Origin of the sequence: Streptomyces avicenniae (assembly GCF_000719135.1) — a bacterium.
Taxonomy (GTDB): Bacteria; Actinomycetota; Actinomycetes; order Streptomycetales; family Streptomycetaceae; genus Streptomyces; species Streptomyces avicenniae.
Genome location: NZ_JOEK01000001.1, coordinates 787,561 through 844,103, shown reverse-complemented (window position 1 = coordinate 844,103; position 56,543 = coordinate 787,561). Strand labels below are relative to the sequence as shown.

Below are 56,543 nucleotides of genomic sequence, written 5' to 3'. Positions count from 1 at the left end.
GTCCTCCACGAAGCGGACGTCGTGCGCGGCCACGTCGATGCCCAGCGCCCGCAGGCTGCCGAGGAAGAGCTGCTGCGCGTCGCCCGGCTCGGGCTTGAGGATGACCTGGTACTGGGTGTGCGTCTGGAGCCGGTTGGGGTTCTTGCCGTAGCGCGAGTCGTCCGGGCGGACGCTGGGCTCGGTGTACGCGACCCGCCACGGCTCGGGGCCCTGGACGCGGAGGAACGTCGCGGGGTTGAGCGTGCCGGCGCCCACTTCGGTGTTCATCGGCTGCACGATCAGACAGCCCTGGCGCGTCCAGTAGTCGTTCAGCGCCAGCAGGGCACCTTGCATCGTCAACACTGAGGGTTTTCCTCCACGTGGGCGGCCCGCCTGCCGAGCCCCGGGACCGGCCCGGACGGCAACCGGTGGGTGGCCCGAGTCTAACGACCGGCGACCGCCCCCCTCGGCCACACGCACCCCACCCGAACACCAACTCGACCTGCGACAAGCGGGCGTTGCCGGTCCGAAGCACCCCGGCAGGCCCGACGCCGTCAGGCCGATCGGCCGGTCGGCCGTAGCTGCCCACCGCACCCACGGCCTGACTACGCGTAGGAGGACAGCAACTCGTCCAGCGTCCAGATGGCGGCCTGCACTCCGGAGGTGCGGGCGAGGTAACGGTCGCGCTCGACAAGAATGTTCAGGTCACCGCAACCGAGCCTGTTGCAGGCGTGCTCGACGAGGCTGCTGCCGGTACGACCGCCCTCGACGAGCAGGCGGAGATGCCCGGCGTCCCACTCCACCTCGTTGAGCACCCAGGGAGCCCTCCCGTCCGCGACCATGCGCAGCACGGCGGCGAAGCGATCCGCACAACTCCGCCGCACCCGGCCGTCGGCGAGCTGGGCTATGTGGTTGCCCGTCTCGATCACCGCGGTCATCGGCAGCAGCAGATCGCAGTCCCGCGCGGCGAGCTTCTGCCTGAGCTGTTCCTGGACCTTGTCACGGTGCTGGGACTTGCCGGGGATCTCCAGGAGGTTGCACAGGACCGACGTGTCAACGAACTCCACTCTGCGTGCCACGCCTCACCCGATCCCGAGCAGCCGGTTGAACTCGGTGTAATCACCTTCCCGGCGGTCGTTCAGCCGCCCCTGCGTCACGACGTCTCCGAGTGAGCCCGCCGCCATGGCTGCGGGGTATCCGTCGAGCTCGGTCAGACGCGTGAGCCGACTCGTGCCCGACGCGCGTTCACGTCGGCAGACCACGACACCTTCGTGGTCCTCCGCGGCCAGCGCCGACAGGAGCGCCGGGCTGTGCGTGGTGATCAGCACCTGGGTGTCGTTCTCCGCGCCCGCCTGCCGCACCAGTTCGAGGACTTCGGACGCCTGTGACGGATGCAGGCCGTTCTCCAGTTCCTCGATCACCAGCATCAGGGACTGCTCGGCCCGCTCGGCGTTCGAGGGGCCCAGGTCCAGGCCGCCACCGCCGGTGAGCAGCGAGGTGGCGATGGCGAGGAAGCGCAGCATCCCGTCGCTCATCTCGCGGGCCGGGGTGAGGCCGAGCCGGCCCTCGTCCAACGCGAGCATGACGTCGCCGAGTTCGGAACGGGTCACCGCCAGCGTCTCGATGTCGTGGTCGGCGAGCCCCCGGAGCAGGTCGATCAGACGGCGGAAGAGCGCCACGTCCGTCCGCTGGACGCTTCCCACCGCGGCCGACAGATTCTCCGCGGTGCGCCGCAGATTGCTGTCGCGGGAGGGCACGTACTGGCGCATCAGGTGAGGGACGGGATCGAGGTGGAAGACACCGCCGAGCGTCGCGATCATGGTCTCGGCACACCGGACGGCGTCCTTCCCGCTCTCGGTCTCCGGCACGACGCGGAGCGGAAGCTGGGAGGTGAGAAGACGGGAACCGCGGAACCGCACACTCGGGTCGCGGCCTCTCTTCCCGTTGTGCCAGGTCGCCCAGAGGTCACCCACCTGAGGGTTCGCCTCGCCGCTCTGCAACAGCTGCTGAGGCCCTTTCACCGTGGGCCCGGAGAGACTCTCGGCGATGATCTGCACCTCGGGCTCGACCTGGACGGTCACGTCGAGACGGATCGGCCCCCGGGGCGTCCGCACACTGCATCCCAGCGAGAAACGGTCGGAGCCGTGGGGGACGCACCCGGCCAGACCACCGCGTACGGCGCCCTCCGGTCCACGACGGCTCTCCAGGGCCTCCGTGATGTCCTCGCCGCGGGCGAGCCGCGAGAGGACCTCAAGTCCGTCGAGAGCGTTCGACTTCCCGCTGCTGTTGCGGCCGATGAGGGTGGTCAGCGAGGACAGGGGCAGGACCTGGTCCCGGAAGCTCTTGAACGCGGTCAAGCGAACCTCGGAGATTCCCTGTTCCGTCACACGCGCCAAGTTACCTCACCCCCTCTCGTACGGGCCGGGGGACGAAGCCGCCGCCCTCGTCGCAGGCACGGCCGCCCGGACACGGCCCCCGACACGACGGTGCCCCGGTCGTCGTGAGACGACCGGGGCACCCCCACAGGTCAGCGGCCCCTTTGCCAGGGACCTTTCCGCCGTAGGCCGTGTGGGACTCGAACCCACAACCAATGGATTAAAAGTCCACTGCTCTGCCAATTGAGCTAACGGCCCTCAGGGGAAGCATAGCCCGGGGGCGGGGCCGCGCTCGAAGGCATACGGTCAGCCGTTGCGCTTCCAGCGCGGCTTCTCGGCGCGACGGTCGAAACCGCCGCGGTCGTCACGGTCACGGTCGCGGTAGCCGCCGCGGTCACCGGTGCCGGTGCCGCCGGTGCCGCCGCGGTAGCCGCCGCCGTCACGGCGCTCGGCGTCACGCCGGTAGCCGCCACCGGAGTCGTCGCGACGGTAGCCGCCACCGGTGCCGGTGCCGGTGTCACGCCGCTCGCCGTCGCGGCGGGCGAACGGACGCCGGTCGTCGCCGCTTCCGCGCCGGTCGTCACGCCGGTCGTCCCTGCGGTAACCGCCACGGTCGCCCTCACGCCGACCGTGCCCGCCGCCGCCACCGTAAGGACGGCGGTCGCCACCGGCGCCACCGCGGTAGCCGCCACGGTCACCGCCGCGCTCGCCACGCTCCTCACGGGCCGCCTCGGCACGCGCGGCCTTCTCGGCACGCCGCGCCTCGCGCTGCGCCTCCAGCTCGGCCTCACGCTCCGCCTCGGCCAGGGCCTGCGCCCGCACCTCGGCAGCCGCGGCGATGGCCTCGGCCGGGTCGTCGCCGCGCTCACGCGCCGCGCGGCCGGTCAGCCGGTCGGCCTCGTCCAGCAGCTCGCCCGCGCGCTCCTTGGCCCGGTCCAGCTCACGCGCCAGCCGCGCGACCTCGCGCTCGGCGTGCTGCACCGCGCCCGTCGCCGCCTCGGCCTGGACCTCGGTCAGCGACCGCGCGCCGATGATGTCGGCGACGTCCGGGTCGAACAGGTCGCCGCGCCCGATGACGTGACGCGACGCATCGACGCCCGCGTCCTCCATCAGGCGGAAGATCGTCCGCCGCTGGTGCGGCAGCGCCAGCGACACGACGGTGCCGGAGCGCCCCGCCCGCGCCGTACGGCCCGAGCGGTGCAGGTAGTCCTTGTGGTCAGCGGCCGGGTCCACGTTCAGCACCAGGTCGATGCCGTCCACGTGGATGCCGCGCGCGGCGACGTCGGTCGCGACCAGCACGCTGACACGGCCGTCCTTGAAGTCCGCCAGCGTCCGCGTACGGGCGCCCTGCGTCATGCCGCCGTGCAGGGCGTCGGCGCGCACACCGGACTCGCGCAGCTGCCCGGCGACGCGGTCGGCGCCGAGCTGCGTACGGACGAAGACGATGGTGCGGCTGTCGCGGGCCGCGATGGCCGCGGTCAGCGGCGCCTTGTCGCGCGGCTTCACGATCAGCACGTGGTGGCTCATGGTGGTGACGGCGCCCTGGGCGGCGTCCACCTCGTGGCTGACGGGGTCCACCAGGTAGCGCTTGACCAGCGTGTCGATCTCGCGTTCGAGCGTCGCGGAGAACAGCATCCGCTGGCCGCCGGGCGGCACCTGGTCGAGCAGTTCGGTGACCTCGGGCAGGAAGCCCAGGTCGGCCATCTGGTCGGCCTCGTCCAGCACGGCCACCTGGACGTCGTCCAGCGAGCAGGCGCCGCGGCCGATCACGTCACGGAGGCGGCCGGGGGTGGCGACCAGGATGTCCACGCCGCGCTCCAGGGCGTAGATCTGGTTGCCCATGGAGGTGCCACCGCAGACCACCTTGAGCCGGAGGCCGAGCACGTGCCCGTACGGCTCCAGCGCGTCGGCGACCTGCATGGCCAGCTCGCGGGTGGGGGTCAGGATGACGGCGCGCGGGTGCTTGGCGCGGGTCCTGGCACCGGCGAGGCGGGCCAGGGTCGGGAGGCCGAAGCTCAGCGTCTTGCCGGAGCCGGTACGGCCGCGGCCGAGGATGTCGTGTCCGGCCAGCGCGTCCGGGATGGTGGCGGCCTGGATGGGGAACGGGGTGGTGACGCCGTGCTCTGCGAGCGTCCGCACGATGTCCGGGGGCAGGCCCAGATCGGCGAACGTCATGGTGGGCTCGTCCTCCAGCGGAAGAAGAACCTCAGGCGTGGTCACGGTCATGCGAAGTGAGAACCTTCCGGAGTTTGTGGGGTCGGCACGCGCCTGTGCTCCGTAGGTGCTCTTGACCGCCTGTATGCGATCAGCCACGGCGAGGTGAGGAACGCGCCACACGGCGCGCTGCTTCGGGGCGCCGGGCAAGTGGGATCAAACGATCTACAAGCATACGCACGCGGCGCGGTGATACGCAAACGGGTCAGCTCGTCCCCCCGGGTGCGGGCTCCTCGGGGACGGGCGCGGGCTCCTGCGGGGGCTCCGTCCCCGGCTCGGGGTCGGGCGCCGGGGGCGGCGGCTCCTCCGTCCCCGGCTCGGGGTCGGGGTCGGCGGGTTCCGGGCCTGGTGGCTCGGGGTGCGGCGCCTCGGGCACGGGCACCGGCGCGCCGGGACCGTGCGGCGGCGCCGGGGCGCGGGGGGTGTCGGGACGGGGCGTGGGGCGGGACGGGGCCGCCGACTCGTCGGCGGGCGCGGCGGGGTCGCCGTCGCCGCTCCGGTCGGCACGCCTGCCGTCGCCGTCGCCGCCGCGGCCGAGATCCGCCGCGTCCTCGGCGCGCCCGCCGCTGGGCTCGGGGCCGTCGGCGTCCGTGGCGCCACCGGGTCCTGGCGGCGCGCCGTCAGGACCCTGCCGGGCGTCCGCGTCCGCGGCGCCGTGCCCGCCGCCGTCGGGCTCGCTCTGCTGGGCGGTCTTCTCCGGGTCCACGGTGACGCAGCCCGTCAACGCGACGGCGGCGAGGGCGGCCACCCCCGCCAGGGCGGCGGGTCCGGGGCGACGGTGACGGCGGTGGGGCACGGGGGCGGACCTCCGGGTGACGTACGGCGGGGCGGGCTTCCCCCGTTCAACTCCCGCGCCACCGGGCAGGACACGCGTCAGCCGTACCCGAGTGCGTGCAGCCGGTCGTCGTCGATGCCGAAGTGGTGCGCGATCTCGTGCACGACGGTGATCTCGACCTCCTCGACCACCAGGTCGCGACCGCCCCCCTCCCGCTCGCACATCCGGAGCGTCGGGCCCATGAAGACGGAGATCCGGTCCGGCAGGGCGCCCGCGTACCACTCGCCGCGTTCGGTGAGCGGCACGCCCTCGTAGAGCCCGAGCAGCTCGGGGTCGTCCGCGTCGGCGGGCGGCTCGTCCTCGACGAACACCGCGACGTTGTCCATCAGCCGTGTCAGCTCCGGCGGCACCCGGTCCAGGGCCTCGCCGACCAGCTCCTCGAACTCCTCGCGTGTCATCTCCAGCACCCGGCCATTCTCGCCGCGCGACCTGCCGGACGGCCAGAACGGCGCCGGACGGAACCGTTTTGGCGATCGGTCCCGGCATCCCCTATGCTTCACACGTCCCCGACGGCATCACACGGTGCCGAGGCGGGCCGCCGGGCCCCCGTCGTCTAGTGGCCCAGGACGCCGCCCTTTCAAGGCGGTAGCGCGGGTTCGAATCCCGTCGGGGGTACGCGTCACCTCGGTGTCGCACAGCAAGGTCCTGTGGAGCAGTTTGGAGTGCTCGCCACCCTGTCAAGGTGGAGGCCGCGGGTTCAAATCCCGTCAGGACCGCTGTGGCTGGGTAGCTCAGTTGGTACGAGCGTCCGCCTGAAAAGCGGAAGGTCGCCGGTTCGACCCCGGCCCCAGCCACCTTCTCTTCGTTCGACGAAACGGCCTCAGTGAGCTGCTTACTGAGGCCGTTTCGTCGTCGATATCCCGAGATGCTCCTCTGCCGTATGCCCCATGGCACAAGAGTTCGAGCACTTCTTCTCCGCCACTGCCCGGGCAGAGCCCCAGCACACCAGAGCCCTTCCCCCTACAGGTAGAGGGCTCATCGCAACAGCGATGGGCAGTGGGGCCCGCCGTGCGCTTCCGCCAAGTCGTCCACGCAGCGTGCCCCTGAGCCACCGAGGAGGAGTCTCACCTTGGACCACCAAGGGAACCTGAGCGCCATCGTGTTGCTGATGGCAGGAGCATTCGCGGGCTATGTGGCCTACAAGGACCCGCAAGCAGGAGCGGCGATGGTCGTGAGTACCGCAGTGGTTGCCTTGCTGCACAGTGTGATGCGACCGTAAACGGCTTCATCGGTTCGTTCGCTCGGTGGCGCACCTCGACCAGTGCGCCACCACGTATCCCAGCGGGCCCGCACCGGGGCCTTCCATCGTTCCTGAACGGGAGGAAGCGGGCATGGCCGACGTCGTTCCGCCGTCGCACGTCTGGTACGCGTCGTACGGCTCCAACATGCACGCCTCCCGGCTGAGGCACTACATCGTCGGCGGCGCGCCCTCCGGTGCGCGGCGCGTGTATCCGGGGTGCCGGGACAGGGCGCTGCCCGGACGTTCGGCCGCCGTCGTGGTGCCGGGCAGCGTCTACTTCGCGACCGAGTCGCCCGTGTGGACGGGCGGCAGGGGCTTCTACGACCCGGAGGCGGAGGGCACGGCATGGTGCCTCGCCCACCTCGTGACGACGGAGCAGTTCGCCGACATCGCCGCGCAGGAGATGTACCGCACGCCGGGGGCCGACCTGGATCTGACCGCCGTGCTGACCACCGGCCGCGCGCGGCTCGGTCCTGGCAGGTACGAGACGCTGGTCCGTCTCGGGGCACTCGACGGGCTGCCCGTCCTCACGTTCACCGCCCCCTGGCGCATGACTGACGTGCGACTCCGCCCGCCGTCCGCGCCCTACCTGCGCCATCTGGCGGCCGGTCTCGCGGAGTCCGGGGCCTGGCGCGAGGACGAGATCGCCGCCTACCTCGCCAGCTGCCCCGGCGCGGCGGGACACTGGACACCGGCCGCCGTCGCCGCGCTGATGTCCGCCCCGGCGCGGACGCGCTGACGCGCCCCGGCCGGGCGGCGGGTCACGGCGCCAGGGGCAGGGTCGTCGTCAGGGTGGTGGTGAGCCAGTCCTCGTACGCCGCCGGGGGCCAGCCGCGTTCCTTCGTCAGCTGCTGGTGGAGCTGCGGGCCCGTGAGGGCCCAGCAGGCGTCCGCCGTGCGCGCCGTGTCCGTCCCGGCGCGCAGCAGCCCCTCGTCGGCGAGGTGGGTGACGAACGCGGTGACGCCCGCCAGCCGTTCGGCCTCCCCCGCGGCGAGGACGCGCGCCGCCTCGGGGCCCGCCTGGCTCATGAAGAGGAAGAGCGGGGCGAGCCGTTCGTGGACGTCGCGCACGAACGCGGCGTAGAGCCGGAGCTTGCGCCGCGGGTCGCGGGTGCGCAGGACCTCCTGGAGCGCGGGGCGGGCGGCCATGGGGACGGGTTCGTCGTCCCCGGCGAGCGTGACGTCCCACAGGGTCTTCATCAGGCCCGCCTTGCCGCCGAACGCCTTGTGGACGGTCTCGGCCGAGACGCCCGCGCGGTCGGCGACGGCGCGGACGGTCACGGCGTGGTAGCCGTCGCGCAGCAGCAGGTCACGCCAGGCCGCGAGGACGGCGGTGCGGCTGCGGCGGGCCGCCTCCTGGCGGCGGCTCGCGTCGTACGGCCTGCGGGGTGTGTCGGGCGCGGGCACGGTGGCGTCTCCCCGGGGTGTGGCAGTATTCGATACAGTCAACCGTATCGAATATTCGCCGCCCCGTCGAAGGAGGAACCGTGTCCCGTCGCGCGCCCGAGCGGGTCGCCCCCGGCGTCGATCGTCTCGGGGACGACAGCGTCAACGCGTATCTGGTCCACTCACCGGAGGGGCTGGTCCTCGTGGACGCCGGACTGCCCTCGCACACAGGGCAGTTGCGCGCACATCTGGCGGCGGCCGGCCTGTCGCCCGGGGACGTCGGGCACGTCCTCCTGACCCACGCCCACCCCGACCACACCGGCATGGCGGGCGCCCTGCGCCGCGCGGGCGCGGAGATCTGGGTACACGAACGGGACGCGCCCGTCCTCGCCGAAGGACCCCGCAGCGCCTTCCGGCACGGCGGCCCGGAGCGCTCGCCGCTGCCCTACCTGCTGCGGCGCCCGGCCGCCCTCGGCACGCTGGCGCACCTGGGACGGTCGGGGGCGTTCACGGCCAGGCCCGTGCCCGGCGCGCGCACGTTCGGCGGCGACGGCGTGCTCGCCGAGGTGCCGGGCGGGCCCCGCGTGATCACGCTCGCCGGGCACACGCCGGGAAGCGTCGCCTACCTGTGGGAGGAGCGCGGGCTGCTGTTCACGGGCGACGCGCTGGTCACGTACGACGGGCTGACCGGCCACGCGGGGCCCGGCATCGTCTGCCGCGGCTTCACGCACGACGCCCGGGCGGCCCTCGCCGCCCTGGAACGCCTCGCCGCGCTCGGCGACGGAGGCCGCGCGGAGGGCGCCCCGCTGCTGCTGCCCGGACACGGGCGCCCGTTTCCGGGCGGTCCGCGGGCCGCCGTCGAGGAGGCGCGCGCACGCGGGGCGCGCTGAGCGGCGCGCCTGGTCAGGCAGCCGCACGCGCCGCCGCGGCCTCACCGGTCGGGCGGCCCCCGGGATGGCGGCGGCGCCAGATCCAGAAGACGGCACAGGCCAGCGCCGACCAGCCGAGGAGGACGAGGTACGGCTGCCAGTGCTGGTGCCCCCGGAAGTACACGGCCGTGTGCAGCGCGTTGACGGACGCGCCGGGCGGCAGCCAGCGCCCGACCTCGCCGAGCACGGACGGCAGCAGCGGCCAGGAGACGGCGCCGCCCGACGACGGGTTGCCCAGCATCACCATCAGCACCCACGTCGGGAGGATCGCCCAGCGCCTGACGAGGACGGTGAACATGCTGAAGACCATGCCCGAGGTGAACATGGTCAGCGCCAGCGTCCCCCAGGACTGGACGAACGGCAGCGGCAGCGCGTCCAGCCACCAGTCCACCGTCGCGATGATCGCGAGCCCGCCGAGGAGCGCGTACCCGGCGGTGAACGCGACGCGCTCGCCGGGGTTGAGCGCGGGCGCGTTCACGCTGAGCTGCACCGTGCCGAGGAAGCCGATGATCACGGCGGCGATCGAGATGTAGAAGATCGCGAGACCCCGCGGGTCGCCCTGCGCGAGCGGCTTGATGTCGGTGACCGTCAGCCGGATGTCCGCGGCCTTGGCGGCGGCGGGCGCGTCCTGCTGGAGGAGCATGGCGACCGACGCCCCCGCCGCGCTCACGAGCTTCAGCTCGACGCGGTCGCCGCCCCGGTTGCGGAAGATCGCGAAGACCTGCTGCCGCTCGACGGCGTCCACAGCCTGTGGATACGTACGGAAGCGGTGGACGCGCAGCGACGCGTGGAGCCGCCGCTCCAGTTCCCCGACGAACACGTCCGTCCGGCCGCGCGACTGCGGCTCGCCGACGACGGCGACCGGCACATGGCGCGGCGCCGGGTCCGCCATGGCGTAGGTGTACGAACCGGCGAACAGCGCGGCGGCCCCCGCGGCGATCACCGCGACCACGACCGCCGGGAAGTACACCGACCGCCGCGCCCTCCGCCACCATCCACTCACAAAGGCACCCTAGAGGTACATCTCGGACGAAACACGCGCACCGCGATATCGGCTCGCCGCCCACCGCGCGCGGGTGAGACTCTTGGGTACGTATGCCTACACACCCCTCCCCCCTCTCCGAGCTGGCCGCCCGGCTGCCCGAACTGAGCCTGCGGGACCAGCAGCGGATCGGCCGCCGGCTCGACGGCGCGCGCCGTGTCCGCAAGCCTGCCGCCCAGCAGGCGGTGCTCGCCGAGATCACCGCCGCGATCGAGACCGCCGAGCGGCGCGTGGCGCGGCGCGTGGCCGCCGTGCCCGCCGTCACGTATCCCGAGCAACTGCCCGTCAGCCAGAAGAAGGACGAGATCCTGGCCGCGATACGCGACCACCAGGTCGTGATCGTCGCGGGCGAGACGGGCTCGGGGAAGACGACGCAGCTGCCCAAGATCTGTCTGGAGCTGGGGCGCGGCGTGAAGGGCCTGATCGGCCACACCCAGCCCCGGCGGCTGGCGGCCCGTACGGTGGCGCAGCGCGTGGCCGACGAGCTGCGGACGCCGCTGGGCGGGGCGGTGGGCTTCAAGGTGCGCTTCACCGACCAGGCGGGCGACGACACGCTCGTCAAGCTGATGACGGACGGCATCCTGCTCGCCGAGGTCCAGCACGACCGCGAGCTGCGGCAGTACGACACCCTGATCATCGACGAGGCGCACGAGCGCAGCCTCAACATCGACTTCCTCCTCGGCTACCTCGCCCAGCTCCTGCCCCGCCGCCCCGACCTGAAGGTCGTCATCACCTCGGCGACGATCGACCCGGAGCGCTTCGCCCGGCACTTCGCGGACGCGCAGGGACGCCCGGCGCCGGTCATCGAGGTGTCGGGGCGCACGTACCCGGTGGAGGTGCGCTACCGGCCGCTGCTCGAAGAGCCGGGCGACGAGGGCCGGGACGGGGACGAGACCGAGGGCGCGGGCGCCGACCGCGACCAGACCACGGCGATCTGCGACGCGGTGGACGAGCTGCAGGCCGAGGGTCCTGGCGACATCCTGGTCTTCCTGTCGGGCGAGCGCGAGATCCGCGACACGGCGGACGCCCTGGAGAAGCGGCGGCTGCGCCACACCGAGATCCTGCCGCTGTACGCGCGCCTGTCGCACGGGGAGCAGCAGCGCGTCTTCCAGCAGCACCCGGGGCGGCGCGTCGTGCTCGCGACGAACGTGGCGGAGACCTCGCTCACGGTCCCCGGCATCAAATACGTGATCGACCCCGGCACGGCCCGGATCTCCCGCTACAGCCACCGCACGAAGGTGCAACGGCTGCCGATCGAGCCCGTGTCGCAGGCCAGCGCGAACCAGCGCAAGGGCCGCTGCGGGCGGACGAGCGACGGCATCTGCATCCGGCTCTACTCGGAGGACGACTTCCTCTCCCGCCCCGAGTTCACCGACGCGGAGATCCTGCGGACGAACCTGGCGTCCGTCATCCTCCAGATGAACGCGGCCGGGCTCGGCGAGGTGGAGCGCTTCCCGTTCATCGATCCGCCCGACCACCGGTCGGTCAAGGCGGGCGTGCAGCTCCTGGAGGAACTGGGCGCGCTGGCGGGCGACAAGCTGACGGACATGGGGCGCAAGCTCTCCCAGCTGCCCGTCGATCCGCGGCTGGCGCGGATGGTGGTCGAGGCGGAGCGCAACGGCGTCGCGCACGAGGTGATGGTGATCGCCGCCGCCCTGTCGATCCAGGACCCGCGTGAGCGGCCGAGCGACAAGCAGCAGCAGGCGGACGCGAAGCACCAGCGGTTCAGGGAGGGCCCGGCGGAGGAGTCGGACTTCCTGGCGTTCCTCAACCTGTGGGAGTACGTGCGCGAGCGCCAGCGGGCGCTGTCGTCCTCGGCGTTCCGCCGTATGTGCCGCACCGAGTTCCTCAACTACCTGCGGATACGCGAGTGGCAGGACATCTACGCGCAACTGCGGTCGGTGGGAAGGACGCTGGGGATCGAGCCCGCGGCGCCGCGCGAGGGGGAGGCGGCGGACCCGGCGCGCGTCCACCAGTCGCTGCTGGCCGGCCTGTTGTCCCACCTGGGGCTGAAGGACACCGAGAAGAACGAGTATCTGGGCGCGCGGGGCGCGAAGTTCGCCGTCTTCCCCGGCTCGGCGCTGTTCAGGAAGCCGCCGCGCTGGGTGATGTCGGCCGAACTGGTGGAGACGTCGCGGCTGTGGGCGCGCGTGAACGCCAGGATCGACCCGGACTGGATCGAGCCGCTGGCCGGGCATCTGGTGAAGCGCGCCTACAGCGAGCCGCACTGGGAGCAGAAGCAGGCCGCGGTGATGGCGTTCGAGCGGGTGACGCTCTACGGCGTCCCGGTCGTCGCGCAGCGCAAGGTCAACTACGGGCGGATCGACCCGGAGACGTGCCGTGACCTCCTCATCAGGAACGCGCTGGTGGAGGGCGACTGGCGTACGGGGCACCAGTTCTTCGCCGAGAACCGCAGGCTGCTGGCCGAGGTGGCGGAGCTGGAGGAGCGGGCCAGGCGGCGCGACATCCTGGTGGACGACGAGACGCTCTACGACTTCTACGACCAGCGGGTGCCGGAAGACGTCGTCTCCGGTGCCCATTTCGACGCCTGGTGGAAGCAGAAGCGGCGCGAAGAGCCGGATCTGCTCAACTTCGAGAAGTCCATGCTCATCAACGAGCAGGCGGCGCGGGTCACCAAGGAGGCGTACCCGGACACCTGGCGGCAGGGGCGGCTGTCCCTGCACGTGACGTACCAGTTCGAGCCGGGGACGGACGCGGACGGCGTGACCGTGCACGTGCCGCTCCAGGTGCTCAACCAGATCACGCAGGACGGCTTCGACTGGCAGATCCCGGGCCTGCGCGAGCAGTTGGTGACCGAACTGATCCGCTCCCTGCCCAAACCGATCAGGCGGCACTGCGTCCCGGCGCCGGACGTCGCGCGGCGCTTCCTGGCCGCGACGCCCGAGCCGACCGGCGAGCCGCTGCGCGCGGCGCTGGCGCGCGGGCTGACGCGCCTGACGGGCGTACGGGTGGCCCCCGAGGACTTCGACGAGGAGCGCGTCCCGGCGCACCTGCGGATCACGTTCCGCGTGGTGGACGAGCGGCGCCGCCGCGTGCCGGGGGACGCCGAGAGCAAGGATCTGACGGCCCTGCGCGCGCGGATGCGGCCGAAGGCGCGGGAGGCGCTCGACCGGGCGTTCACGGCGGGCGCCGAGGGGCTGACGTCCTGGACGGTCGGCACGCTCGCGCGCACCTTCGAGACGCGGCGCGGCGGCCAGCCGGTGAAGGCGTACCCGGCGCTCGTGGACACCGGGACGAGCGTCGCGGTGCGGCTGTTCGACACCGAGGCGGAGCAGGCGCGGGCGATGGCCCTGGGCACGCGCCGTCTGATCCTGCTGAACCTGCCGTCGGACCCGGGGAAGTTCGCGCAGCGGCAGCTGGACAACACGGCGAAGCTCGCCCTCTCCTCGACCCCGCACGGCAGCGTGCAGGCGCTGTTCGACGACTGCGTGAGCGCGGCGGCCGACCGGCTGATCGCGGCGCACGGCGGACCGGCGTGGGACGAGGAGGGCTTCACCAAGCTGTTCGACTCGGTGCGGGCCGACATCACGGACCTGACGGTCCGCGTCGGCAGGCAGGTGCGGGAGGTCCTGTCGGCGTGGCAGGCGTGCGAACGGCGGCTGCGGTCGCTGACGAGCCAGGTCCTGCTCCCGGCGCGCGCGGACGTACGCCAGCAGCTCGACGCGCTCGTGCGGCCCGGTTTCGTGACGGCGCACGGCGCGCGGCGGCTCCAGGACCTGCTGCGCTACCTGACGGCCGTGGACCGGCGGCTCCAGCAACTGCCGCACCAGGCCGAGCGCGACGCGGCGCGGATGGCGAAGGTCCACGAGATGCGGGACGAGTACGCCTGGCTGCTCGAACAGTTCCCCGCGGGACGTCCGGTGCCCGCCGCGGCGGCGGAGATCCCGTGGATGATCGAGGAGTTGCGGGTGAGCTACTTCGCGCACGCGCTGGGCACGGCCTACCCGGTGTCCGACAAGCGGATCGTGAAGGCGATCGACGCCCTGGCGCCCGCCGGTTGAGCGGGCGGGAGGGGGCGCGGCGGCCGATTGGTGCGCGTGCCCCCATCTGGGGTAGAGTCGCGCTCGCGACGTGGTCCTGTGGAGCAGCTTGGAGTGCTCGCCACCCTGTCAAGGTGGAGGCCGCGGGTTCAAATCCCGTCAGGACCGCATAGTTTCCGCCGCAGATTCTGCGGCATCGGACTCCAGAAGCCCGGACCCCCACACAGGGGTCCGGGCTTTGTCGTGCGGGCCGTGGGCCACCACCCCGCGCGGACGGCGTCGCCGTACGACGGCGCCCGCCGAGCCCCGGGACACGCCGGGGAGCGCACCCGGGGCGCGGCGGCGCCAGCGGGTAGCGTGCCAGTGCGCCGACACCGAAGTCGGCACCCTCTACCGCAAGATCATCGGGAGAGGCAAGGGAACGGGGATGTGACGGGAGTCACGGAACTCGATAGCACCATGAGCTCATCCGACCCCGTAGAGACACCCGCCAATTTAATATGTGCAATTGCACGACCCGTTGACCGGCCGTCGTGCGTTCCCGTGAGCCCCCCGCGACACAAAGAGATCGCGCCGGACTCGGCGGAGTCCGGCGCGATCAGATACCAGGGGGACCGGGGTGGGGGCCCCGGAGCCTGGGCCGTGCCGTGCTGATGCTGCGTAGCTCAGGCCTCGCCGCGCTGCTGCGGGATGCCCGCGAGCAGCGCGCGCACCTCCGCCTCACGGTAGCGACGGTGCCCGCCGAGCGTGCGGATAGACGTGAGCTTGCCCGCCTTTGCCCAGCGTGTGACCGTTTTCGGGTCAACGCGGAACATCGTGGCAACCTCAGCCGGGGTCAGCAGCGGCTCGGCATCAGGGGTGCGAGCGGTCATGAGCGGCCTCCTCGGGAGAACCGAACCATCACGGTTCTTTCCTCTAAATTCTGCACCTTGACCCGCGTTGCCCGAAATGGCAGGCGCGAGTCGAGTCGGTTATAGGACGAACGGCATGTCCTCGGCACTACAACTACACCATCCGTCCAGCCGGGTCGGCCAAACCGATGGAATTGCCCTCTCAGGTGTTCAACCTCGGCGGAAGCCGACTGGACCATGCCATAGCGGACAGTCACTCGGCCCTCACGATCAGTCACGCAGCGATGACCGGGCACCCGCCCCGCCGAGGAACGCGATACCGATCTGTCCCCCCATCGACGTACATCGCCGAGCGGACAGAAGGACCCTTCACGGGCTCCTTGTCCTATTTTGACACGAGGGGACTGCTTGCTGGCAAGAGGTTCCTTCCGTGCCATCCATCACGCTTGCGGGCTTTAGCCCCTTGACGTGGGACTTTGGTCCCACATCAGTTGGCGAACTGCCGTTCCCGCACCGCCGTCCAGCGCTCGGTCAGCTCTTCGTAGAGCGCCCCGGCGCCGCGCAGATCGCCCGCGGCGAGCGCCGTGAGCCCGGCGGTCACGTCGGCCGCCGACCGGTCGGCGGCCAACTGGTCGCCCGGCACGGCGTGCACGAGACCGCCGTAGTCCAGCTCGACGAGTGACTTCGGATGGAACTGCTCGATCCAGCGCCCGACATCGGTCAGCGCCTCCGCGAGCGGACTGGCCGGCATGGCCCGCCGGACCGTCCGCAGCCCGCGCGCAACCCGCCGCCTGGCCTGGACCATCGGCGTACGGTAGCGCAGTTCGGCGCCCAGAGCCGCATCCGCGGGCCTGAACTCCCTTTCCTCGTCGGCGAACAGGACGAACCAGCGCACCGGCACGTGCCACAACGCCGACCTGATCCACGGCCGCGCGTCCGCGTTCCGCTCCCGCCAGTCCGCGTACTCCTCGGCCGCCCGGCGTCGCGCCTCGGGCGGCAGCGCCGCGTCGAGCACCGGCTGCGGCATCAGCCACTCGCCCACCTCGTCCAGCGCCTGCCAGGACCGCAGCCGCGTACGCCACGGGCAGACCAGCGGCTCGCCGTCCACCTCGGCCACGAACGCGTCCGGGCTCTCCCCGGCCGGGACGACCCGGGCGGGCACCGCCGCCAGCGCGGCCAGCGCCGCGCGCACCTCGTCCTGCGCGGTCGGCAGCCGCCCGCCCCGCGCGTACGCGGCCCAGTGGGCCCGCTCCCGTTCGGGAAAGGCCGCCAGCGGCTCGTAGACCCTCAGATACGCCGCGTACGGCACCTTCGTCACGGACCCTCCCGTCCTGCCGCTCCCACGGGCGCTCCCGCGCGGCCCCGAGGTCTCCTGCCACACCGCGCGGCCACGATGTCGCCTCCCCCGGTGTCTACCCCGATCGTGTCAGTGGGGCGGACCCGACCGCAGCCCGGACCCGCGCGCCGCCGTACGCTCATCTCATCAGCAGCCCTCCCGACCCGCACGAGGGCACCGCACCGTTCCGCAGGAGTCACCACCGTGACCGATGTACGTCCCGCTGTCAGCGCAGACAGCACGGTCGAGACCAGCGTTCTGGACACTCTGTTCCACTCAGGCCAGGGCGGCCACGAGCAGGTCCTGCTCGGGCAGGACCGGGCCACCGGCCTGCGCGCCGTGATCGCCGTCCACTCCACCGCCCTGGGCCCCGCCCTCGGCGGCACCCGCTTCCACGCCTACCCCGGGCAGCCGCGCCCCGAGGAGGCCGCCGTCCGCGACGCGCTGAACCTCGCGCGCGGCATGAGCTACAAGAACGCCATGGCCGGGCTGTCCCACGGCGGCGGCAAGGCCGTGATCATCGGCGACCCGGACACGCTCAAGACCGAGGAGCTGCTGCTCGCGTACGGCCGCCTCGTCGCCTCCCTCGGCGGCCGGTACGTGACGGCCTGCGACGTCGGCACGTACGTCCGCGACATGGACGTGATCGCCAGGGCCTGCCCCTGGACCACCGGCCGCTCGCCGGAGAACGGCGGGGCGGGCGACTCGTCGGTCCTCACGGCCTTCGGCGTCTTCCAGGGCATGCTGGCCTCGGCCGCGCACCGGTGGGGCACCGAGGACCTGACGGGCCGTACGGTCGGCGTCGCGGGCGTCGGGAAGGTCGGGCACCTGCTGGTCGGGCACCTGCGGGAGGCGGGCGCGCACGTCGTCGTCACGGACGTGCGCGAGGACGCCGTGCGCCGCGTGCTGGCCGACCACCCCGGCGTCACCGCCGTGCCGGACACGGAGACGCTGATCGCGCTCCCCGGCCTCGACGTCTACGCCCCCTGCGCCCTCGGGGGCGCGCTGAACGACCTGACGGTCCCCGTCCTGACGGCCTCCGTCGTCTGCGGCGCGGCCAACAACCAGCTCGACCACCCGGGCATCGAGAAGGACCTCGCCGACCGGGGCATCCTCTACGCGCCCGACTACGTGGTGAACTCGGGCGGCGTCATCCAGGTGGCCGACGAGCTGCACGGTTTCGACTTCGCACGAGCGAAGGCAAAGGCGGCCGAGATCCACGGCACCACGCGGGAGATCTTCGAACGCGCGACGGCCGAGGGCGTACCCCCCGCCGTGGCCGCCGACCGGATCGCCGAGCAGCGCATGGCAGCCGCCACGACCGCCGGAGCGGGCGCGACTGCGCCATCCGCGTAAGACATGTCACCCCCCTCGTGCGAGGTGTGTCGAGAAAGAAGGTAAAATCGCCGCTGACCAGCAAAGAGAGGGTCATCGGACGCCATGCTCGCGGCTCCGGTCCTGCGGACGGCGTACCGTAGGCCCGTGGAAGCAGGTACGGTTGAAGTCCGGTGGGCCGGGCTCTCGACCGAGAGCCCGCTCTCGATCATGAACGGATGTCAACACACCGGGGCCGTCGGGTCCCGTCGTTGAGGGGGTCGAGCCAATGGGGCGCGGCCGGGCCAAGGCCAAGCAGACGAAGGTCGCCCGCCAGCTGAAGTACAACAGCGGCGGGACGGACCTCTCTCGTCTGGCCGAAGAGCTGGGTGCATCGCAGCAGGACCGCTCACCGAACGGTGAACGGTTCGAGGACAGCGAAGAGCTGGACGAACAGCTGGACGACGACGTGTACACGCGGTACGCGGAGATGTACGGCGACGAGGACGATGACGACGACGGAGAGCCATCGTCCGATTCCCCGGCGAAACGGCGCCGCGCCTGAGGCGCCGCGCCACGGTCCTCACCGGCGGCTGCGATCGATCGCACGGACGACGGCGGACACGACGGTTGACGGCATGACCCGGTCCGGGCGCCCCGGACCGGGTTCTGTGCTGTCGCCCGCGTCCCGGCCGTCCGCAGAGGTACGGCCGGGCGGACGGTCGCGGCCACCGCTCGGGCACGGGGCACCACCGGGTCAGGCGTAGTCCCCCGTGAGGGAGGCGCCGCCGCCCGGCGTGTCGTCGGCTGCGCGCGTGATCTCCCCCGCGACCCAGGCGGGGACACCCCGGTCGGCCAGTGTGGCGAGCGTGGCGCCCACGGACTCCTGGGGCACGACGGCGATCATGCCGACGCCCATGTTGAGCGTCTTCTCCAGCTCGGCACGCGCCACGCCGCCCGCGGCGCCGACCGTGCCGAAGACCGGGGCGGGCGACCACGTGCCGCGGTCCACGCGGGCGTGCAGCCCCTCGGGGACGACGCGGGCCAGGTTGTTCGCCAGCCCACCGCCCGTGACATGGGCGAACGCGTGGACCTCCGTCGCGCGCAGCAGCGCGAGGCAGTCCAGCGAGTAGATCCGGGTCGGGGTCAGCAGCTCCTCGCCAAGGGTCCTGCCGAACTCGGGGACCTCCCGCTCCAGCGTCCAGCCCGCCACCTCGAAGAAGACATGGCGGACGAGCGAGTACCCGTTGGAGTGAAGGCCGGACGAGGCCATGGCCACGACGGCGTCCCCCGCGCGGATGCGGTCGGCGCCCAGGACGGCGTCGGCCTCGACCACGCCGGTGCCCGCGCCCGCCACGTCGTACTCGTCCGGGCCGAGCAGCCCCGGGTGCTCGGCGGTCTCGCCGCCGACCAGGGCGCAGCCCGCCAGGACACAGCCCTCGGCGATGCCCTTGACGACCGAGGCGACCCGCTCGGGGTTGACCTTGCCGACGCAGATGTAGTCGGTCATGAACAGCGGCTCGGCGCCGCAGACGACCAGGTCGTCCACGACCATGGCGACCAGGTCGTGGCCGATGGTGTCGTGGATGTCCATGCGCTGCGCGACGGCCACCTTCGTACCGACGCCGTCCGTCGCCGAGGCGAGGAGGGGGCGGCGGTAGCGCAGCAGCGCCGAGGCGTCGAACAGGCCGGCGAAGCCGCCGAGGCCCCCGACGCTCTCCGGCCGCTGCGCCTTGGCCACCCACTTCTTCATCAGCTCGACGGCGGTCTCGCCCGCCTCGATGTCCACGCCTGCCGAGGCATAGCTGACGCCGCCCGCCACGGGCGCGTTGTCGGTGCTCATCGGATCTTCCTGCTCGGGTGGGCCCCCGGTGCTCCGGGGGCGGGTCGGCGGTCCGCCCAGGTCACGGGCGCCGCAGCGCGTCGGCCGCGCCGGGGCCGGTGAGAAGGGGCAGGGACGTGCCCGGCTGCTCCAGCACGTCCTTGCCGAGGACGGACGGGTCGGGCAGCTCCATCGGGTACTCGCCGTCGAAGCAGGCGCGGCACAGGTCGGGCTTGTCGATCGTGGTGGCCTCGACCATGGCGTCCAGGGAGATGTACGCCAGCGAGTCGGCGCCGAGCGAGGCGCCGATCTCCTCGACGGTCAGGCCGTTGGCGATCAGCTCCGCGCGGGTCGCGAAGTCGATGCCGAAGAAGCAGGGCCACTTGATCGGCGGGGAGCTGATGCGGACGTGGACCTCCGCCGCGCCCGCCTCACGGAGCATGCGCACCAGGGCGCGCTGCGTGTTGCCCCGGACGATGGAGTCGTCCACGACGACGAGGCGCTTGCCCCTGATGACCTCTTTGAGGGGATTCAGCTTGAGACGGATGCCGAGCTGCCTGATGGTCTGGCTCGGCTGGATGAAGGTACGGCCGACGTAGGCGTTCTTGACGAGCCCGGAGCCGTACGGGATGCCGCTCGCCTCGGCGTAGCCGATGGCGGCCGGGGTGCCGGACTCGGGCGTCGCTATCACCAGGTCGGCGTCGGCCGGTGCCTCGGCCGCCAGCCTGCGGCCCATCTCCACCCGGGAGAGGTAGACGTTGCGCCCGGCGATGTCCGTGTCGGGACGGGCGAGGTAGACGTACTCGAACACGCAGCCCTTCGGCTTCGCTTCCGCGAAGCGTGTGGACCGCAGGCCGTGCTCGTCGATCGCGATCAGTTCGCCCGGCTCCACCTCGCGTACGACGGAGGCGCCGACGATGTCCAGGGCCGCCGTCTCGGAGGCGACCACCCAGCCGCGCTCCAGGCGGCCGAGGACCAGGGGCCTGATGCCCTGGGGGTCGCGGGCGGCGTAGAGCGTCTCCTCGTCCATGAAGACGAAGCTGAAGGCGCCCTTCACCTGGGGCAGCACGCGGGGCGCGGCCTCCTCCAGGGTGAGCGGCGCGCCGGTCTTTTCGTCGGTCTGCCCGGCGAGCAGGACGGTGACCAGCTCGGTGTCGTTGGTCGCCGCCACACGGTGCCGGGGGCCCCGGCCGCCCGGGAGGGCGGCGACGAGGTGGGCCAGTTCGGCGGTGTTGACGAGATTGCCGTTGTGGCCGAGGGCGATCGAGCCGTGCCCGGTGGCACGGAAGGTGGGCTGGGCGTTCTCCCAGGTGGGAGCACCCGTGGTCGAGTAGCGGTTGTGCCCGACGGCGATATGGCCGGGCAGGGAACCGAGAGAGGTCTCGTCGAAGACCTGGGGGACCAGCCCCATGTCCTTGAACACCAGGATCTTGGAGCCGTCGCTCACCGCGATTCCCGCGGACTCCTGCCCGCGATGCTGCAACGCGTACAGCCCGAAGAAGGCGAGCTTGGCGACCTCCTCGCCCGGGGCCCAGACACCGAAGACGCCACAGGCGTCCTTCGGGCCCTTCCCACCGGGGTCGAGGTCGTGGCTGAGTCGTCCGTCACCACGCACGACCCCGAGTCTAGGCCAGGTGACGGGGGCGGGGAGAACCCCCGGAAGGTGAGACATGCCCCATAGCGAGCCGTGCGCGGTCAGGCGAGCACGGGCAGTTCCGCCGCGAGGGCACCGGCGCGCTCCCCGCTCGCGCGCAGCCGCCCGCTCGCGGTCGCCGCGTCCCAGCCGGTGCGCCCGGCCGCCAGCCGCAGCCAGGTGAGCGGATCGGTCTCGACGACGTTCGGCGGCGTCCCCCGTGTGTGCCGGGGCCCGGCGAGGCACTGGACGGCGGCGAACGGCGGGACGCGCAGCTCGGTGGAGGAGCCGGGGGCCTTGACCGCCAGCGCGTCGGTGAGGACGCGGGTGGAGATCGCCATGGCGGCGCGGTCCAGCTGTACCTGGTGACCTGTGGCGCGGGACAGGTCGTCGCTGTGCAGGGTCAGCTCGACCACACGGGTGACGGTGAAGTCCACGGCGCGCATCGCCCCGAGGTGGTGGGGGACGAGCGCGTCCTCGCGGACGCCCGTCTCCAGGACGGCCTCCAGCTCCTCGGCGGCGGCGTCGATGGCGTCCACGGGGGCGGCGTCACGCTCCTCGTGGACGGTGGCGATCACCCAGCCGCTGATGTCGAGCTGCGGGCGGGCGGCCCGTGGCACCGGCTCGGCCAGCAGGCGGGGCAGCGCGTCGATCTGCCGGGCGAGGTGTCCGAGCAGTTCCCGGGCCTTCGCGCGCTGCTCGTCGCTCAGCTCGTGCGCCGCGAGCCGCACGAATTCCACCTGCGCGAGCACGGCGTCGCGGACCCGGTCGGGGTGATAGGCGCGGGGCTTGCGCCGGACGGGGCCAGACATAGCAGGGAGCTTACGACGAAGATCCTTCCGAAGGGGATGACCAGGAGGTTTCGGTTACGGCACCGGATGTCGGGCGGGGCGTTCCGGCCGGGCCGCCCCGTAGGGGACGAATCTCCGCGAACCCGCCGTGAACGGCTCGAATGGGCCGGGGAGGCGTCGGGTACCCCGTTCCGCATGACCGCTATGGAACTGCGAAGCACCGCATTCGAGGACCGCGAACCGGTCCCGGCGCGCTACGCCCGGGACGGCGAGAACGTGTCCCCGCCGCTGGACTGGTCGAGGCCCCCGCCCGGCACGCGCTCGATGGCGCTGCTGTGCGAGGACCCCGACGCGCCCTCCGGGACGTTCCTGCACTGGCTGGTCACGGACATCGATCCGACCAGCCCGGGCGTGGGCGCCGGGGAGCTGCCCGACGGCGGGAAGGCGCATCCGAACGGTTTCGGTGACCGGCGCTGGGACGGCCCCGAGCCGCCCCAGGGCGAACCGGCGCACCGCTACCTTTTCCGGCTCTACGCGCTGCCGGAGGGCGTGTCCCTGCCCGAGAAGGTCACGGTGGCGGACGCGCGCCGGGTCTTGGACACGGAGGGACTGGCGACCGGCACGCTGACGGGCCTGTACCAGCGGTAGAGCTGTACCGGCATCAGAGGAGGTGACCCACGTGGGCAAGAAGGTCGAGGGGAACGAGGAGCAGCGGCGGATGGCCGCCCGGCAGGCCGAGCGCTCCGGGGAGCGCCCGAGCGAGTGGAAGGCGACGACGGGCGCCTCCAAGCAGCGGGGCGCGGGTATCCACCGGGGCAAGCAGCGCGAGATGGCCGCCGAGCTGGCCGAGGACCGCGAGGCGCCGCCGCAGCCGCCGCCGGGGCGTACGTTCTCCGGGCGGCAGCACGGCGAGTACGGCGCGGACCACGCGCGGGTGTTCGGCGCGCTGGGCGAGGCCGAGCGACGGCACGGCGGTGAGGCGGTGTTCGCGACGGAAGTGGCGCGGACGGCCGGGCTGCCGGACGAGCGCACGCGACTGGCGCTGCACGACCTCGTGACGGTGCACCGGCTCGTCACCGAGTTGCAGGGCACGGACCGGCCGGACATGGGCCCGCGCTACGAGACCAAGCCGGGCCGCTGACCGGAACGGTCACGGCACACGGCGGCAGACAGCACACGGCGCGGCTCCCGGGCTACGGCCCGGGAGCCGCGCCGTGGTGGTGAGGGGCAGAGGCGAAGGCGCCGGAAAGCACGTTGGGCCTGCCCCGGTCGCGCTCCCACACAGCGGGGGTGATCACGAGGGTGTCTGATCCGCGGACGGCAGTGATGGCTCTGGGATGGGGAACCCACCGAGGGCTGATGACGACCCGCCCGGACAGCACGCCCGCTTCCCCCCTGGCGTTATGAACGCTCTCCAGAGCTGATGGCGACGCTTTTTGGGAGCGAATCCCGGGGGTCACTCCGGAGTTGCGAACCCTCTCAGGGGTGATGACGGCCCGAGGGTGAAGCCGCTGGTCGTGGGGGGTTTGTGGTGGGGTGGGGGTGGTGTGGGTGCAGTGATCCTCCGGTCGTGCAGAAGTGCTGGTCAGGGCGGTGCTGTGGTGGGTGGTCAGCGCCGGGGGTGGGGGCTGGCGGGGAGGGTTGCGGTGATCGTGAGGCCGCCTTCCGGGTGGGGGTGTGCGGTCAGGACGGCCGTGTGGGTGCGGGCCACGGAGCCGACGATCGCCAGGCCGAGGCCGGGGCCCGAGGCGGAGCCGACGCGGTCGCGGGTCAGCCTGCGGAACGGCTCGAACAGGTCGGGCACCGCGTCCACCGGTATCAGCGGGCCGCTGTTGCCCACCTCGATCTCGGCCTGACCGTCGGGCGCCGTGCCGGTGCGCACGCGGACCCAGCCGAGGCCGTCCCGGGTGTTGTGCCGGACGGCGTTGGCCACGAGGTGGGCGACGAGCGCTTCGAGCAGCGACATGTCGCCCCAGGCCGGGGCGGGACGCGCCGCCAGGTGCACGGTGACGCGGGACGCGGCGGCCTCCCGTTCCATCCGCGCGACCGCGCGGTCGGCGAGCGGGGCGAGGTCCACCGGTCCCCGCGCGGGCGCCCGCTCCCCCGTGCGGGCGAGCAGCAGGAGTCCGGCGAGGACGTGCTCCTGGCGGGCCGCGACGTCGAGCAGTTGCTCGCCGAGCCCGTGTATCCCGGCGGACGGCGGGGCGTCGCGCAGGACGGTCTCGATGCGGGAGCGGTGCTCCGCGACCGGCTCGGCCAGTTCGCGGACCGCGTGGACCGCGAAGCGGCGCGGGGTGTCGGTGGACCTGGCGAGCCGGTCGGCCAGGGTGTCCAGGGCCGCGGTCAGGTCGCGGACGCCGTCCCCGGGCGGCGCCCCTGGGGGTATGGAGGGTGGCCAGGTGGGTGGCACCGTGCCGCCGCCCCCACCACCCCGGGACGCGCGGCGCGCGGTCTCGGTCGCCCGCCGCAGCGGGCGCAGCACCCGGCCCGCGAGCAGCCAGCCCGCGAGGGCGGCGGCGAGCACCGTCAGGACGAGGGCCAGCACGCCGGGTATCAGGACGGGATGCGCGGAGGTGGCGGCGCCGGTCGTCTCGGCGGGCAGGGCGGTGACAGGACCGCTCTCACTGTCCAGCAGGGTCAGCCGCCCCCGCGCGCCCGGCTCGGCCTCGACCGGCGGCGGTTCCGGTGCCGGGCGGCGCAGCAGGGTGTGGGTGACGGCGATGAGCACCGTGCCGGTGAGCAGGAAGAGACCGGCGCCGAGCAGGGCGAGCCGGACGCGCAGGTCGCCGAGGAGCAGCCGCGCCCTGGCGCGGGCCCTGCCCCGACCGCTCATCGCTCCCCCTCCCCCGGCCGCTCACGCCGTCAGGTCGAGCGGGCCGATCACCGTGCCGAATCCGGCCACGTCCAGCATGGACAAAGGGGTGTTCGTTCCGCGTAAGGGATCGGTACGCGGGCAGCAGGGGGGTTGCCGGAACACTCCCGGCTGTAGTACTTCTTATATATGGCTGAGCAGGTGCACAACAGATTGTCCATGGTGCGCGCGGAACGGAACGTGACACGCCGAGCGCTGGCCGATGCCGTCGGCGCGCACTACCAGACGATCGGGCACATCGAGCGGGGGCAGTACAACCCCAGCCTGGACCTGGCACTCCGCATCGCCGCCTACTTCCGGCTGCCGGTGGAGGCGGTGTTCTCGCTGGAACCGTTCCGGCCGCTCACGGACGAGGTGTACGGAAGGACGACGACGTCATGACCGCAGCACAACCCACCGACTACGACCGCAGGATGTCCCGCCTGATGAACCGGGACGAGGGGCGCCGCTGGCACGCGCGCCGCGGGCAGCGCCGCGCCTGGACGGCGGCGCACGTGGCGCTGACCGCGGGCCTGCTCGCCACGTTCGCGCTCGCGGACGGCGGCGCACTGCTGCTGGCGCTCGTCGTGCCGCTGCTGCTCGCCTGGTGCGTGTGCGCGGGCGCCCTCAACTCGGCGACCCGCGGGCTCCTCGAACTGCGCTCGCGCGCCCTGGACGAGCGGCAGCTCGCCGAGCGCGCGCACGTCCACACCTCCGCGCACCGGACGCAGCTCGCCGTGCTGCTCGCCGTGGCGCTCGTGCTGCTGCTCGGGGACGGCCTGCCGGACGGGGTGACGACGGCGGGCGTCGTCGTCGCCCTCGCGGCGGTCCACTGGCTGCTGCCGCTCTGGACGGCGGCCCTGCGCGCCGGTGACGAGCCGGACGACGACCCGGTGGAGGCCGCCGCCTCCTGACACTCCCCCTCCCCCGAACTCCCCGGCTCCCCCCGGGGAACCGCCGTGGGGGCCGACCGCCAGGACAGGCGGTCGGCCCCCACGGGGCGTTCCAGGCTCAGGCGAACAGCGCGGGCAGCGTCCGCTCGTGCGCCTCGCGCAGCTCGTCCAGCGGGAGCGTGAACGCGCCCTGGACCTCGATCGCGTCCCCGTCGATCACGCCCACGCGCGCCGCGGGCAGCCCGCGCGCCGCGCACATGTCCGTGAAGCGGACCTCCTCGCCGCGCGGCACCGCCACGACGGCGCGGCCGGTGGACTCGGAGAACAGGAACGTGAACGCGTCGAGCCCGTCGGGGACCACCAGGCGCGCGCCCTGGCCGCCCTTCAGGCACGACTCCGCGACCGCCTGGACCAGGCCGCCGTCGGACAGGTCGTGCGCCGCGTCGATCATGCCGTCACGCGAGGCGGAGACCAGGATCTCGCCGAGCAGCCGCTCACGCTCCAGATCGACCTTCGGCGGCAGCCCGCCCAGGTGCCCGTGCACGACCTGCGACCAGGCGGAGCCGCCGAACTCGTCGGCCGTGTCGCCGAGCAGGTAGAGCAGCTGTCCTGCCTCGCGGAAGGCCATCGGGGTGCGCCGCGCGACGTCGTCGATCACGCCGAGCACGCCCACGACCGGCGTGGGGTGGATGGCGGCCTCGCCCGTCTGGTTGTAGAGGGAGACGTTGCCGCCGGTGACCGGCGTGCCCAGCGTCAGGCAGGCGTCGGCGAGGCCGCGCGTGGCCTCGGCGAACTGCCACATGACGGACGGGTCCTCCGGCGAGCCGAAGTTCAGGCAGTCGGTGACGGCCAGCGGCGTGGCGCCGGTGGCGGCGACGTTGCGGTACGCCTCGGCGAGCGCGAGCTGCGCGCCCGCGTACGGGTCGAGCTTGGCGTAGCGCCCGTTGCCGTCCGTGGCGATGGCGACGCCGAGGCCGCTCTCCTCGTCCACGCGGATCATGCCGCTGTCCTCGGGCTGGGCGAGCACCGTGTTGCCCAGCACGTAGCGGTCGTACTGCGCGGTGATCCACGCCTTGGACGCCTGGTTCGGCGACGACACGAGCGCGAGGACCTGCGCGCGCAGCTCGGCGTCGTCCGCCGGGCGCGGCAGGGCGGCGGGGTCGTCGGCGCGCAGCGCGTCCAGCCACGCGGGGCGGGCCTGCGGGCGGTCGTAGACGGGGCCCTCGTGCGCGACGGTGCGCGGCGGGACGTCCACGATCTGCTCGCCGTGCCAGAAGATCTCCAGGCGGTCGCCGTCGGTGACCTCACCGATGACGGTGGCGATGACGTCCCACTTGGCGCAGATCTCCAGGAAGCGGTCCACGTTCGCCGGCTCGACGACGGCGCACATCCGCTCCTGCGACTCGCTCATCAGGATCTCCTCGGGGGAGAGCGACGAGTCGCGCAGCGGCACGGTGTCCAGCTCGACGCGCATACCGCCCGAGCCGTTGGACGCCAGCTCGGAGGTGGCGCAGGAGAGCCCGGCGGCGCCGAGGTCCTGGATGCCGGTGACCAGGCCCTCGGCGAAGACCTCCAGGGTGCACTCGATGAGCAGCTTCTCCTGGAACGGGTCGCCGACCTGGACGGCGGGGCGCTTGGAGGGCTTGGTGGAGTCGAAGGACTCGGAGGCGAGGATCGAGGCGCCGCCGATGCCGTCGCCGCCGGTGCGGGCGCCGTAGAGGATGACCTTGTTGCCCGCGCCCGCGGCCTTCGCGAGGTGGATGTCCTCGTGCTTCATGACGCCCACGCACAGGGCGTTGACCAGCGGGTTCCCCTGGTAGCAGGGGTCGAAGACGACCTCGCCGCCGATGTTGGGCAGGCCGAGACAGTTGCCGTAGCCGCCGATCCCGGCGACGACGCCGGGCAGCACGCGGCGCGTGTCGGGGTGGTCGGCGGCGCCGAAGCGCAGCGGGTCCATGACGGCGACGGGGCGGGCGCCCATGGCGATGATGTCGCGGACGATGCCGCCGATGCCGGTGGCCGCGCCCTGGTAGGGCTCGACGTACGACGGGTGGTTGTGCGACTCGATCTTGAACGTGACGGCGATGCCCCGGCCGACGTCCACGACGCCCGCCTGCTCACCGATGCCGACGAGCAGCGCGTCGCTGTGCGGCGCCTTGTCGCCGAACTGGCGCAGGTGCACCTTGCTCGACTTGTACGAACAGTGCTCGGACCACATGACGGAGTACATGGCCAGCTCCGCGCCGGTCGGGCGGCGGCCCAGGATCTCGCGGACCCGGTCGTACTCGTCGCGCTTCAGGCCGAGTTCGGCCCAGGGCTGCGGGGCCTCCGGGGTGTCGGCGGCGTGCTTGACGGTGTCCAGGGACATCAGGCGACCAGCTTCCTGAGAGCCGAGGTGAAGAACCCCAGGCCGTCGATGGTGGGGCCGGTCAGGGCCTCCACCGCGTGCTCCGGGTGGGGCATGAGGCCGACGACGTTGCCCGCCTCGTTGGTGATCCCCGCGATGTCGCGGCGGGAGCCGTTGGGGTTGCCGCCCAGGTAGCGGAAGACGACGCGGCCCTCGGCCTCCAGCTCGTCGAGCGTGCGCTCGTCGGCGACGTAGCCGCCCTCGCCGTTCTTCAGCGGGACGGTGATCTCCTGGCCCGCCGTGTAGTCGGCGGTCCAGGCGGTCGCGGCGTTCTCGACGCGCAGGCGCTGGTCGCGGCAGATGAAGTGGAGATGGTCGTTGCGCGTCAGGGCGCCGGGCAGCAGGTGGGATTCGCACAGCACCTGGAAGCCGTTGCAGATGCCGAGGACCGGGAGGCCGGCGCGTGCCTGGTCGATGATCGTTTCCATGACGGGCGAGAAACGGGCGATCGCGCCGCAGCGCAGATAGTCGCCGTAACTGAATCCGCCCGGAAGGATCACGGCATCGACCTGGTGCAGATCTTTATCGCCGTGCCACAGGGCGACGGGCTCCCCGCCCGCCAGCTTTACCGCGCGCTGCGCGTCCCGGTCGTCGAGAGATCCGGGAAATGTGACGACTCCTACACGAGTGGTCACCGGGCCGCCTCGACTTCCTCGATACGGACGTGGAAGTCCTCGATCACGGTGTTGGCCAGAAAGGTGCGGGCCATCTCACGGACCCGTTCCAGAGCCGCCTCGTCCACCGGATCGGCGACTTCGAGCTCGAAACGCTTCCCCTGCCGGACGTCGGAGACGCCCTCGAACCCGAGCCGCGGCAGGGCGCGCTGGACCGCCTGTCCCTGCGGGTCGAGGATCTCCGGCTTGAGCATGACGTCAACTACGACGCGAGCCACTGGTACTCCCGGTGGTGTGGTGCGGTGCTGTGTCGGTGCGTCCGCTGAACGCACGGCAAGCCTACCGGGCGCAAAAGTCTACGCGGGTAGCGGGAAGGGGGGCGGTCACGTTAAGGTATCGAGGACACAAACCCCTCCTGTAAACGGGAAAGAAAAAGTAGGGTTCCCGGAGCGGCGTACATGCGGCGGAAATTCCCCCTTCGCATTACCGAGCCGAGCACGGTACAAATAAAAGAACCCGACTCTGCGATCAATGGGAGTAGCAGCATCGCCTCGCGTGATTCCGCGGTGACCCTCCTGGTGCCACCCCCGGTCATGGCGGGCGATCCTCCCGGAAGGACCGATATCCCGTGGCACAGCGTGTAGTGGTGACCCTCGCCGACGACATCGACGGCGGGGAGGCGTCGGAGACGGTCGCCTTCGGGCTCGACGGGAAGACGTACGAGATCGACCTCAGCCCGGGCAACGCGGCCAAACTCCGCTCGGCGCTCGCGCCGTTCGTCGAGGCGGGCCGCAAGCGGTCACGCTCGGGGCGCACCTTCACCCACACCGCCGTGGCCCCCGACCCGCGCGCGGTACGCGCCTGGGCCGACTCCAACGGCTTCGGCGTGCCCGCCAGGGGACGCATCCCGAAGCGGGTCTACGACGCGTTCAACGAGGCGCACGCCACCGTCGCCTGACCGCCTCCCGGGGCGTCGCCCCTCGATTTGCCATCCACCCCAGGTGATCGGCTAGAGTCTGGAGCACGCCGAAGGGCAAGGAACCGAAAGGTCCGAACCCCGGGTCGCGCGGGTGTAGTTCAGTAGTAGAACACCCCCTTTCCAAGGGGGAGGCGCAGTGTGCGATTCCTGTCACCCGCTCCAACCGCTGGACCGATCGAGACGATCGGGTACAGTGGGGGCACTGCGGACGTGGCTCAGTTGGTAGAGCATCACCTTGCCAAGGTGAGGGTCGCGAGTTCGAATCTCGTCGTCCGCTCGTTCGGAAGAGGTCATCTCCCCTCGGGAGGTGGCCTCTTCGTCATGTTCGCCCCGGAAAGGGCCCGGGGGCGCACGGCGGCCGTGCGCCCCGGAGTCCGTCAGTCCCAGGGCATCCCGGTGAGCAGCCGGTACGCCTCGGTGTAGGCGGCGCGCGTCGCCTCGACGATCTCGGCGGGCAGTTCGGGCGGCGGGGTGCTGCCGGTCGGGTCCCAACCGGACTCGTTCCGCAGCCAGTCGCGGAGGAACTGCTTGTCGTACGAGCGTTGCGGGCGGCCCGGCTCCCACTCGTCCTTGCGCCAGAAGCGCGAGGAGTCCTGGGTCAGCACCTCGTCGGCGAGGACGAGCGGCGCCTCCTCGCCCGCGCCCCTGGGGCGGCCGAACTCGAACTTCGTGTCGGCCAGGATGATGCCCCGGTCGCGGGCGATCTCGCGGGCGCGGCCGTAGACGGCCAGGGTCGCCTGGCGCAGCTGGGTGGCCGTGTCGGAGCCGACGAGGCGGGCGACCTCCTCGTAGGAGACGTTCTCGTCGTGGTCGCCGACGGCCGCCTTGGTGGCGGGGGTGAAGAGCGGGGCGGGCAGCTCGGAGCCGTCGCTGAGGCCGGGCGGCAGGGCGAGGCCGCAGACGGTGCGGTCGCGTTCGTACTCCGCGAGCCCCGAGCCGGTGAGGTAGCCGCGGGCGACGGCCTCGACGGGGATCATGTCGAGGTCGCGGCAGACGGTGGTGCGTCCCTCCCAGTCGGCGGGGGCGCCGGGCGGCGGCTCCGTGGACAGCACGTGGTTGTCCACGAGATCGGCGAGCTGGTCGAACCACCACAGGGACAGGCGCGTGAGGATGCGGCCCTTGTCGGGGATCCCGGTGGTCAGCACCCAGTCGTAGGTGGAGACGCGGTCGCTGGCGACCATGACGAGATCGCCGGCCTCGTTGCGGTAGAGGTCGCGGACCTTCCCGGTGTGCAGGTGCACGAGGCCCGGGACCTGCACGGGCTCGGGCTGCTCGACGAATCCAGGCACGGTGCCTCCTGGCGGCTCGGCGGTTGAGGGGCGCCGCCCATTCTCCCGCAGGCGCCGGAGCGGCCCCGACCGGCCGCGCGCCCGCCGTTCACCCGGGTGCGCGCGGCGGGCGGCGGCGCGGTGACGGGCGGCCTACCGTCGTCCTGCGGGCGGCGCGGGCCCCGGGCGGCCCGCGCGTACAGGGAGGCGAGGCGACATGGCGGGACCGATCCTCATCACCGGCGCGGGCACCGGCTTCGGCAAGGAGGTCGCGCTTCGCCTCGCGGGGGCGGGGCACCGGGTGATCGCGGGCGTGGAGATCGTCGCCCAGGTGAGCGCGGTCCGGGCCGAGGCGCGCGAGCGGGGCGTCGAACTGCGCGTGGAGAAGCTGGACGTCACGGACGCGGGCGACCGGGAGCGTGCGTGGGCGTGGGACGCCGAGGCCCTGCTCAACAACGCGGGCGTCTCCGAGGGCGGCGCCACCGCCGACATCCCGGAGGAGCGGCTGCGCCGCCAGTTCGAGGTGAACGTGTTCGGGCCGATCCTGCTCACGCAGGGCGTCGCCCGGCGGATGGCGGCGCGCCGGAGCGGCCGGATCGTGTTCATGTCCTCGGTCGCCGGGCTCACCGTCGATCCGTTCACCGGGGCGTACGCGGCCTCCAAGCACGCGGTGGAGGCGTTCGCCGACGCCCTCGACCAGGAGCTCGCCGAGTTCGGCGTCACGGTGGCCACGATCAATCCGGGTCCTTTCCTGACCGGGTTCAACGACACCATGTTCGAGACGTGGAAGGAATGGCGCGACGACCCCGCCGCCCGGCTCCACGACCACGCCGCGCTGGCCTTCCCGCACGAGCAGTACGACCCGGAGCCGGTCGTCGAGCGGACCGTGCGCGTCCTCCTCGGCGAGGAGCGCCGCTACCGGAACCTGCTGCCCGCCGGGACGGAGCCCGCGACCCGGGCGCAGCTCGACGCGCAGTGGGACCGGCAGCTCAACGACGGGCGCCGCCCGGACCTCGTGCGGGCGGCGTACGCCATGGCGCCGGGCACGCGCGCCGCTTCCTGAGTCTCCGTCAGTCGCGCTTGCAGACGCGGTCGAGGAGGTTGGCGGTCGCGCGCTGGACCCGTTCGTCCGTGTGTCCCGGGCGGCCGAGGGCCGGGGACCAGGCGAAGGTGCCCGAGGCGAACACCCAGGCGCCGCTCGGCGCGCGGTAGAGCGACGTCTCCTGGTGGCGGCGGACGCCGGAGTCGTCGTGGTAGGGCGAGTGGGCGAGGAGGACGCGTTCGTCGTGGTCGGGCAGGGCGGTGCGCGGGTAGTAGCGGTCGGCCTCTCCCGCGACGAGGCCGGGCAGTTCCTCGCCCTCGGCCAGGCCGGTGCCCTGCCACAGCCAGTGGCCGGTGTTGCGCGCGATCAGGGGCTGGGGGCGCGGGACGCGGCCGGAGTACTGGATGCCCAGCAGCGTCTGCTCGGGCTGCCCCTGGTCGCGCCACAGGACGGCGCGGCCGGGGCCCTGGCGTTTGCGGCAGGTGAGGAGCCGGTCGGGGGCCCCGGCGGGGAGGGGGGCCAGGATGACCTGCCAGTACATGGTGTTGGCGGACAGGAAGACGAGCGAGGTGCCCTCGTCGCGGGCGCGTTCCGCGGCCTGGCGCATCGGCACGGACCAGTACTCGTCGTGGCCGGGGAAGACCAGGCCGCGGTAGCGGGCCGGATCGACGCGGCCCGCGTGCAGGTCGCGCGCGGTGGCGTAGGCGAGGTCGTAACCCTCGCGTTCCGCCCAGCGGATGACGTCGTAGACGTGGCCCGCGTGCAGGGGCAGCCCGGCGCCCGCGTAGGGGCGGTCGAAGCAGACGGCGGTGGACGCGTCGGGCTCGCCCAGCAGCCTGCCGCCGGGCTCCCAGGCGTGGTAGAGGCTGGCGCCGTGGCGGCCGTCCTCGGGGAAGAGGTTGTACGCCTGCCAGGTGACGTCGGGCAGCACGAGGAGCAGGTCGGCGGGGCGGTCGTCCCGCACGGTGAACGGCACATGGGACCGGAAACGGCCGTCCGCCGTCGTGAGTACGGCAACATACGCGCCCGGCTGCCAGTCGGCGGGCACCTGCGTGCGCCAGGACAGCCACCAGTGGTGGCAGGACACGGCGCGTCCGGCGACCATCGGGGGCGGCTGGCGGATGCCCATCAGCTTGGGGCTGCGCAGGAGGAGACGGGCCCCGGCGCCGTCGAAGTGGCCGATGCGGTAGATGTCGATGGTGAATTCCTGCGGCGGGTTGACCGTCACGCGGAAGTCGAGGGGGTCGCCCGGCGCGACCGCGCCGTCCGAGACGAAGCCCTTGATCTGGCAGTTCACGTCGTCGGCGGTGTCGGGCCCCGCGGGCCTGCCGGGGACGGCGTGCGCGCTGGGGCGGTAGTGGCCGTTGCCCCGCAGCCAGGGCAACGGGCCCTGGCCGTACGGGTCGGAGACCGCGTGCGCGAGCGCGCCGGACTCCCAGCGCCGGATGCGTTCCGTGGCTTCTCTCAAGCTCCCCTCCCTGCACCTCCGCCTGTTCCGTGCCGTCCTCAGCACATCACATCCGGCAAGCGCCCGATCACCGTTCGTTCGCGTGGTTGACCGGAGGCGGTTGCCTGATAGTGGCGCTCAGCGTGAAGTGTGTCGAGCCCTCCCGAGACGGAAATCAGCCAGAAATGGCGGACGTTTCGACGTCTGTCGGGGGCCGGGTCAGACGAGCCGGACGGGCTTGTCCGAGCGGACCCCGGCGCGGGCCAGCCAGTCCCGCAGGGGGCCGGGGTCGCCGTCGTCGAGGAGCCGCTGCACGGGGGTGGCCAGGTCGGGGCCGCGGCGTCCGCCCTGGCCCGCCGTGAGCAGGACGGGGCCGTCGAGCCAGTCGAGGCCGGGGGCGGCGCCCGTGGTGTCGGCGGCGGCGCAGCAGACGGCGGCCGTGACGTGCTCGGCGAGCAGTTCGCGGTCGGCGCGGGGCAGGTGCCAGGGCGGCGGGGCCGGGAGGACGGCGGTGCCGGGCGGGGAGCCGCCGCCGGTGTGGGCGGCCTCGGCGCGCGCGGTGTCGGCGCTGAGGCGGGCGGCGAGGGCGTCGGTGCCGTCGAGGGTGGCGGCCTCGGTGAGCCGCTGGAGGGCGCAGGCGAGGGTGGGGGTCTCGATGGCGTCCAGGGCGAGGAAGAGCCGGGCGGCGCGGTCGCGCCAGATGCGGTCCACGACCTCGTCCGCGTAGCCGGACCAGTCCACGGGCGTCCAGCCGCCCGAACTGCCCTGGTCGTCGGCGGGCGGCGCCGTGTCGGCGGGGGGTGCCGGGGCGGGTATGCCGTGGAAGAGCCGCGCGGCCAGGAGGGAGACGGCCTCGTCCATCGCGCCGGGCTCCTCCAGCAGGTCGCACGCGGGGCGGCCGTCGAGGCGGGTGGCCAGGGAGTCGGCGAGCCGGTCGCGGCGGGACAGTTCGGTGAGGGCGGCGACCACCCCGGCGTCGAGTCCGCGCGGCCAGCGGCCGATGCGCCAGGCGGGCAGCGCGACGCGGGTGAGCAGCCGGTCCCAGCCCGCGTACGCGAGGCCGACCTGCTCCTGCGCGGCCTGGCGGAGCGCCTGGTCCACGTCGCGGGCGCGGGCGGCGGCGGCCTGGGCGACGCCGCGTTCCATCTCGGCGGCGTGCGCGCCGGTCAGGCGCAGCAGGACGCGGGCGACGGTCGCCGCGTAGGCGCGGGCGGGGTGGCGTACGGCCCCGGGGGCGGGGCCGGCAGCCGCGTCCCAGGCGCGGACGCAGCGGCGGGCCGCGGCGATGTCGGGGTGGGCGGCGGGGCCCGTGCCCGCGACGACCGGGGCGAGCAGGGCGCGCAGCTCGGCGACGCGCAGCCACCACAGGAACGGCGAGCCGATGACGAGGACGGGCGCGGACGGGGCCGCGCCGCGCGTGGGCTCCTCAAGCCAGCTGTCGCAGTCGGGGGTGAGCGCGATGCCGCCGGGGACCGGGACGTCGAGCCGGGCGGCCAGCTCGCGTATCAGCCGGTGCAGCGCGGGGGCGGCGCGTTCCGGGACGGCGACGGTGGGCGTCACGGCCGGGCGGGCGCGGGCGATGAGCGCGCCGGTCAGCGCGCCGAGCGCGGCCGACGCGGCGGCCAGCGCCGTGACCACGGCGCGGACGGCGGGGGCGCCGGTGCCGGTGGCGAACAGGACGACGGCGACGGCGGCCGGGAGGAGGGCGAGGGCGAGGGCGCCGTTCCGTACGCGGAGCACGGCCAGCGCGTGCTCCCGCGCGGAGCGGCCCGCCCGTGGTGTTCGTGTCCGACACCGCACCATGCCCTCGCCCTTCGCTGTCCCGACCGCACCCACTGTCCTGACCGCACCGAACCTGTGTCCCACTGTCGCACCGCCCACCGACATCGCAACGCGCGGTGATCCGAACGCCGCGAGGCCGGTTGTGAGGATTGCCGAATGACCCTGCGCCGCACCCTAGTTGGGCACAGGGGGCGCGTCAGTCGCTCAGCGGAACGTCACTCGATGGTGGTGCTTTGGGGAAGGCCAGGTGTGCGGGTGGCGGCGGGCCCGGGGTCAGCGCGCGGCGCGGGCGGCGATGTCCGTGCGGTGGTGCGAGCCGGTCAGGCGGATGCGGGCGACGGCGCGGTAGGCACGCTCCCTGGCCTGCGCGAGGTCGTCGCCCGTGGCGGTGACGGACAGGACGCGTCCGCCCGCGCTGAGCACCCGGCCCGCGTCGTCCAGGCGCGTACCGGCGTGCAGGACGTACGCGTGCGGGGCGTCCTGCGCGGCGACCTCGTCGAGTCCCTCGATCGGGTCACCGGCGCGCGGCGCGTCGGGGTAGCCCTCGGCGGCGACGACGACCGTGACGGCGGCGCCGTCGCTCCAGCGCAGTGGCGGCAGGTCGGCCAGGGTGCCGGTGGCGGCGGCGTGCAGCAGGCCGGCCAGGGGCGTGCGCAGGCGGGCGAGGACGACCTGCGTCTCCGGGTCGCCGAAGCGCGCGTTGAACTCCACGACCCGCATGCCGCGCGACGTCAGCGCGAGCCCGGCGTACAGCAGGCCGGAGAAGGGGGTGCCGCGGCGGCGCATCTCGTCCACGGTCGGCTGGAGGACGGTGTCGAGGACTTCCCGCGTGAGCTTGGGGTCGGCCCAGGGCAGCGGGGTGTAGGCGCCCATGCCGCCGGTGTTGGGGCCCTCGTCGTCGTCGTGGGCGCGCTTGAAGTCCTGCGCGGGCTGGAGGGGGAGGACGGTCTCCCCGTCGGTGACGGCGAACAGCGAGACCTCGGGGCCATCGAGGTACTCCTCGATGACGACGCGGTCGCAGCCGCGGGCGTGCGCGCGGGCCACGGCGATGTCGCCGGTCACGACGACGCCCTTGCCCGCGGCGAGGCCGTCGTCCTTGACGACGTAGGGCGGGCCGAAGGCGGTCAGTGCCGCGTCCGACTCGGCGGGGGTGACGCAGACGTACGACCGCGCGGTGGGGACCCCGGCGGCGGCCATGATCTCCTTGGCGAACGCCTTGCTGCCCTCCAGGCGGGCGGCCTCGGCCGACGGCCCGAACACCGGGATACCGGCGGCGCGTACGGCGTCGGCGACGCCCGCGACGAGCGGCGCCTCGGGGCCGACGACGACCAGCCCGGCGCCGAGGCGGCGGGCGAGGTCCGCGACGGCGGCGCCGTCGAGCGCGTCCACCGGGTGGGTGGTGGCGACGGCGGCGATCCCCGCGTTGCCGGGGGCGCAGTGGAGTTCGCCGACGGCCGGGTCGGCGGAGAGGGCGTGGCAGAGGGCGTGCTCGCGGGCGCCGCCGCCGATGACGAGGATGTTCACAGAGGGCAGCCTAACGGCGGCAGCAGCGACGTCACTCTTTCGGGTGATTCAGGGCAGGCCGGGGCGCTGACGGACGCGCCGCCCCGTGGGCGGTCAGCTGAAGACGATCATCGAGCCCTGCGCGAGGCTGCGCGTCGCCGCCGCGTGGAGGCCGAGCCAGACGTGGCGCTCGCGCGCGTACGGGCCGTCGGCGCGGGAGGGCGCGGCGGCCGGTTCGTCCAGCGTGGTCGGTCCTGCGGGCGGCGCGGGCGGGGGCGGGGGGTTCAGCGGGTCGATGCCCAACAGCGGGGCGACGGTCTCGAGTTCGCGCAGGAGGCCGTGGCTCGACCCGAGGGGGCCGCCGCCTGAGAGCAGCGTCTCGTTCACCAGCGGGTGCGGGAAGTCCACGGGGACGTAGGCGCCCGCGTGGTCGAAGTGCCAGACGAGGTGCGACTGTTGGGCCGCGCTCTCGAACATCTCCAGCAGTTGCTGGTAGTCGCCGTCGAGGTCGGTCACCGGGGTGACGGGCAGCCCGCTGAGGTGCAGGAGGTAGGCGCGGCGCAGGAGATGGAGCGCGGCGTAGTCGAACCCCGCGACGGGCGCGACCGTCCCCGACATGCCGGGCACGTAGCCGTACACCGGTACGGGCGGCGCGCCCGCCTCGGTGAGAGCCCGGTCGTACACGGCGAGTTCCTCGGCGAACGGGTTGTCGGGGCTGTGGCACAGCACATCGACGAGGGGGACCAGCCACAGGTCACAGGCCATGTAACGGCTCACTCTCGGTCGCGAGGGCGCGGGCGCGGTGGGGTGCGGGGCGGTACGGGGTGGTGCGGTGTGTCGAGCGGTTACGGCCAGGGTAGGGCCTGGCGCCCGGGTCAGGTCCGCGGGTGCGCGGCGAGGCGGGTGGCCAGCGCGAGGGTGTGGCCGCGGTAGCTCGCGAGGAGGCGTTCGGTCTCGGCGCGGTCGCCGCGCTCGACGGCGTCGGCGAGTTCGAGGTGCCCCGCCCACAGGTGCGCGGTGAGTTCGGGGGCGCGGCGCAGGAACGGGACGGTGAAGGCCCAGCAGCGCACCCGGAGGCGGTCGAGGAACTCGCCGATGTGCGGATTGCCGACGAGGGCGTCGAGTTCGCGCCAGAACCGCAGGTCGTAGCCGATGAGGATGTCGAGGTCGCCCGCCGTGGCGGCCTGCCGGGCGGCGGCGGCGCGGCGGCGTACCGAGGTGAACGCCTCGGGGTTCGCGCGGTCGGGGTCGAGGACGGCGCCCGCGGCGAGGAGGCCGTCGCTGACGATGCCCTGCGCCTCGACCATGTGCCGGAACTCGTCGGGCGAGAAGCGGCGGATGCGGAAGCCGCGGTGCTGCTCGACGTCGAGCAGGCCCTGCGCGGACAGATCGACCAGCGCCTCGCGCACCGGGGTGGCCGAGACGCCGTAGTGCTCGGCTATCTCGCGGACGGTGAACTCGCCCTCGGGGCCGAGCCGCCCGGCCAGGATCTCTTCCCTTAGGGCGTCGGCGAGTTGCTCCCGCAGCGTGCTCCGTCGAATCACGGCAGCCCAGCGTACAGGTCCCGGAAATAATTGACAGCATGCTGTCGAAATGACAGGATGCTGTCATCAGACACGAGGAGCACGCCATGCCGCAGCACGACGCCGCCCGCACCGTCCACCTGGCCGTCTACGACGGTCTCGCCGACTGGGAGACCGGGCACGCCACCGCAGAACTCGCCCGGCGCGGCTACCGCGTCGTGGCCGTCGGCCCCGGCCCCGACCTCGCCCCGGTGACGACGATCGCGGGGCTGCGGCTGCTGCCGGAGGTCACGCTGGCCGACCTGCGCGCCGAGGACAGCGCGCTGCTGATCCTGCCCGGCTCCGGGGGCTGGAGCGGCGACGCGCTGGCGCCGTTCGCGCGGGCAGCCCGTACGTTCCTGGACGCGGGAGTGCCCGTCGCCGCCATCTGCGGGGCGACCGAGGGGCTGGCCAAGGAGGGGCTGCTCGACGACCGCGCGCACACGGCCGCCGCGCCGTTCGTCCTGGCGGGGACGGGCTACGCGGGCGGGGAGCACTACCGCGACACCGACGCGGTGACCGACCGGGACGTGATCACGGCCGGGCCGACCGACCCCGAGGCGTTCGGCCGGGAGATCCTGCGGCGGCTCGGCGTGCTCGAACCCGCCGTGCTCGACGCCTGGTTCCGCCTGTACGCGCACTCGGACGCGTCGGCCTACCCGGTCGTGGCGGGGCTCGCGTGAGCGCGGGGCGCGACCAGGACACGCGGGACGCGCAGGCCGCGCTGTCGGGGACGGCGATCACGTCCTTCCGGCTCAACGCGCAGTTCCTCGCCGTCGCCGAGGAGTTGAGCCGCCCGGCCGGGCTGACGGCCGCCCGCTGGCAGGTGCTCGGCGCCGTGCTGCCGCAGCCGCTGCCCGCGGCCGGGATCGCGCGCGCGATGGGCATCACGCGGCAGAGCGTCCAGCGCATCGCCGACCTCCTGGTGGAGCAGGGCCTCGCCGCGTGGGAGCCCAACCCGGCGCACCGCCGCGCCAAGCTGCTGCGGCCCACCGCCGAGGGCCGGGCCGCCGTCGCGGCGATCGAGCCGGGCCACGCGGAGTTCGCGCGGCGGCTCGCCGCCGAGGTCGGGGGCACCGAGCGCCTCACGGCGGCGCTCGCCGCGCTGGCCGACCTGTCGGCGGCGCTGGAGCGGCTGGCCCCCTGAGCGGGCGGAACCCCGCCGGAACAGCTTGTTCCGCTTCCCCCGACCTTCCCCGCGAGAAGGTCGGTTGGCCCGTCCTCCACCGGGGGGCGCGGGACCGGACGGCGCGCGTACGGCCGGGCGCGTGCGCCCGCGCACACCCGGTGACCCCGGACACCGGCATGGGCTGTGTCGGAGCCCGCGCCTATCCTCGGGAGCGTAAACGCACACGACGGAACCGGGGGACGAAGCAGATGGACCGGCTCAGGCCGAGTGATCCGCACCGAATAGGCCCGTACCGCCTGCTCGCCCGGCTGGGCGCGGGAGGGATGGGGCAGGTCTACCTGGCCCGTTCGGAGCGCGGGCGGACCGTGGCCGTCAAGACCATCGTGCCGTCGCTGGTGCGGGAACCGGACTTCAGGACACGCTTCGAGCACGAGATCGGCGCGGCCCGCCGGGTGGGCGGGCGGTGGACGGCCCCGGTGCTCGACGCCGACACGTCGGGCGAACTGCCCTGGGTCGCGACCGGATACATCGCGGGGCCCTCGCTGCACGAGGTCGTCGCCCGGGACTTCGGGCCGCTGCCGCCGCGCAGCACCCTGCTCCTCGCCAACGGCCTGGTCCACGCGCTGCGCGACATCCACGGCGCCGGGCTCGTCCACCGCGACCTGAAGCCGTCCAACGTCCTGCTGACCATCGACGGCCCGCGCGTCATCGACTTCGGCATCGCGCGCGCCGTGGACGTCACCTCGGCCGGACTGACCAGGACCGGCGTGACGGTCGGCTCGCCCGCGTTCATGTCGCCCGAGCAGGTGCGCGGCGAGCGGCTGACGCCCGCGAGCGACATCTTCTGCCTCGGCGCGCTGCTGGCCTTCGCGACCACGGGCGGCACGCCGTTCGGCGATCCGCGCTCCGGCATGCACATCCTCATGTTCCGCATCGCGGAGGAGGCGCCCAGCCTCGACGGGCTCACCGATCCGCTGCGCGGCATCGTCGCGCGCTGTCTGGAGAAGGACCCGGCGGGCAGGCCGTCGCTGGACGAACTACTGCGCCTCACCGCGCCCGACACCTCGCCCGAGCCGTGGCTGCCCGCGCCGCTCCTCGCCGAACTCGGCCGCCGGGCGGTCGAACTGCTCGACTCCGAGGCCCCGGCCAGCGTGCCGGGCCGCCGGGCGGTCGTCGCCCCCGACCCCACGGTCGCCCCCGCCACCCCGCCCGCGGCGACGGCCTCGGGCCCGCATCCCGCGGCGTGGACGCCGCCACCGGCGGTCGGCCCCTTCACCACCGGCCCGGTGGGGCTCTCCCCCACAGGCACGTTCGGCCCGACGGGCAGCGCGCCCTACGCCGTGCCGCCGTCGGCGCCACGCAGCGGCGGCAGGCGGATCGCCGCGGTCGTCGCGGGAGTCGTCGCGGTCGCGGCGATCGGCACGACGGTGGCGGTCCTGCGCTCGGGAGGCGGCGACGGCGGCGGCGACACCGAGGGCTACGTCGGCGTCTGGCAGGGCGAGCAGGACGGTACCCGGGCGAACGACCCGACGCTCCTGCGCTTCGACATCGACAAGGACGGCGACGCCCTCACCGGGAGCGCCACCTTCCTCACGGCCCAGACCCTGTGCGCCTACGACCTGGCCATGACGGAGACCACCGACGCCGTCGAGTTCACCAGGACCGTGGAGTCGAGCGTGCCCGAGGACGCGCCCGGCTGCTCGGCCGACGACCGTACGCAGCGGCTGCGCCTGGCGGACGACGGCACGCTGGAGTGGACCTGGGGCGACCGGAGCGCGACGCTCACCGCGGCCACCGGGGTGGACCCCGACAGCATGCCGGACGCGCTGGTCGGCTCGTTCAGCAGCAACTTCAGGAACGACGACGGCGTCACCGGCACCGGCGAGATCACCGTCTCGGAGGGCGCGGTAGGCGAGGTCCTCATGACCTACCGGCAGGAGTCCACCGAGCAGACGTGCACCTGGGAGAACCGCCTCGTCCAGGTGGACGGCGGCGAGGTCGTGATGGGCCCCGACGTCCTGATCGGCGACGACGACAGCGACGACTGCTTCCTCGGCACGGCCTTCCGGATGTGGCTGAACCAGGACGGGAACCTGGCCATCCGCTGGATCGACGAACCGGCCGACGAGGAGCCGAACGAGTACCAGCCCTCATGAGCCCGCGGCCCCGGACGGCGGACCACGCACGCCCCCGGACCGCAGGTCACGAATTGACACCGGGCCCAAACACACGATCGGATCGGGAACCGACGAAGGTTCCGCCGTTGTCCTCCCCTGTGTGGACGGGCCCCCGTATTCTCATGAGGCCTTACCGGAGCGAAGAGGAGTAACACAGCATGAAACCGCTCGGGCCGACAGATCCTCAACGGGTGGGCCAGTACCGGCTCCTGGGGAAATTGGGTGCCGGCGGGATGGGCAGCGTCTACCTCGCGCGCTCGGACCGCGGGCGCACGGTGGCAGTGAAACTGGTGCAGCCTGAACTGGCGGCGCAGCCGGAGTTCCGTCAGCGCTTCCAGCACGAGGTGGACGCCGCGCGCCGGGTCGGCGGTGACTGGACGGCCCCCGTCCTCGGCTGCGACACCGAGGCGGAGACGCCCTGGGTCGCGACCGGTTACGTGGCGGGCCCCTCGCTGCACGAGGTGGTCAGCACCACCTACGGCCCCCTGCCCGAACGCACCCTCTTCATCCTGGCGAACGGCCTGGTCAGGGCGTTGCGCGACATCCACGCGGCCAGCCTGATCCACCGGGACCTCAAGCCGTCCAACGTCATGATCACCATCGACGGCCCGCGCGTCATCGACTTCGGCATCGCCCGCGCCCTGGAGGCAGGCGGCGAGGGGCTGACGCGTACCGGCGCGGCGGTCGGCTCGCCCGGCTTCATGTCGCCCGAGCAGTGCCGCGGCGAGACGCTGACGGCGGCGAGCGACGTCTTCTGCCTCGGCTCGGTCCTCACCTTCGCGGCGACGGGCCGCACCCCGTTCGGCGACGTCAACAGCGCGATGACCGCGCTGATGCTGCGCATCGTGCAGGGGCAGCAGGACCTCGACGGCGTGCCGGAGGCGGTGCGCCCGCTCATCGAGAGCTGCCTCGCGCAGGACCCCACGGCCCGGCCGTCGCTCGACCAGCTGCTCCAGTTCACCGAGATACCCGACGACGGCGACGAGCCGTGGCTCCCCGGCGCGCTGGTCGCGCGGCTCGGACGGCACGCCGTCGAGCTGCTCGACTCCGAGGACCCGCTCCAGGCACCGCCGTTGCCGCAGGCCTCGCCGCCGCCCGCCATGCCGGGCACGCCGCCGGTGACGCCGCTGCCGCAGTCCGCGCCGGTGCAGAACACGCCGCTGCCGCCCTTCGCGCCGCCGACCCCGACGCAGCAGGCCACGCCGCCCCCGAACATGGGGACGCCGCCGCCCGCGCAGGGGCACATGGACGCGATGGCCACCCAGACGTCGGCCACCCCGCCGCCCGGGTACGGCACGCCTCCCCCCGGCTACGGGACGCCGCCGCCCGCCGGTTACGGCTACCCGCAGCAGCACCAACAGCAGCCGCCCCAGGCCGCGTACGGCTACCCGCAGGGCCCGAACCCGACCAACCCCTACGGCGCCACCGCGTACCAGGGGCCGGGCGGTCCCGCCAAGGACAACAAGAACCGCAACCTCCTGATCGTCGCGATCGCGGCCGTCGTCGCGCTGGTGCTCGTGGTGGGCGCCGTGGCACTGTCCGGCGGCGACGAGGATCCCGACCCGGGGCCGCCGACGGCCGACCCGACGTCGGACCCGACCGTCACCGAGGACCCGGCCCCGCCGACGGACGACCCGCCCCCGCCGCCCGCGCCCGACCCGGGCAGCGGCTCGCTCCCGGCGTCCATGGCGGGCGCGTGGGAGGGCACGACCAGCAACGGCCTGCTCATCCGGCTGGAGCTGACGGCGGGCTCCGCCGGGGAGAACGTCGCCACGGTGTACACGCTCCAGGGGCAGGACGACGACCGGGACGGGCTCCTGTGCGTCGAGACCGCGCTGCTCCAGGAGGCCACGGGCTCCGAGGCGACGCTCACCGGCGACGACGTCGTCTCCGTCTACCCGGAGGACGCGGGCTGCCGCGCGTACGGCGAGCACACCGTCACGCAGTCGGGCGGCTCGCTCAACTGGTCCGCGAACGACGGCGACAGCGCCCAGTGGTCCGCGACGCTTGAGTCGGCCGACATGGGCATCGACTCCGACGGCATGCCGGTGGCGGTCTACCAGGGGGTGTACGCCAACGCCGACATCAGTGCGACGTTCGGCAACCGCGTCCCGGCCGGTGAGCTGGCCATCACCTGGGAGAGCGACAGCTGCCGGTGGGACGCCCAGATGGTCTCGGGAGGCATCAGCGGGACGACCATCACGGTCGGCCCCGGCGTCTCGTCCGACCCGTCGTGCGAGACGCTGCCCCCCTACCAGGTGGAGTGGAGCGCGGTGGACGGGCTGCTCGAAGACGCGCCGACGGTCGAGTTCACGCAGTACGGCGACACGTCCAACACCTTCTCGCTGAGCCGCCAGGACTGAGCGCGGCCGACACGCGAAACGGGCCGGGGCCGCGGGGTGTTCACCACCTCGCGGCCCCGGCCCTTTCGCGTCCGGCGCGGGGCGCCGCCGCGCGTCAGGACAGGAACGACCTGATCTGGATCGTCTCCTCGCGCCCCGGGCCGACGCCGATGGCGGAGATCGGCGCGCCGGACAGCTCCTCCAGCGTCGTGACGTACCGCTGGGCGGTGGCGGGGAGTTCGTCGAAGGAGCGGGCCTTGGAGATGTCCTCGCTCCAGCCGGGCAGGTACTCGTAGATCGGCTTCGCGTGGTGGAAGTCGCTCTGGCTGGCGGGCAGTTCCTCGACGCGGCGGCCGTCGATCTCGTAGGCCACGCAGACCGGGATGCGCTCCCAGCCGGTGAGGGTGTCCAGCTTGGTGAGGAAGAAGTCGGTGAGGCCGTTGACCCGCGTCGCGTAGCGGGCGATGACGGCGTCGAACCAGCCGCAGCGCCGGTCGCGGCCGGTCGTGACGCCGTACTCGTGGCCGATGCGGCGCAGCCGCTCGCCGTCCTCGTCGAACAGCTCGGTCGGGAAGGGCCCGGCGCCGACGCGCGTCGTGTACGCCTTGAGGATGCCGATGACGCGGGAGATCTTCGTCGGCCCGACGCCGGTGCCCGTACAGGCGCCGCCCGCCGTGGGGTTGGAGGAGGTGACGAACGGATACGTGCCGTGGTCCACGTCGAGCAGCGTGCCCTGGCCGCCCTCGAACAGGACGACCTTGCCCGCGTCCACCGCGTCGTTCAGGACGAGCGCGGTGTCGCAGACGTAGCCCCTGATCTGCTCGGCGTAGCCCAGCAGTTCCTCGACGACCTGCTCGGCGGCGATGGCGCGGCGGTTGTAGAGCTTGGCGAGCAGCTGGTTCTTCTGGTCGAGCGCGGCCTCGACCTTCTGGCGAAGAATCGATTCGTCGAACAGGTCCTGGACGCGGATGCCCTGCCGGTTGATCTTGTCGGCGTACGCCGGGCCGATGCCGCGCCCCGTGGTACCGATCTTGCGCTTGCCGAGGAAGCGCTCGGAGACCTTGTCGAGGGTCTGGTGGTAGGACGTGATGAGGTGCGCGTTGGAGCTGACGAGGAGCCGGGAGGTGTCCACGCCGCGCGCGTTCAGCCCGGCCAGCTCGTCCAGCAGGACCTTGGGGTCGATGACCACGCCGTTGCCGATGACAGGGGTGCACTCCGGCGTCAGGATGCCGGACGGCAGCAGGTGGAGGGCGTACTTCTGGTCGCCGACCACGACGGTGTGCCCCGCGTTGTTGCCGCCCTGGTAGCGCACCACGTAGTCCACCGAACCACCGAGCAGATCGGTCGCCTTGCCTTTGCCTTCGTCACCCCACTGGGCACCGAGCAGCACAAGTGCGGGCACAGGCGTACACCCCTTCCGAGCGGGGCATCTACGCAAGGGCTGCCCCGGATCGACGAAACCCCTGACGCAATCGCGGCAGGGGCTCTTGCAAAGAGAGCTTACGGGAGACGCAGCCGGGAGGCGAACAGTCAGGTGCTCATCGTCATCGACCCGACAGCCCGGCGGTCGGACGGGGAATCGGTGCGGATCGCCAAGGACGTGCTGTGCGCGGGGGCGAGCGGGGTGAAGGTCCGCGTGCTCGACCAGCCGGGCACCCTGCGGCGGGTGCTGGCCGGACGGGGCGCGCACCGCGTCGTGCTCGTGGGGGACGACCGTACGCTGCTGGCCGCGCTTGCGCTGCTGCTGCGGGAGGGCGACGGCCTGGGGACGGCGGCGGGCGGGCCGCTCGCGATGGTGCCGGTGGGCCCGGTGCCGCTGCTCGCGGTGGCGCGGACGCTCGGGGTGCCGACCGATCCGGTGGCGGCGTCGCGCGCCGTGCTGCGGGGCGGCGAACGGCGGGTCGATCTGCTGCTGGACGACGCCGGGGGCGTGGTGCCGGGCCCGCTCGGCATCCCGGCGCGGCGGCAGCGCCCGTGGCACTGGGGCACGCGCGCCGGGCGCCATCGGCTGCGGGTGGAGGCGGACGGCGACCTGCTCGCGGACCTCGACCGTCCGGTCGCGGGGGTGTCGGTGCGCCCGGCGGACGGGCTGGCCGAGGTGGTGGTGCGGCCGTGCGGCCAGGCGGCGGCGGACGTACGGGTGCGCGTGCGGACGGTGACGGTGTCGGGCGCGACGTTCAGCTACCGGGCCGGGGCGGTGGATCTCGGGCCGACCGAGGCGCGGACCTGGACCGTGCGGCCGAAGGCGCTGCGGCTCACGGTGCCCGCCCCCGCGGCGGGCGGGCGGCTGTCAGGCTGAGCCGTGCGAGGCCCGCCGGGCGCGCCAGCGCTCCAGCACGCCCCGCATCTCCTCGACGAGGAACTCCATGAACTCCGCCGTCTCGTTCAGCCGCTGCCCCGCCGGGCCCGTCTCGCCCGCGGTCCTGGCGCCGTCCCGCAGCGTGCTGACCCAGCGCAGCAGGTCGGCGTCACGGCTGGCGATGGCCTCGTACCAGATGTCCTGGAGCAGCCGGTAGCGCTCGCGGCGTGAGCCCGGCTCGCGCTCGCGGCTGACCATGCTGACCTGCGCGAGGTAGCGCACGGCCCCGGAGACCGCGGCGGGCGAGATCCGCAGCCGCCGTGCCAGCTCGGCGGAGCTGAGCGCGCCCTCGGACGAGACGAGGAGGCAGGCGAAGACGCGGGAGGGCATCCGCGGCATACCCGCCTCGGTGAGATCCGCGGCGAAGCGTTCGACGAACGCGGCGAGGGCCGCCGGGTACGTGTCGTCGTCGCCGGTGTGCTGCCCGGTGCCGGGCGACGTCGGATGGGGATCGATCACCCGTTCATCCTGCCATCAGTCGGGGCGCCGGGCGCGCTTGGCATTTTCTTAACTTCATAAATCTCTGAAAGATGCCTAGGCTGGACCCATGACTGAGGCACCCCCTGCCATCGCCGTCTCCGGCCTGGTCAAGACGTTCGGCCGTACCCGCGCCCTCGACGGGCTCGACCTCACCGTGCGCACGGGCGAGGTCCACGGCTTCCTCGGCCCCAACGGCGCCGGGAAGTCCACCACCATCCGCGTCCTCCTCGGCCTGCTGCGCGCCGACGCGGGCTCGGTGTCCCTCCTCGGCGGCGACCCGTGGCGCGACGCCGTCCCGCTGCACCGGCGCCTGGCGTACGTGCCGGGCGACGTCGAGCTGTGGCCGAACCTCACCGGCGGGGAGGCCATCGACCTGCTGGGCAGACTCCGCGGCGGCCTCGACCCCGCGCGCCGTGACGCGCTGGTGGAACGCTTCGGCCTCGACCCGGGCAAGAAGGGCCGCACCTACTCCAAGGGCAACCGGCAGAAGGTCGCGATCGTCGCCGCCCTGGCCTCGGAGGCCGAGCTGCTGCTGCTGGACGAGCCCACGGCCGGGCTCGACCCGCTGATGGAGGTCGTCTTCCAGGACGTCATCGACGAGGCGAAGGCGGCCGGGCGGACCGTGCTGCTGTCCAGCCACATCCTGGCGCAGGTCGAGAAGCTGTGCGACCGCGTCAGCATCGTGCGCCTCGGCCGCACCGTGCAGTCCGGCACGCTCCAGGACCTGCGCCACCTCACCCGCACCACCGTCGAGGCCGAGACGGAACGGCCCGCGGACGGGCTCGCCGAACTGCCGGGCGTGCACGACGTACGCGCCGAGCAGGGCCGCGTGCACTTCACGGTGGACGGCGCGCAGCTCGACGGCGCGGTCCGCGCCCTGTCGGGGCTCGGCATCCGCAGCCTCGTCAGCCATCCGCCCACCCTGGAGGAGCTGATGCTCCGCCACTACGGCGACGACCTGCACGAACCGGCCGCCGAGCAGCCCACGGCGGGGGCGGCCCGATGACCGCCACCGCCACCGTCACGGACGCGGGCCCCGCCCTCGCCGCCCCGCCCGGCCACCACGGCGGCGTCCTCACGGGCACCGGCGCGCTCCTGCGCTTCGCGCTGCGCCGCGAACGCGTCCGCCTGCCGGTGTGGATCATGGCCCTGTGGCTGGTGAACAGCGTCACCCTCTCCAGCCTGACCACCGAGTACCCGGGGCCGCAGGAGCGCGCGCAGCTCGGCGAGACCATGGGCGGCGCCGCCGGTCTCGCGATGACCGGCCCCGAACGCTACCTGGGCGGCGACCTCCTGTACGGCGCCATGATGGGCCAGCAGATGCTGGGCTACCTGGCCCTGGCCGTCGGGGTGCTGAGCGTCCTGACCGTCGTCCGGCACACGCGCGCCGAGGAGGAGACGGGCCGCGCCGAGCTGCTGCGCGCGAGCGCCGTCGGGCGCCACGCCCACCTCACGGCCGCGCTGACCGTCGCCGCCGTCACCTCGCTGATCGTCGGCGCGCTGCTGGCCGCCGGGATGGCGGGCTCGGGCGCGGAGGGCGTCACCACCGGCGGTTCGCTGCTGTACGGGGCGGCGTGCGCGGCCACCGGGATCGTGTTCGCCGGTGTCGCCGCACTGGCCGTGCAGATCAGCCCGTTCGCGCGCGGCGCGAGCGGCCTCGGACTCGCCGCGGTCGGCCTCGCGTTCGCCCTGCGCGCGGTCGGCGACGTCGGCGCCGACGCCTTCTCGTGGCTGTCCCCCATCGGCTGGGCGCAGCGCACCTACGTCTACGTGGACGACCGGTGGTGGCCGCTGCTCCTGTCGCTCGCGCTCGCCGCCGCCACGACGGCCGGGGGGTACGCGCTCAGCGCCCGCCGGGACGTCGGCGCGGGCCTGCGACCGCCACGCCCCGGGCGGCCGACCGCGTCCCCCGGGCTGCTGCGCCCGGTCGGCTTCGCGCTGCGCCTCCAGCGGGGCGTCCTCGTCGGCTTCGGCGCGGGCGCGCTGCTGTTCAGCCTGATGTACGGCTCGGTGCTCGGCAGCGCGGACGACCTGCTGGGGGAGAACGAGCAGCTGCGGGAGTCGGTGGCCGCGCTGGGCGGCGGCGACCTGCTGACGGCGTTCGCGTCCGTCGTGATGAGCGTGCTGGCCATCGTCGCGTCGCTGCACACGGTGCAGGCCACGCTGCGGCTGCGCGGCGAGGAGACGGCGGGGCGCGCCGAGGCGGTGCTCGCCACCGGGCTGTCGCGGACGCGCTGGGCCGCCTCGCACCTGGTCGTCGCGCTGGTGGGCGGCACGCTCGTCATGGCGCTCGCGGGCCTCGGCTTCGGCCTGTCGGGCGCCGCGTCGGCCGACGACCCGTCGCTCTTCGGCGAGCTGGCCCTCGCCTCCCTGGCGTACGCGCCCGCGCTGTGGGTGACGACCGGGGTGGCGGTGGCGCTGTACGGCTGGTTCCCGAAGGCGTCGGCCGCGGCCTGGGCGGTCCCGGCGTACGGCTTCTTCGTCGTCTACCTCGGCGAGCTGACGGGCCTCCCCGACGGCCTGCGCAACCTGTCGCCGATCGGCCATGTGCCGCAGGTGCCCGCCGCCGAGTGGCGCTGGCTGCCGCTGACGCTGCTCACGCTCGTCGCGGCGGGCCTGATCGCGGCGGGTCTTGCCGGACTGCGGCGCAGGGACCTGGAGTTGAAGTAACGGGACGCGGGCGGCCCCTGGCGGGCCGCGCGGGGCGGACCCCCGCGCGCCGGACCGTCCACTGCTCCGACAGGGGCGGTCCGGCACCCGCGAGGACGCACTCCGGATGCGCGTCGCGTGACGCACTGTTCGCATAGGTCACAGGCCGTCACGCCTCTTCGCGTGCGGCAGACGACCCGGAGGAACAGCGTCCATGAAGACGTCCATCAGGAATCCGCGCTCCCGTGGCGCCCGCAGGCTCGCCTTCGCCACGGCCACCACCCTGCTCGCCCTGGGACCGGCGGCCCCGGCCCTCGCCCACGACGACGACGGCAAGCCGTCGTGGAACAACACCTCCCCCATCTCGATCTCGCCCAGCTCGGGCGGGCCGAACACCTCGGTCACGGTGCGGGTCACCTGCCAGCCGAGCGGTTCGGCCACCTCCGACGCGTTCCAGCAGAACGTCACGCTGCGGCAGACCAGCGGCAACCAGTGGACGGGCACGGGCCGCATCAAGTCCAGCGGGCTCCAGACCGGCCGCAGCTACCCGGTGACCGTCCGCTGCAACGACGGCACGACGCTGACGACCAACTTCACCTTCACCTCGGCCACGCCCAGCGGTGGCGCCGCCGCCGGTTTCGGCGGCTCGGGCTCCGACTCGGGCACCTCGGGCAGCACGCAGGCCACGGCGCTCGCGGTCGGTGGCGCGGTGGCCATCGCGGGTTCCGCGGGCTACGTGTTCCTGGCGCGCCGCCGCCGCTCCACCGGAAACCACTACTGAGGAGCAGCGACGTGCCTGAGTTCCTGCGGCTCTTGCGGAGGCCGCGAGCGCTGCGGGTGCCGCGGAACATGCGGAGCGGTGCCCCCGGGGACACCCCGGGGCGCCGGTCCCGCCTGTCACTCGGGCCGCGCAGAGACCCGGAACCCCTCACGGGGGGACAGCTTCTGCCGGACGGCGGCCGGAAACGCCCGCGCCGCCCCCGGCGCATGACCCCGCCGCCCCCGGCGGGGACCCTGCCGGGACGGCGGACGACGGGCGCGGACACCGCCGCCCGGCCACCCGCGGGGCCGGGCGTGGCGGCGAAGGCGGCGAAGGCCGCGCCGAAGGCCGGGAAGCCCGCGCCGAAGGCCGCGAAGCCCGGTGGGCCCGTCAAGGCCGCGAAGCCCGCGAAGCCGGACGTGCCCCGGAAGAAGGTGGACCTGTCCAAGAAGAAGAGGGTGGACCTGTCCAAGAAGCCGAAGGACGCGCCCGCTCCGGTCGCCCCCGAGCCCGTCGCCGAGCCCGTCGCCGTCACGGCGGCGCCTTCCGGGCGGAAGAAGGACGAGGCGCCGCCCCGCGCGGCGCGGCCCGAGGGTGGCGTGCCGGTCCTCGCGGGCACGTCCTCGTCGCGGAGGAAGGCGGGCGGCAGGGCCTGGTACGGCAGACGGCGCAAGGCCGCCCCGACGGCCCCGACAGCCACGGCGCCCCAGGCGAAGCGCGGGCCACGGCACGCGGCCGGGCAGGCCACGAAGCAGACGGCGGCGGCGTCCGACGGGCGGAACCGGCCGGGCCGTCACCGGAAGGCGGGCGCCACCCCCGCCTCCACCCCGGCCCCCGCGACCACGCCCGCCGCTTCCGGCGCGGGGCGTCATCGCAAGGCGGGCCCCGCGGGCGGCAGGAAGACGGCGGACGCGAAGCCCGCCGAGGCCGCCCCACGGCCGAGCAGCGCGAAGCCGCCGACCGCCCAGGCGGCCAAGGCGGCCAGGACCGCCAAGACCGCCGAGCCCGCGAGCGACGGCCGGACGGCCGGGAAGCGCCGCAGGCGGAGCGCGCCCGCGGTCCTCTTCCTCGTCCTCCAGATCCTCCTGCTCGGCCTCCCAGGACTCGTCCGCGGCCTCGCCTTCCGCGTCGCGCCCCGCCTGGCGCGCCGCTTCTGGCAGGTCGCCCTCGCCCTGCGCATCGTGCGGCTGGTGCGCCGACGCTGGCCCGCCGTCCGCAAGCGGGCGAAGGCGGTGGCCAAGGCCAGGCGCGCGCGCCGCGCGCGGCGGCCGAGCGGCAAGCGCTCCACACGGCACCAGCGCCTCGCCCTGCGGACGCGCCGCTGGGAGACGGCGGCGGCCGTCGCGACCGTCACCGCCGCCCTGGCCGCCGGGCTGGTCGCGACCGGCAGGGACGACGGCGTGCGCGAGGCGCGCGCGTCGAGCGACATCGCGGACGGCGTCTCCCGGCCCGGTGCCGTGGACGCGCCGGGCGCCGCGCCGAACGCGGGCTCGACGGCGGACCTCGGCGCGGTCGGCCAGCCGTCCGCGTTCGTGGCGCCCCCGCTGATCCGCTCGTCCCCCGCGCGCATCCGCATCCCGCAACTGGGCACGGACGTGGAGGTGTTCGGCGCCGCCCTGGGCACGGACGGCGGCCCGCCCTCCCCCGCCGAGGAGGACGCGATGCGTGCCGCCTGGTACTCGGGCGGCGTCTCGCCCGGCGAGCAGGGCGCCGCCATCCTCGTCGGCCACCTGGACACGTACACGGGACCTGCCGCGTTCGCCGGGCTCGGCCAGCTCCGTCCCGGCGAGAACATCGAGATCGACCGCGAGGACGGCCAGACCGCCGTCTTCACCGTGGACTCGGTCGAGCAGTACCCGAAGAGCGACTTCCCCGACGAGCGCGTCTACGGCGCGGTGGGCACCCCGCAGCTGCGCCTGATCACCTGCGGCGGCCGATGGACGGAGGACGGCGGCTACGACTCGAACATCGTCGCCTACGCCCGGCTCACCGGCACGCTCCCGTCGCCGGGCACCGCCCCCAGCTCCGACAGCAGCCAGGAACAGGCGGGCGTGCCCGGCGTGAACGGCGCGTAGTGCCCGACGTCAGGCAGGCGCACGAGCCGCGCGCCGTGCCGGTCGGCGTAGGACTCGGACAGGGCCTGCGGGACCTGTCCGTCGGCCGTGCCGTGCACGAGCAGCACGGGCGCGGGCGGGCGCGGCAGCGCGAGCGGGTCGGCGAGCGGCAGCAGGGCGTCCGTCCGCCCGCCGAGCAGTTCGGCGACGGCGCCCGCGCTCAGCCGCAGGGCGTGGGCGCGCGCGAGGTCGGCGACGGGCGCGACGGCCACGGTGCGGCGCACCCGGCCGCCGCCGTCCTCCCTCGCCGCCGCCCACAGCGCGAGGTGGCCGCCCGCCGAGTGGCCTGCCAGGGTGATGCCGCCGGTGCCGGGCAGCGCGCGCAGGGCCGCCGTCACGTCGTCGGGCGTCGCGGGCCAGCCGCCGCCCCCGCCGACGCGGCGGTACTCCACCAGCGCGACCGTCGTGCCGCGTCCGGCGAGCGCGTGGGCGAAGGGCGCCAGGTGCGTCCGGTCGTACGCCTCCCGCCAGAAGCCGCCGTGCAGCAGCGCGACCCGGGGCTCGCCCGGGCCGTACACGTCGATGACCTGGGACGGGTGCGGGCCGTAGCGGAGCGTGCGGCCGGGCGCGCCGGTGCCGCCGGGCGGCGGGGTCAGCAGCTCGGCCAGCTCCAGGTCGTCCTGCGGCACGCCCTCGCCCGTCACGCGGACGCCGTCTCCCCCACGACGCGGCGCAGCGTGCGGGCCGCGCGCAGGGTGTCGGCGAACGAGGTGTAGAGCGGCGTGAACCCGAAGCGCAGGACGTCGGGCGGCCTGAAGTCGCCGACGACGCCCGCGGCGATCAGCCGGTCCATGACCGTGGCGGCGTCGGGGTGGCGCAGCGCGATCTGGCTGCCGCGCCGCGCGTGGTCGGCGGGCGTGACGGACTCGACCGTGCCGGGCGGCAGTTCCGCGGCGACGCAGTCGAGGAAGAAGTCGGTGAGGGCCAGGCTCTTGGTGCGGACGGCGCCGATGTCCACGCCGTCCCAGACGTCGAGCGCCGCGTCGAGGGCGAGCAGCGACAGGATGTCGGGGGTGCCGACGCGGCCCCTGGCGGCGCCGGTGGCCGGGGTGTGGTGGGCGGCCATGGCGAAGGGGTCGGCGTGCGAGTTCCAGCCGGGCAGGGGGGAGTCGAATGCGGCGAGGCGGTCGGCGCGCAGCGCGAGGAACGCGGGGGCGCCGGGCCCGCCGTTGAGGTACTTGTAGGTGCAGCCCACCGCGAAGTCCACGCCGTGCGCGTCCAGTTCCACGGGGAGCGCTCCGGCGCTGTGGCACAGGTCCCAGACGACGGGCGCGCCCGCCGCGTGGACGGCGGCGGTGATGCCGGGCAGGTCGTGCAGCGTGCCGGTGCGGTAGTCCACGTGGTTGACGAGCGCGACCGCCGTACGCGGCCCGGCCGCCGCCGCGATCCCGGCGGCCGGGACGGGGCGCAGGGTACGGCCGGTGAGGCGTGCGGCGGACGCGGCGATGTACCCGTCCGTGGGGAAGGTGGCGGCGTCCACCAGGATCTCGTCGCGGTCGTCCGGGACGGTGCGCACGGCGCCGACCAGTGCCTTGAACAGGTTGACGCTGGTGGAGTCGCCGACGACGACGCGGCCGGGGCCGCTGCCGACGAGGGGGGCGATGCGGTCGCCGACCCGTTCCGGCGCGGTCCACCAGCCGGACTCCGTCCAGGACCTGATGCGCAGCTCGCCCCACTCGCGTGCGACGACCTCGGCGAGGCGCACGGGCACGGCCCGGGGCAGGGCGCCCAGCGAGTTGCCGTCGAGGTAGACGGTGTCGTCCAGGACGAAGGCGGCGCGCCGCTCGCGCAGGGGGTCGGCGGCATCGAGGGCGGCGGCCCTGGCGTCGAGGACGCCAGGGCCTGGCCGCGCGTCAGGCGGCACGGGGGCTGTCGGGTCGGCCATGGGACCCGATGGGATCAGACATGACCGCGTGCCGTCCACAGCTCGGGGAAGACCGGCTGCCTGGCGCGCTTCTCCAGCCAGGCGACCCCGGCCGAGCCGCCGGTCCCCTGCTTGCCGCCCATCGCGCGGCGGGTGGCCGCCAGATGGTCGTTGCGCCAGCGCCAGACGAGTTCGGCCACCTCGGTGAGCGCCTCGCCGAGCGGCAGCAGCAGCGGGGTCTCCTCGGCGTAGACGCGCTGCCAGGCCGCCTCGACGGCCGGGTGCGGCGTCCAGCGGGCCGTGCGGTCGCGCTCCAGCACCTCGGGCGGGAGGGCGAAGCCGTGCCGGGCGAGCAGGGCGACCGCCTCGTCGTAGAGGCTGGGTTCGTGCAGCGCCTCGGTCAGCTCGGCGTGCACCCGGGGGCTGCCCCGGTGCGGCACCAGCATCGAGGGGGACTTCTCGCCGAGCAGGAACTCCAGGCGCCGGTACATGGCGGACTGGAAGCCGGAGCCGTCGCCCAGCGCGGGGCGGAAGGCGTTGAACTGGCGCGGTGTGAGGCGCGCCAGCGGCTCCCAGGACGCGTTGAGCGCCCGTAGTTCGTGCGCCGAGCGGTCCAGCGCCGCGAGCGCGGTGGGCAGGTCACCGGCGCGCAGCGCGCGGGCGGCGGTGCGCCACTCGTGGACGAGCAGGGTGAACCACAGCTCCATGACCTGGGTGGTGACCAGGAACGCGGGCTCGCCCGGATCGTCGGTGAGCGTCTGCTGGAGGTGAGTCAGGGTCTCGGCGTGGACGTAGTCCTCGTAGGGCGTGGCGTCCGCTCCGAAGTCGAGCGTGGGCCCGGGGTCGTCCGGGCGTGGTGCGTCGGGGTGCGACATCGTGGTGCCTCCTCCCGCGTCAGGGTAAGGGGCGGGACGCGAAGAGGCGCCCCGCGCGGCAGGCGGGGCGCCTCGTGGTCCGTCGGCCGCGAAGCGGCCGTGCGGCCTAGGACAGCGTGTCGGCCGCGGTGGGCGAGCTGTCGCGGAGGAACTGCGCGCAGCGCTTGTACTCCTCCTCCTCGCCGATCGCCTGGGCGGCGCGGGCGAGGGCGTGCAGGGCGCGGAGGAAGCCGCGGTTCGGCTCGTGCTCGAACGGGATGGGGCCGGTGCCCCGCCAGCCGCTGCGCCGCAGGGCGTCGAGGCCGCGGTGGTAGCCGGTCCTGGCGTAGGCGTACGACTCGACGGTGCGTCCGTCCGCGAAGGCGTCGTCCGCGAGCTGTGCCCAGGCCAGGGAGGACGCCGGATGGGCGGCGGCCACCTCGGCCGGGGCCGTGCCCGCGGCGAGCAGGCCGCGCGGCTCCGGGTCATCGGGCAGATGGGTCGGGGGCGGCCCCCCGAGCAGATTCTCGTGAATGGCCATGCCGTCCAGTCTGCCCCACGTCCCGGAGTACGGCGGCGGTCTCCCGCGCCCGCCCGCGGGCGTGCCCTACTTCAGGCGGGTGCCGGTGGAGCGGAGGTCGGCGCACGCCTGGGTGACGCGCGCGGCCATGCCCGCCTCGGCCAGCTTGCCCCAGCTGCGCGGGTCGTAGGTCTTCTTGTCGCCGACCTCGCCGTCCACCTTGAGGACGCCGTCGTAGTTGCGGAACGCGTGGTCCACGATCGGGCGGGTGAAGGCGTACTGGGTGTCGGTGTCGAGGTTCATCTTGACCACGCCGTTCTGCAGCGCGGTGGCGATCTCCTCCCGCGTGGAGCCGGAGCCGCCGTGGAAGACGAAGTCGAACGGCGCCTGCTTGCCGTAGCGCTCGGCCACGCCCTCCTGGAGGTCCTTCAGCAGGTCGGGGCGCAGGACGACATTGCCCGGCTTGTAGACGCCGTGGACGTTGCCGAAGGAGGCGGCCAGCAGGTAGCGGCCCTTCTCCCCCAGGCCCAGGGCCTCGGCGGTGCGGACGGCGTCCTCGACCGTGGTGTAGAGCTTGTCGTTGATCTCGTGGGTGACGCCGTCCTCCTCGCCACCGGTCGGGGTGATCTCGACCTCCAGGACGATCCGGGCGGCGGCGGCGAGGGCGAGCAGGTCCTCGGCGATCTCCAGGTTGTGCTGGAGGGTCTCGGCCGAGCCGTCCCACATGTGGGACTGGAAGAGCGGGTTCTCGCCCCGGTCCACCCGCTCCTTGGAGAGGGCGAGCAGCGGCCGGACATAGCCGTCCAGCTTGTCCTTGGGGCAGTGGTCCGTGTGCAGCGCGATGTTGACCGGGTACTTCTCGGCCACGATGTGCGCGAACTCGGCGAGCGCGGAGGACCCGGAGACCATGTCCTTGCTGTACTGGCCACCGAGGAACTCGGCGCCGCCGGTGGAGATCTGGACGATGCCGTCGCTCTCCGCCTCGGCGAAGCCGCGCAGGGCGGCGTGCAGGGTCTGCGTCGAGGTGACATTGATGGCCGGGTAGGCGAACTGGCCTGCCTTCGCCCGGTCGAGCATCTCGTTGTAGACCTCGGGGGTCGCGATGGGCATCTGTCCGCTCCTTGATGTGTGCGTCGTGACGGCTCGGAGGATCAGGGGAACGACGTCATCGTCGCGCTTATCCTCCCAGACGGCCGGTCG

At 73.6% G+C, this 56,543-nt stretch carries 50 protein-coding genes and 7 tRNA genes (1 of these 57 running past the window's edge); 26 read left to right on the top strand and 31 right to left on the bottom strand.

Features of this window, described 5'->3' with window-relative positions:
• The 7 genes from IF27_RS03930 to IF27_RS03900 all read right to left on the bottom strand — a co-directional run.
• Positions 1-333, bottom strand: partial view of a glycine--tRNA ligase gene (locus IF27_RS03930; protein ID WP_052847814.1) — the 5' portion only. It extends 2,628 nt beyond the left edge of the window; 333 of the gene's 2,961 nt are visible here — the first part of the coding sequence; the start codon lies at positions 331-333; its stop codon lies beyond the left edge, outside the window.
• Positions 334-584: 251 nt separating this feature from the next.
• Positions 585-1,058: a hypothetical protein gene (locus IF27_RS03925; RefSeq protein WP_052847813.1), complete on the bottom strand. Its 474-nt coding sequence runs from the start codon at positions 1,056-1,058 to the stop codon at positions 585-587.
• A gap of 3 nt (positions 1,059-1,061) precedes the next feature.
• Positions 1,062-2,336 (bottom strand): AAA family ATPase, encoded by a 1,275-nt coding sequence (locus IF27_RS03920; protein ID WP_223290902.1) that lies wholly within the window; start codon positions 2,334-2,336, stop codon positions 1,062-1,064.
• A 203-nt stretch (positions 2,337-2,539) separates the two neighbouring features.
• Positions 2,540-2,612, bottom strand: a tRNA-Lys gene (locus tag IF27_RS03915).
• Positions 2,613-2,660: 48 nt separating this feature from the next.
• Positions 2,661-4,580, bottom strand: a complete 1,920-nt coding sequence (locus IF27_RS03910) for a DEAD/DEAH box helicase (protein WP_052847811.1) — start codon at positions 4,578-4,580, stop codon at positions 2,661-2,663.
• Between the two features lie 193 nt (positions 4,581-4,773).
• Positions 4,774-5,364: a hypothetical protein gene (locus IF27_RS03905; RefSeq protein WP_190232782.1), complete on the bottom strand. Its 591-nt coding sequence runs from the start codon at positions 5,362-5,364 to the stop codon at positions 4,774-4,776.
• A gap of 77 nt (positions 5,365-5,441) precedes the next feature.
• Positions 5,442-5,810, bottom strand: coding sequence for a metallopeptidase family protein (locus tag IF27_RS03900; RefSeq protein ID WP_052847809.1), 369 nt, complete (start codon positions 5,808-5,810; stop codon positions 5,442-5,444).
• A gap of 135 nt (positions 5,811-5,945) precedes the next feature.
• Between IF27_RS03900 and IF27_RS03895 the strand changes: the two genes are divergently transcribed.
• The 4 genes from IF27_RS03895 (at position 5,946) to IF27_RS03880 (ending at position 7,382) form a co-directional block, all read left to right on the top strand.
• Positions 5,946-6,018: transfer RNA gene (locus IF27_RS03895), tRNA-Glu, on the top strand.
• A 26-nt stretch (positions 6,019-6,044) separates the two neighbouring features.
• A tRNA-Asp gene (locus tag IF27_RS03890) sits at positions 6,045-6,119 on the top strand.
• A 4-nt stretch (positions 6,120-6,123) separates the two neighbouring features.
• Positions 6,124-6,197: transfer RNA gene (locus tag IF27_RS03885), tRNA-Phe, on the top strand.
• A gap of 537 nt (positions 6,198-6,734) precedes the next feature.
• The gene (locus tag IF27_RS03880; RefSeq protein WP_052847808.1) at positions 6,735-7,382 is read left to right on the top strand and encodes a hypothetical protein; all 648 of its coding nucleotides are present in this window, start codon (positions 6,735-6,737) and stop codon (positions 7,380-7,382) included.
• 22 nt (positions 7,383-7,404) lie between these two features.
• Here IF27_RS03880 and IF27_RS03875 read toward each other — a convergent pair whose 3' ends face one another.
• The gene (locus IF27_RS03875; protein WP_052847807.1) at positions 7,405-8,049 is read right to left on the bottom strand and encodes a TetR/AcrR family transcriptional regulator; all 645 of its coding nucleotides are present in this window, start codon (positions 8,047-8,049) and stop codon (positions 7,405-7,407) included.
• Between the two features lie 80 nt (positions 8,050-8,129).
• Here IF27_RS03875 and IF27_RS03870 point away from each other — a divergent pair, with 80 nt between their 5' ends.
• Positions 8,130-8,918 carry an MBL fold metallo-hydrolase gene (locus IF27_RS03870; protein WP_052847806.1) on the top strand — a complete coding sequence of 263 codons (789 nt, stop codon included), beginning with the start codon at positions 8,130-8,132 and terminating at the stop codon, positions 8,916-8,918.
• 13 nt (positions 8,919-8,931) lie between these two features.
• On the opposite strand, the gene IF27_RS03865 is transcribed toward IF27_RS03870, so the two are convergent.
• Positions 8,932-9,960 carry an ABC-2 transporter permease gene (locus tag IF27_RS03865; protein ID WP_110945480.1) on the bottom strand — a complete coding sequence of 343 codons (1,029 nt, stop codon included), beginning with the start codon at positions 9,958-9,960 and terminating at the stop codon, positions 8,932-8,934.
• A 92-nt stretch (positions 9,961-10,052) separates the two neighbouring features.
• Here IF27_RS03865 and hrpA point away from each other — a divergent pair, with 92 nt between their 5' ends.
• Both hrpA and IF27_RS03855 read left to right on the top strand, forming a co-directional pair.
• Complete coding sequence (hrpA, locus tag IF27_RS03860; protein WP_052847804.1) at positions 10,053-14,021, top strand: ATP-dependent RNA helicase HrpA; 3,969 nt, start codon at positions 10,053-10,055, stop codon at positions 14,019-14,021.
• 72 nt (positions 14,022-14,093) lie between these two features.
• Positions 14,094-14,168 (top strand) — tRNA-Asp (locus IF27_RS03855).
• A 497-nt stretch (positions 14,169-14,665) separates the two neighbouring features.
• Here IF27_RS03855 and bldC read toward each other — a convergent pair.
• Positions 14,666-14,872 (bottom strand): developmental transcriptional regulator BldC, encoded by a 207-nt coding sequence (gene bldC, locus IF27_RS03850; RefSeq protein WP_019431930.1) that lies wholly within the window; start codon positions 14,870-14,872, stop codon positions 14,666-14,668.
• 466 nt (positions 14,873-15,338) lie between these two features.
• Entirely contained in the window at positions 15,339-16,169 is an 831-nt protein-coding gene (locus tag IF27_RS03845) for a DUF8083 family protein (RefSeq protein ID WP_052847803.1), read from the bottom strand.
• A 222-nt stretch (positions 16,170-16,391) separates the two neighbouring features.
• Between IF27_RS03845 and IF27_RS03840 the strand changes: the two genes are divergently transcribed.
• Both IF27_RS03840 and IF27_RS03835 read left to right on the top strand, forming a co-directional pair.
• The gene (locus IF27_RS03840) at positions 16,392-17,543 is read left to right on the top strand and encodes a Leu/Phe/Val dehydrogenase (protein ID WP_052847802.1); all 1,152 of its coding nucleotides are present in this window, start codon (positions 16,392-16,394) and stop codon (positions 17,541-17,543) included.
• Positions 17,544-17,790: 247 nt separating this feature from the next.
• A complete protein-coding gene (locus tag IF27_RS03835) occupies positions 17,791-18,066 on the top strand; it encodes a DUF3073 domain-containing protein (RefSeq protein ID WP_052847801.1) in 276 nt (91 codons plus the stop codon).
• A 192-nt stretch (positions 18,067-18,258) separates the two neighbouring features.
• Here IF27_RS03835 and purM read toward each other — a convergent pair whose 3' ends face one another.
• The 3 genes from purM to IF27_RS03820 form a co-directional block, all read right to left on the bottom strand.
• The gene (gene purM, locus IF27_RS03830) at positions 18,259-19,344 is read right to left on the bottom strand and encodes a phosphoribosylformylglycinamidine cyclo-ligase (protein WP_052847800.1); all 1,086 of its coding nucleotides are present in this window, start codon (positions 19,342-19,344) and stop codon (positions 18,259-18,261) included.
• Positions 19,345-19,405: 61 nt separating this feature from the next.
• Positions 19,406-20,995: an amidophosphoribosyltransferase gene (gene purF / locus IF27_RS03825; RefSeq protein WP_052847799.1), complete on the bottom strand. Its 1,590-nt coding sequence runs from the start codon at positions 20,993-20,995 to the stop codon at positions 19,406-19,408.
• A gap of 23 nt (positions 20,996-21,018) precedes the next feature.
• Entirely contained in the window at positions 21,019-21,768 is a 750-nt protein-coding gene (locus IF27_RS03820) for a sterol carrier family protein (protein WP_052847798.1), read from the bottom strand.
• A 183-nt stretch (positions 21,769-21,951) separates the two neighbouring features.
• Between IF27_RS03820 and IF27_RS03815 the strand changes: the two genes are divergently transcribed.
• A complete protein-coding gene (locus IF27_RS03815; RefSeq protein WP_338058190.1) occupies positions 21,952-22,395 on the top strand; it encodes a YbhB/YbcL family Raf kinase inhibitor-like protein in 444 nt (147 codons plus the stop codon).
• Between the two features lie 31 nt (positions 22,396-22,426).
• Positions 22,427-22,888, top strand: coding sequence for a hypothetical protein (locus tag IF27_RS03810; protein ID WP_223290901.1), 462 nt, complete (start codon positions 22,427-22,429; stop codon positions 22,886-22,888).
• A 468-nt stretch (positions 22,889-23,356) separates the two neighbouring features.
• On the opposite strand, the gene IF27_RS03805 is transcribed toward IF27_RS03810, so the two are convergent.
• Complete coding sequence (locus IF27_RS03805; protein WP_052847796.1) at positions 23,357-24,580, bottom strand: sensor histidine kinase; 1,224 nt, start codon at positions 24,578-24,580, stop codon at positions 23,357-23,359.
• A 168-nt stretch (positions 24,581-24,748) separates the two neighbouring features.
• On the opposite strand from IF27_RS03805, the gene IF27_RS03800 reads away from it, so the two are divergent.
• Complete coding sequence (locus IF27_RS03800; protein ID WP_052847795.1) at positions 24,749-25,000, top strand: helix-turn-helix transcriptional regulator; 252 nt, start codon at positions 24,749-24,751, stop codon at positions 24,998-25,000.
• Positions 24,997-25,512: a hypothetical protein gene (locus tag IF27_RS03795; RefSeq protein WP_052847794.1), complete on the top strand. Its 516-nt coding sequence runs from the start codon at positions 24,997-24,999 to the stop codon at positions 25,510-25,512. The genes IF27_RS03800 and IF27_RS03795 overlap by 4 nt, the downstream gene beginning before the upstream one ends.
• Positions 25,513-25,609: 97 nt before the next feature.
• Here the strand turns inward: IF27_RS03795 and purL are convergent, their stop codons facing one another.
• The 3 genes from purL to purS are packed head-to-tail and all read right to left on the bottom strand — an operon-like array spanning position 25,610 to position 28,790.
• Positions 25,610-27,859, bottom strand: coding sequence for a phosphoribosylformylglycinamidine synthase subunit PurL (gene purL / locus IF27_RS03790; RefSeq protein WP_052847793.1), 2,250 nt, complete (start codon positions 27,857-27,859; stop codon positions 25,610-25,612).
• Entirely contained in the window at positions 27,859-28,533 is a 675-nt protein-coding gene (gene purQ, locus IF27_RS03785) for a phosphoribosylformylglycinamidine synthase subunit PurQ (RefSeq protein ID WP_052847792.1), read from the bottom strand. Before purQ ends, purL begins: the two co-directional genes overlap by 1 nt.
• Complete coding sequence (purS, locus tag IF27_RS03780) at positions 28,530-28,790, bottom strand: phosphoribosylformylglycinamidine synthase subunit PurS (RefSeq protein ID WP_052847791.1); 261 nt, start codon at positions 28,788-28,790, stop codon at positions 28,530-28,532. Before purS ends, purQ begins: the two co-directional genes overlap by 4 nt.
• 350 nt (positions 28,791-29,140) lie before the next feature.
• On the opposite strand from purS, the gene IF27_RS03775 reads away from it, so the two are divergent.
• The 3 genes from IF27_RS03775 (at position 29,141) to IF27_RS03765 (ending at position 29,768) form a co-directional block, all read left to right on the top strand.
• Positions 29,141-29,470, top strand: a complete 330-nt coding sequence (locus tag IF27_RS03775) for a histone-like nucleoid-structuring protein Lsr2 (protein WP_052847790.1) — start codon at positions 29,141-29,143, stop codon at positions 29,468-29,470.
• 108 nt (positions 29,471-29,578) lie between these two features.
• Positions 29,579-29,653, top strand: a tRNA-Gly gene (locus tag IF27_RS03770).
• Between the two features lie 42 nt (positions 29,654-29,695).
• Positions 29,696-29,768: transfer RNA gene (locus IF27_RS03765), tRNA-Gly, on the top strand.
• A gap of 100 nt (positions 29,769-29,868) precedes the next feature.
• Here the strand turns inward: IF27_RS03765 and IF27_RS03760 are convergent.
• Positions 29,869-30,780 carry a phosphoribosylaminoimidazolesuccinocarboxamide synthase gene (locus IF27_RS03760; RefSeq protein WP_052847789.1) on the bottom strand — a complete coding sequence of 304 codons (912 nt, stop codon included), beginning with the start codon at positions 30,778-30,780 and terminating at the stop codon, positions 29,869-29,871.
• Positions 30,781-30,976: 196 nt separating this feature from the next.
• Between IF27_RS03760 and IF27_RS03755 the strand changes: the two genes are divergently transcribed.
• Entirely contained in the window at positions 30,977-31,822 is an 846-nt protein-coding gene (locus IF27_RS03755; protein WP_052847788.1) for an SDR family oxidoreductase, read from the top strand.
• A 7-nt stretch (positions 31,823-31,829) separates the two neighbouring features.
• Here IF27_RS03755 and IF27_RS03750 read toward each other — a convergent pair whose 3' ends face one another.
• From IF27_RS03750 to IF27_RS03730, 5 genes are all read right to left on the bottom strand, one after another.
• Entirely contained in the window at positions 31,830-33,269 is a 1,440-nt protein-coding gene (locus tag IF27_RS03750) for a N,N-dimethylformamidase beta subunit family domain-containing protein (protein WP_052847787.1), read from the bottom strand.
• A gap of 198 nt (positions 33,270-33,467) precedes the next feature.
• Positions 33,468-35,051: a hypothetical protein gene (locus tag IF27_RS03745; protein ID WP_052847786.1), complete on the bottom strand. Its 1,584-nt coding sequence runs from the start codon at positions 35,049-35,051 to the stop codon at positions 33,468-33,470.
• A gap of 252 nt (positions 35,052-35,303) precedes the next feature.
• The gene (gene purD, locus IF27_RS03740; RefSeq protein ID WP_052847785.1) at positions 35,304-36,554 is read right to left on the bottom strand and encodes a phosphoribosylamine--glycine ligase; all 1,251 of its coding nucleotides are present in this window, start codon (positions 36,552-36,554) and stop codon (positions 35,304-35,306) included.
• A 93-nt stretch (positions 36,555-36,647) separates the two neighbouring features.
• Positions 36,648-37,298, bottom strand: a complete 651-nt coding sequence (locus IF27_RS03735; RefSeq protein ID WP_052847784.1) for a hypothetical protein — start codon at positions 37,296-37,298, stop codon at positions 36,648-36,650.
• A gap of 110 nt (positions 37,299-37,408) precedes the next feature.
• Positions 37,409-38,077, bottom strand: a complete 669-nt coding sequence (locus IF27_RS03730) for a GntR family transcriptional regulator (protein WP_110945479.1) — start codon at positions 38,075-38,077, stop codon at positions 37,409-37,411.
• A gap of 86 nt (positions 38,078-38,163) precedes the next feature.
• Here IF27_RS03730 and IF27_RS03725 point away from each other — a divergent pair, with 86 nt between their 5' ends.
• From IF27_RS03725 to IF27_RS31405, 4 genes are all read left to right on the top strand, one after another.
• Positions 38,164-38,778 carry a DJ-1/PfpI family protein gene (locus IF27_RS03725; protein WP_052847782.1) on the top strand — a complete coding sequence of 205 codons (615 nt, stop codon included), beginning with the start codon at positions 38,164-38,166 and terminating at the stop codon, positions 38,776-38,778.
• Positions 38,775-39,242, top strand: a complete 468-nt coding sequence (locus IF27_RS03720; RefSeq protein ID WP_190232781.1) for a MarR family winged helix-turn-helix transcriptional regulator — start codon at positions 38,775-38,777, stop codon at positions 39,240-39,242. The genes IF27_RS03725 and IF27_RS03720 overlap by 4 nt, the downstream gene beginning before the upstream one ends.
• Positions 39,243-39,472: 230 nt before the next feature.
• Entirely contained in the window at positions 39,473-41,380 is a 1,908-nt protein-coding gene (locus IF27_RS31410; protein ID WP_223290900.1) for a serine/threonine-protein kinase, read from the top strand.
• 179 nt (positions 41,381-41,559) lie between these two features.
• Positions 41,560-43,764 (top strand): serine/threonine-protein kinase, encoded by a 2,205-nt coding sequence (locus IF27_RS31405; RefSeq protein ID WP_223290899.1) that lies wholly within the window; start codon positions 41,560-41,562, stop codon positions 43,762-43,764.
• Positions 43,765-43,858: 94 nt separating this feature from the next.
• On the opposite strand, the gene IF27_RS03705 is transcribed toward IF27_RS31405, so the two are convergent.
• Positions 43,859-45,145, bottom strand: coding sequence for an adenylosuccinate synthase (locus IF27_RS03705; RefSeq protein ID WP_052847779.1), 1,287 nt, complete (start codon positions 45,143-45,145; stop codon positions 43,859-43,861).
• Between the two features lie 132 nt (positions 45,146-45,277).
• On the opposite strand from IF27_RS03705, the gene IF27_RS03700 reads away from it, so the two are divergent.
• Complete coding sequence (locus tag IF27_RS03700; RefSeq protein ID WP_338058189.1) at positions 45,278-46,042, top strand: diacylglycerol kinase family protein; 765 nt, start codon at positions 45,278-45,280, stop codon at positions 46,040-46,042.
• Here IF27_RS03700 and IF27_RS03695 read toward each other — a convergent pair.
• Complete coding sequence (locus tag IF27_RS03695; protein ID WP_052847933.1) at positions 46,034-46,558, bottom strand: GbsR/MarR family transcriptional regulator; 525 nt, start codon at positions 46,556-46,558, stop codon at positions 46,034-46,036. The genes IF27_RS03700 and IF27_RS03695 overlap by 9 nt on opposite strands.
• A 91-nt stretch (positions 46,559-46,649) precedes the next feature.
• On the opposite strand from IF27_RS03695, the gene IF27_RS03690 reads away from it, so the two are divergent.
• From IF27_RS03690 to IF27_RS31400, 4 genes are all read left to right on the top strand, one after another.
• Positions 46,650-47,588 carry an ABC transporter ATP-binding protein gene (locus IF27_RS03690; RefSeq protein WP_052847778.1) on the top strand — a complete coding sequence of 313 codons (939 nt, stop codon included), beginning with the start codon at positions 46,650-46,652 and terminating at the stop codon, positions 47,586-47,588.
• Positions 47,585-49,252, top strand: coding sequence for an ABC transporter permease (locus tag IF27_RS03685; RefSeq protein ID WP_052847777.1), 1,668 nt, complete (start codon positions 47,585-47,587; stop codon positions 49,250-49,252). The genes IF27_RS03690 and IF27_RS03685 overlap by 4 nt, the downstream gene beginning before the upstream one ends.
• Positions 49,253-49,445: 193 nt before the next feature.
• On the top strand, positions 49,446-50,012 hold the full coding sequence (locus tag IF27_RS03680) for a hypothetical protein (protein ID WP_052847776.1): 567 nt from the start codon (positions 49,446-49,448) through the stop codon (positions 50,010-50,012).
• A gap of 206 nt (positions 50,013-50,218) precedes the next feature.
• Positions 50,219-52,066 carry a class F sortase gene (locus tag IF27_RS31400; RefSeq protein WP_052847775.1) on the top strand — a complete coding sequence of 616 codons (1,848 nt, stop codon included), beginning with the start codon at positions 50,219-50,221 and terminating at the stop codon, positions 52,064-52,066.
• Here the strand turns inward: IF27_RS31400 and IF27_RS03670 are convergent.
• From IF27_RS03670 to fbaA, 5 genes are all read right to left on the bottom strand, one after another.
• Positions 51,967-52,719, bottom strand: coding sequence for an alpha/beta hydrolase (locus IF27_RS03670; RefSeq protein WP_110945526.1), 753 nt, complete (start codon positions 52,717-52,719; stop codon positions 51,967-51,969). The two genes, IF27_RS31400 and IF27_RS03670, sit on opposite strands and share 100 nt — an antisense overlap.
• Positions 52,720-52,745: 26 nt before the next feature.
• Positions 52,746-53,990, bottom strand: a complete 1,245-nt coding sequence (gene kynU / locus IF27_RS03665; protein ID WP_052847774.1) for a kynureninase — start codon at positions 53,988-53,990, stop codon at positions 52,746-52,748.
• A gap of 14 nt (positions 53,991-54,004) precedes the next feature.
• The gene (locus tag IF27_RS03660) at positions 54,005-54,844 is read right to left on the bottom strand and encodes a tryptophan 2,3-dioxygenase (protein WP_052847773.1); all 840 of its coding nucleotides are present in this window, start codon (positions 54,842-54,844) and stop codon (positions 54,005-54,007) included.
• Between the two features lie 106 nt (positions 54,845-54,950).
• The gene (locus IF27_RS03655) at positions 54,951-55,364 is read right to left on the bottom strand and encodes a DUF3151 domain-containing protein (protein ID WP_052847772.1); all 414 of its coding nucleotides are present in this window, start codon (positions 55,362-55,364) and stop codon (positions 54,951-54,953) included.
• Between the two features lie 66 nt (positions 55,365-55,430).
• Complete coding sequence (fbaA, locus tag IF27_RS03650; protein ID WP_052847771.1) at positions 55,431-56,453, bottom strand: class II fructose-bisphosphate aldolase; 1,023 nt, start codon at positions 56,451-56,453, stop codon at positions 55,431-55,433.
• Positions 56,454-56,543: the final 90 nt, after the last annotated feature.

Bases quoted from the DNA above. Each gene is read 5' to 3' on its own strand.
- IF27_RS03910 (WP_052847811.1), bottom strand. From the start codon at position 4,580: ATGACCGTGACCACGCCTGAGGTTCTTCTTCCGCTGGAGGACGAGCCC.
- IF27_RS03880 (WP_052847808.1), top strand. From the start codon at position 6,735: ATGGCCGACGTCGTTCCGCCGTCGCACGTCTGGTACGCGTCGTACGGC.
- hrpA (WP_052847804.1), top strand. From the start codon at position 10,053: ATGCCTACACACCCCTCCCCCCTCTCCGAGCTGGCCGCCCGGCTGCCC.
- bldC (WP_019431930.1), bottom strand. From the start codon at position 14,872: ATGACCGCTCGCACCCCTGATGCCGAGCCGCTGCTGACCCCGGCTGAG.
- IF27_RS03835 (WP_052847801.1), top strand. From the start codon at position 17,791: ATGGGGCGCGGCCGGGCCAAGGCCAAGCAGACGAAGGTCGCCCGCCAG.
- purM (WP_052847800.1), bottom strand. From the start codon at position 19,344: ATGAGCACCGACAACGCGCCCGTGGCGGGCGGCGTCAGCTATGCCTCG.
- purF (WP_052847799.1), bottom strand. From the start codon at position 20,995: ATGTCTCACCTTCCGGGGGTTCTCCCCGCCCCCGTCACCTGGCCTAGA.
- IF27_RS03820 (WP_052847798.1), bottom strand. From the start codon at position 21,768: ATGTCTGGCCCCGTCCGGCGCAAGCCCCGCGCCTATCACCCCGACCGG.
- IF27_RS03815 (WP_338058190.1), top strand. From the start codon at position 21,952: ATGGAACTGCGAAGCACCGCATTCGAGGACCGCGAACCGGTCCCGGCG.
- IF27_RS03805 (WP_052847796.1), bottom strand. From the start codon at position 24,580: ATGAGCGGTCGGGGCAGGGCCCGCGCCAGGGCGCGGCTGCTCCTCGGC.
- IF27_RS03800 (WP_052847795.1), top strand. From the start codon at position 24,749: ATGGCTGAGCAGGTGCACAACAGATTGTCCATGGTGCGCGCGGAACGG.
- IF27_RS03795 (WP_052847794.1), top strand. From the start codon at position 24,997: ATGACCGCAGCACAACCCACCGACTACGACCGCAGGATGTCCCGCCTG.
- purL (WP_052847793.1), bottom strand. From the start codon at position 27,859: ATGTCCCTGGACACCGTCAAGCACGCCGCCGACACCCCGGAGGCCCCG.
- IF27_RS03755 (WP_052847788.1), top strand. From the start codon at position 30,977: ATGGCGGGACCGATCCTCATCACCGGCGCGGGCACCGGCTTCGGCAAG.
- IF27_RS03745 (WP_052847786.1), bottom strand. From the start codon at position 35,051: ATGGTGCGGTGTCGGACACGAACACCACGGGCGGGCCGCTCCGCGCGG.
- IF27_RS03735 (WP_052847784.1), bottom strand. From the start codon at position 37,298: ATGGCCTGTGACCTGTGGCTGGTCCCCCTCGTCGATGTGCTGTGCCAC.
- IF27_RS03725 (WP_052847782.1), top strand. From the start codon at position 38,164: ATGCCGCAGCACGACGCCGCCCGCACCGTCCACCTGGCCGTCTACGAC.
- IF27_RS31410 (WP_223290900.1), top strand. From the start codon at position 39,473: ATGGACCGGCTCAGGCCGAGTGATCCGCACCGAATAGGCCCGTACCGC.
- IF27_RS31405 (WP_223290899.1), top strand. From the start codon at position 41,560: ATGAAACCGCTCGGGCCGACAGATCCTCAACGGGTGGGCCAGTACCGG.
- IF27_RS03690 (WP_052847778.1), top strand. From the start codon at position 46,650: ATGACTGAGGCACCCCCTGCCATCGCCGTCTCCGGCCTGGTCAAGACG.
- IF27_RS03685 (WP_052847777.1), top strand. From the start codon at position 47,585: ATGACCGCCACCGCCACCGTCACGGACGCGGGCCCCGCCCTCGCCGCC.
- IF27_RS03680 (WP_052847776.1), top strand. From the start codon at position 49,446: ATGAAGACGTCCATCAGGAATCCGCGCTCCCGTGGCGCCCGCAGGCTC.
- IF27_RS31400 (WP_052847775.1), top strand. From the start codon at position 50,219: ATGACCCCGCCGCCCCCGGCGGGGACCCTGCCGGGACGGCGGACGACG.
- kynU (WP_052847774.1), bottom strand. From the start codon at position 53,990: ATGGCCGACCCGACAGCCCCCGTGCCGCCTGACGCGCGGCCAGGCCCT.
- IF27_RS03660 (WP_052847773.1), bottom strand. From the start codon at position 54,844: ATGTCGCACCCCGACGCACCACGCCCGGACGACCCCGGGCCCACGCTC.
- IF27_RS03655 (WP_052847772.1), bottom strand. From the start codon at position 55,364: ATGGCCATTCACGAGAATCTGCTCGGGGGGCCGCCCCCGACCCATCTG.
- fbaA (WP_052847771.1), bottom strand. From the start codon at position 56,453: ATGCCCATCGCGACCCCCGAGGTCTACAACGAGATGCTCGACCGGGCG.